This is a genomic window from Vibrio sp. 10N.222.52.B12, from assembly GCF_002875385.1.
Lineage (GTDB): Bacteria > Pseudomonadota > Gammaproteobacteria > Enterobacterales > Vibrionaceae > Vibrio > Vibrio jasicida.
Genome location: NZ_MDAW01000144.1, coordinates 1 through 53944, shown reverse-complemented (window position 1 = coordinate 53944; position 53944 = coordinate 1). Strand labels below are relative to the sequence as shown.

Sequence of the window (53944 nt, the reverse complement as noted above, 5' to 3'; positions counted from 1 at the left end):
CCTTATTTAGGACGGTACAAGTCCAAGAAAAAAGCCACCGCAGAGGGTGGCTTGGTTTCAAAGGTCTATCTTGAGGGAGAGATAGAATGCTTATTGCTCAACTTTTACTGGTTGTGCTTTAAGCTTTTGAAAAAGTTTTAAAAACAGTGGACTACCAAGTACCAATACCGCAAGTACGGTGAATGTCAGCGTGATTGGGCGTTCCCACAAGAAGCTTAGTTCTCCGTCGGCAATCATCAATGCACGGCGCAGGTTCTCTTCCATTAATCCACCAAGGATAAAGCCAAGCAACAGCGGTGCTAGAGGGAAGTTTGCCAGCCTTAGTGCGATGGCAGCCATTGCCACAAGTAACATCACAAACACGTCCATGGTGTTGAAAGAAACCAGATACACACCCGTGATGGAGAAGAACAGAATCATCGGTAACAATACGGTTCTTGGTACTGCCAACAGCTTTGAGATGTATGGGATTAGCGGTAGGTTGAGAATCACCAATACAATGTTGCCGAAGTACATGGATATAATTACCGACCAAAATACATCTGGGTGCTCAACAAACAGACGAGGGCCCGGCTGAATACCGTAAGCGATTAATGCTCCTAGCATGATTGCGGTTGTACCAGAGCCCGGGATACCAAGGGTTAAAAGAGGAACGAAAGAACCACTTGATGCCGCGTTGTTCGCTGACTCCGGAGCAACCAAACCTCGGATGCTGCCTTTACCAAACTGTTCTTTTTTATCCTTTGGAGTAAGGTTACGTTCCATGCCATAACTTAAGAAGGCGGCGATGGTTGCACCTGCGCCCGGAAGTACACCAGTAAAGAAGCCAAGGATTGAAGAGCGAATAGAAACTGGCGCTACTTCTTTGATTTCTTCCTTGGTGACTTTCATCGAACCAATGTTGCTCAGCTTATCTTGTTCCTCATCACGTGTGTCTTCAGATGGTTTCAAAATCCCCATCAAAGTTTCACCAAGCGCAAAGGTCGCCATCGCCAACAATAGGAAGCTGAAACCATCCATCAAATCCGTTAGGCCAAAGGTGAAGCGTTCGACACCGACGCCTTTATCAATACCGACAGTAGACAACATCAAACCTAGAATTGTCATCATCCATGCTTTGATCACTTGTCCTTTACCTGCGAAAGCTGCCACTGCGGATAAGCCAAGAAACATTAGCGCAAAGTAGTCAGAAGATTGGAAGCTTAACGAGACGTTAGCCAATGCTGGTGCCGCCACAAGCAGCATGATTGCTGAAAGCGTGCCACCAGTGAAAGAAGAGTAAGCCGCCAGTGCAAGTGCTTTACCTGCTTGTCCTTTCTGTGCCATTGGGTAGCCATCAAACGCGGTGACTACAGTTGAAGAACAACCCGGCGCGTTGATAAGAATAGAAGACGTTGAGCCGCCAAATACCGCACCATAGTAAACACCTGCCATTAGAATCAGACCCGAAGACGGATCCAAACCATAGGTGATAGGGATCATCAGAGCGATGGCAGAAATAGGACCAAGCCCCGGTAGCATGCCGATAAACGTACCGACAAAACAGCCAACAATCACCATCATGATGTTCATTGGCATCACGGCGGTGGATAAACCTTGTAGAATTCCATCTAACATAATTCAGTCCTTTCTTTTGACTACCAGATGGTGAAAATCAGACCAGGCTCAAGGTAGATATCCAGACCTTGAGTGAGCAACAAGTAAAACGCGATAACGAACGGGAATGAGGCGCCGAACAACACCGATTTACGTCGTTCGCCAAGAAGGTAAAAGCCCGCAAGCAGGAAGAGCCCTGTCGCTAATACAAAGCCGATGTAAGTCAACCCCAGACCATAAAGCGCCATCAAAACTAAAAAGGCGATGAGCAGTTTCCAGTTGAATGACATCACAGCGCCGCTTTGTTTATCGGGCTGACCAGTGACCAATAGCATTAACGCTAAACCAATCCCAACGTAGGTCAGAATGGTCGGTAAGGTGCGAGCCGTGAAGGGTTCGTATTCATCCCCGGGAAAGAGAGGGATTTGCGTAGTTTGGTAGCCATAGCATAGGCAAAACAACAAAAAGATCATCGCACCGACACGATCGCGGCACAGTAGATTCTCTTTGGTAAAAATATTGGTTGAATGAGACATATCCAACTCCTAGAACAACAAGAAAAGACCGTATATGGGCGTTAATGAAGAAGGACTAAGTCATTAACAATTAAGCGCATCGCTGCTAGTCGAGTTACTTAGTGTTTACCAATCAATAAACAAAGGAGTTTTTACTTGTCGATTATCGACAATGCCCATATACGGTGAAATTAGAGTGCAAATACAACTGGGGCTAGGGATAGCTAACCCCATAAACTCGGATGAGAGTTATTGCTTCTTAAGGAAACCTAATTCGCGCATTAGATCGCCCATTTGCTGCTCTTGCTCTTCTAGGAACGCGAAGAACTCTTTATCCGCTTTGTAGTTGTCAATCCAACCGTTGCGGTCACGAACAACTTGCCATTCGTCCGTTTTGTACATCTTGGTCAGAGCTGCGTTCCATTCATCGAGTTTGGCTTGGCTTGTGCCAGGAGCGGCAAAGAAACCACGCCAGTTCGCGAACACAGTCTCATTGCCATATTCTTTCAGGGTAGGGATGTTTGGTGCAGCGTCTAGACGTTTCGGTGCCGTAATCGCCAGTACTTTTACCTGACCAGATTTCGACATCTCTAGCACTTCGCCAAGACCGGTTGAAAGCAATTGCGTTTCGCCAGATAGAAGTGCTGCCATTGCTTTGCCTCCGGCATCGTACGCGATGTAGCGAACTTTACGTGCGTCAAAGCCTTCGCCTTTAAATGCGGCTGCGACGACTAGGTGATCCATCGAGCCTCGTGCAGAACCGCCAGCGATTTTTACTTTACGTGGGTTAGATTCGAAATCTTTGACCACATCTTCCCATGTGTTGTACTTCGAATCCGCGGAAGTCACGATAGCGCCGTAGTCAGCAATCGTTGCGGCTACTGGCGTCAGATCTCGGAAAGACTGCGGGAAGATCCCCGTAAGTGAGCGAACAACGATTGGTGTTGAGTTGACCATCAACGTGTCAGGTTGACGCTCAGCGGTTTCGATGAGGTGCGCAATGGCTTTACCACCACCGCCACCAGAGAGGTTTTGGAAAGAGACATTCTCAACGATGTCGGATTTAACCAGTACATCACCTGTGCCACGAGCTGTCATATCCCAACCGCCACCAGCACCACCAGGGATTAGGAAATGGAGTTTTTCAACATCAGCAGCAAAAGCGTGGAAAGAAAATGAGGCTGCAATGATGGATGCGGCGAGCGTTGGTTTGAGTACCTTTAACATGTTTCACGTTCCTTATGTTGGTGACTCTCTTGTTTTGAAGAGCCTTATTATTTGTTCTCCTAACGAGGTAGGGAGACTCGCTAGTGATGAGCTAAAGGTTAATAAGGTGTTAACGCGATGTCTCTAATGCGTAGATAAAGAGAATATTGAGCATAAGCGACATTTTGTTCATAAAGTTCACGCAAACATACGGCCAGAGAATGTGGTGAAAGACTAGGTTGGTCACATCAATTAAGAGTCTAAAACTGCCATAATGATGAAGGTTGAGTAGGGAGGAACAGCGATGAAAGGAACATGTTTATGTGGCGCTATTGAAGTGACCGCACCTAAACACAATGAAGTGAGCTTTTGCCATTGCGATATGTGTCGAAAATGGTCAAGTGGGCCTCTGCATGCGGTGCATTGCGGCCCCGGTGTGACATTTAGTGGTGCTGAGCCTAAACGCTATCAATCATCCCAATGGGCAGTACGAGGTTTTTGTGCTGAATGCGGCACGAACATCTATTACCATTTATTGGCAACGAATGAATACATTCTTTCAGCCGGGTTATTTAACGAACCTGATTTCAAATTGAGCTTAGAGATCTTCACCGATGAGAAGCCTGCGTACTATGATCTGCAGCCACACAGCAAGAAAATGACAGCTCAAGAAGTGTTTGACCAATATGCGTCAGAAGAGTAGATAACCATGAAGTTTCTTTGGTTAAAGGTATTACTGACAGTAGCGGTATTTGCTGGTTTGTTTTTGATTGTCTATCTGCAAGTACAAAGTGGCGTAAGTTGAACATAAAAAGCCGAGAACAACTCGGCTTTTCGCTTTTCACTTTTCACTTTTTGCTTAAGTGTGGGTTTGATTACTTAAGCATGTGAACATAGTTATAAAACTCGACATCGCGTACGTAACCGTGTTTCTCATACACAGATTGAGCGGTTTTGTTGTCTATGCCTGTGCTTAACATAACAAAGGCAGAGTCGGTCTCTTTTGCCAGTTGGTCTGCTTGTTCCAATAAGTGTTCACCAATCCCTCGTTTTCTCTGGGATGAATCCACATACAAATCGTAGAGAAGCCAAATCTTTTTCATTTCTAACGAACAGAAGAGTGGGTATAGCTGCGCAAAACCAAGCGTTTGCCCACTTTCATTCGTTGCGTAGTACACGACTGATTCTTCATTCTCAATACGAGCTTTGATAAAAGCCTCGGGATCTTTAACTGAAACATCGACTTGGTAGAACTCAAGATACTTCAGGTAAAGAGGGGTAATTTTCGCAACGTCAGAGGCGTCTGCTTTTTTCACAACGATCATAATAAAACCTTAAAGGCATACAGGGCGTTAGCAAGCATACGCCTAAAGTGTAGTAAGGCTTTCCGGTAATCTAATCTCTCTAAAATGATGAGCTAACAATAGTCGTAGAATTTACTCACTTTCAGTTCGCCCATGGCCACGATGCCTTCTACATCGAAAGCCGTGAAGGGACGATGAATATTGATAAAACAGCCCGAATCTCGGATTTGTTGTAGGGATTTCTCCTTACCTAAATAGACCAGCAATGAGGGTGCTTCCGTCGAGCCCTTATTGGCAAGATTGAACCCATCGATTTGCATTGCATTCACCACGTTAAAATCATCCAACGCGAGTGATCCCATTCGAATATAAATGTCATGGTCTGACAGTTTTGCCAACGGTTCCTTTTCAACGCCTTGTATTTTGGCCTTGGTCATCACGACCTCATTGGTGGCATGAAAAGCACCAACGAAAGCTTCTAAGGTATTGATTCGAGCCTCGCGTTGCATTTGCATCATCTTAGGGGCAGAAAACAGTCCAATGATCGCCAGTACCACAATCGCAACCACCACTTCTGTTAGAGAGAATCCTTTTTGTTTCATAGAGATTTCTTATAAATGGGGAGTAACACAAAAGAGGCGTCATAGTACCGAGTGAGGTGCTCGGGATAAATTTGAGATGAACGATTGTTTCAACAGATAAAACCTATCAGTGCTTCTTCTCACCCAAATACAAGCGATGCTTTTTTCTTATTTTCACGACAAGCAGTGTGTCTTCATTCCCACTAGTATAAATATTGAGCTTATTAGAAAGGTGGTGTCGATGTAGGTGTTACCTGGTTTTGTGAATGCCTTTTGAAGAATGGATTTGCTTGCGATATGCATCAAAAAATAATCGCTGTTAACCATCAATTTGAGTCAATTAACAAGTAATAAATTTGGTTCTGTGAAGGACAATCTTATTTATCGGATCGTTTTAAACATAGGTTTTGCAAAATTGATAGCAAATATTACGTTGTATAAGTCTACGCTTATGTATGGGGTTATTTAGTATTTTGATAGTAAATGGTGATGTAAAGCCGACAGTTTTGGCACTTTATGGTGATGCCGGGGCGCAAGAATGAAACGCAGTTCTGAGCTAAAAAGTAAATATTCAATCAAGTTCATTGTAAGTAGCATGTTCATGTTAGTGACGGCACTTACGGCGATCTTTGCTATGGGTATGCAGTATTACTTTGGGCAGAAAATGTCGCAGGAGCACGTCATCTCAAGGTTGAGTACGGCGGCGGCAGATGTAAGTGAATACATTCACCAAGTCGATAGCAATGCGATCAGCAGTACAAGAATGCTCAAGAGCTTTCTTTCTATGTCTGACCACAACTTTTCTGAAAAAGAAATTCTCACCTTGTTTGCTCAAGTTTTGGATGAAAACCCGTTCATTCAAAGCTTGTATGTGGGTAGCGAGAATGAAGATTTCTTTCAAATCATAAACCTAAAAACCTCGGTAACGATTCGCGATAAGATGAGCGCCGATGCGGTAGATCGCTGGGCCATCGCTAAAGCCACTGGGATTGGTCCGGATAGACAAATGATCGTGTCTTACGTGGACAGCAACTTTAATGTGAATCGAACCGTTGCGAGCAAAACGTCATTTTATCCTACCCGCAGACCATGGTTTATCGGGGCGACAGAAACAAACGTCTATAAGACCGAGCCTTACCTGTTTAAAAATATGAAGGTCACGGGTCAGAGCTATGCGATCCGCAGTGGTAAAGATGTTATCGGTATCGATATTGAACTGTCGACACTGAACTCAAAAATCGCGTCAACCGCGCTGGGTATGAGTTTAGAAAGTGGGGCGGAGTCTTTTATCTTCAACCATAAGGGTGAAGTGATCGCGTCGAACATCGATCTAGAACGCGATATCAAAGTGCCACCGTCTGAACCATTGACGCTGACTGAGCCTCAGCGTGCGCTTGTGATGAACTCTCCCGCATTATTGGTTTCGAACCAAAACGACTGGGGACCTTATGACTTTTCTCAAGCTGGTGAACCTCAGGGTTATGCCGTCGATTTGTTGAGAATACTCTCTCAGCAAACCGGCTTAGAGTTCGATTTTATCAATGGTTTTGAATCGATCACGCTGTCCAAAAAGTACTTGAGAGGCACCATTGATGTTCTTCATTCCGTGTCTGGAGAAGTGCCTGAGTACGGCGAGCAAAGCGCAACCATGTACACCGCAGACTTGGCGATAGCAGGGAAGATCCAACGTTTCATTCCTATTTTTCTTGAGAATTTCACTGATGAAGTGGGCGTTGTTTGCGGGTTTGGCATGAAGGAGTGGTTACAAGAAAACTACCCTAAGCTGAACATCGTTGAATTTGAAAGCTTAAGTGATGCAAAAGAAGCGCTAGAGAAGGGCGAGATCCCATACCTGGTTGATACCTATCTGACGTTGGATGAATTGAATGGATTGGAGAAAACATCGACCGTCACAGTAAGAAAACTGGATGCGAAGGCAGTGCCTTATCACATTTACATAAACCAAAAGCACGCGGGTTTGTTGGAGGTGCTCAATCTTGCTATTGAGTCGATTACACCGGAGCAAAGAGAAGCATTAACGCAAAAATGGCTGGAATCAAACCATTGGCGCGGAACGTTTGTGCCATACCCAGAAGTATTTCAACTGTCGAAAGACACGTCTAACTACAACACCATGGTGAGACGAAGCATTGAAGGGCAAAACTACTTTGTATATGTTACACCAATCTCAAGTTCCAGCGGCGGTGATGACTACTTTTCGGTAGTGATTCCAAAAGAAATCGTCACCGATGCAGTAACAAAGCGCTTGTTTAACTCGCTGTTGTTTACATCGTTGGTCATGTTAGGTCTTTTCCCTCTTGCTTGGCGACTTGGCACACCAATGACGCGTTCAATTTACGCGCTGAAAGCAAGAACGAGAAAGATCCGTGCTCGTCGCTTCGATAAAGTGTGGCCGATGACGACGCGAGTAAAAGAGATTGATGAACTCTCAGATGCAATGATGGAAATGGTGGCCGAGATTCAGTCACACGAGAAGCAACAAGAAGAGTTTGTTGAAGCCTTTATTCGCCTTATCGCACAAGCGATCGATGACAAGTCGCCATACACCGCGGGGCATTGTAACCGCGTACCAGAAATCGGCATGATGCTGGCGGAAGCGGCTGAAAAGTGTCAAAGCGGTAAATTCAAAAACTTCGCCTTCCAAAATGACGCAGAGCGAAGAGAGTTCCGTATCGCGGCTTGGTTGCACGACTGCGGCAAAATTACCACACCAGAGCACATCGTTGATAAAGGCACGAAACTTGAGGCGAATTACAACCGAATCAATGAAATTCGCACTCGATTTGAAGTGTTACGCAGAGACCTAGAGATCGAATACCTAAACACCTTGTTGCGTGGCGAGGTAGGCAAAGATGCAGCAAAAGCCGAGTTTGAAGAAAGAGTACGTCAACTCAACGATGACTTTGAGTTTATCGCCAATGCAAACATTGGTGGCGAGTTCATGAGTGAAGACAAGATCGAGCGCGTGAAGCAAATTGCTGAGAAAACGTGGTTACGATACTTTGACGACCGCTTAGGTTTGTCACCATTTGAGGAAATGAACAAGCCAACGTCCAATACGCAGCTGCCGGTTAGGGAAAAGCTGTTGGAAGACAAGCCAGAACATATCATCAAGCGTATTCGCCCTGTTGAGTTTGCGCCGGAACATGGCATTCAAATGCAAGTGCCGGAACATCAGTACAACATGGGTGAAGTCTATAACCTGACGATTTCTCGCGGTACGCTGACACCAGAAGATCGCTTCAAAATCAATGAGCACATGATCAGTGGCATTAAGATGTTAGAAGCCTTGCCGTTCCCACCAGAGCTAAGCAATGTTCCGCGTTATGCCTCTACTCACCACGAAACGCTGAAAGGGACGGGATACCCTCGTAAGTTGAGTGCGGATGACTTGTCGATACCAGAGCGCATCCTAGTGATTGCTGACATTTTTGAGGCATTAACGGCGGGAGACCGACCTTACAAGAAAGCGAAACCAGTGAGTGTGGCTATCGACATTATGTATAAGATGGCGTTGGATGAGCACTTGGATATGGATCTCTTGCTGTTGTTCCTAGAAAGTGGGGTTTACTTAGAGTACGCGAAGAAATTTATGCCAGAAACGCAAATAGATGAGGTCGACATTAAAAAGTACCTCTCTCGCAGAACCTTTTGATTTGGAACTTTCCTAAAATAATTCAACTAGAGCGATACTTCGGTATCGCTCTTTTTTATTGCGTAAAAGTGACCTTCAACTTATTTGCGACGCAAGTCTCTGAAAAATATGTACTAGACTTGAAAAATATATGCTTCAGGTTGCTTTGATAAAGCGAGTTGCTGAGTTTGTTGTTGAAGCCATCGGAGGGCTTTATCGCGTGAAGACTAAATCTGGTACCCCTCGTAAATTTTCGATTAAATTCACCGTCGGGAGTTTGTTTGTAATTGCGACAGCGGTGACGGCGCTGCTTGGACTCGGCATGCAGTACTACTTCGGCAAACAGATGTCGGAAGAACATATCCTGACGCATTTAACCATGACAGCCAAAGACGTCAGTAATCATATCCATCAAATAGATGCCAGTGCGACCAGCAGCGCGGGTATCTTGCGCAGTGTAGCGGATTTCAGTGATACGCAATTCAGTGTGGACGAAATCCAACGAGTGTTCGTTCAAGCGCTCATCGACAATCCCGTTTTTTACAGTATCTATTTTGCCAATAACAATGAGTATTTCTTTCAAGTCATTAATTTAGAATCATCTCCGGAAGTGCGAAGGAGGATTGGGGCAACATCTAACGAACGTTGGGTCATCATTACCATCAAAGGTGATGGCGAAGAACGAATGCGACAAACCAAGTATTACTCCGAGTCGCTTGAGGTTGTCCGCCAAACAGAACAGAAAAGTAACTTTTATCCAACTCGCCGACCTTGGTTTGCTAGCGCATCAAGAGACAGCGTTTACAAAACCGATCCTTACCTTTTTCAGCATCTAAAGATCACCGGACAGTCTTATTCTGTGCGTAGTAAAGGCGCTGTTATTGGCGTAGATACGGTGCTTTCTTCACTGAGTGAAAAGATCAGCGCTACCGAACTTGGGATGAAGAAGGATGATGGCGTTGAAGCATTTATATTCAACAATCGTGGTGAAGTGGTCGCGTCCAGCATCAACGTTTTTCACGAAGTGGATATTCCTGATTCATCGCTTTTGGTGTTAAGCGAGCAGCAAAAAGCCTTGCTAGACGACCGAGAGTTTGTGGTTTCGAATCAAAACGACTGGGGACCTTACGACTACACCCAAAGTGGCGAACCTAGTGGTTATGTTGTTGATGTACTCAACCTGATTTCGCAGAAAACGGGCATGAGGTTAGAGTTCGTTAATGGTTTCAGCTCAAGAGAGTTGGAAAAGAAATATCGAAGAGGAGAGATTGATATCCTCCAGCCAGTGCTTGGTACTCCGACAGAGTTAGGTATCAAAAGTGACACTCTTTTCATCGGGCAGCTCGCGATTGCAACTAAAACAACCAATCCAATGCCTACATCATTAAGGGAATTAGGTGATGAAAGCGTTGGTGTGGTGGCGGGTTTTGGCATGAAAGAATGGCTACTTGAACGCTATCCGTCACTGAATATTGTTGAGCAGCCGAATCTCGATTTAGCGAAGCGAGCGCTGCATATGGGGGATATTCAGTACCTTGTAGACAGTTACTTAACCATGGTTGAGATGAAGCGGTTAGTGAAACTGACCAATGTTCATGTCGGGTTGCTCAACGCGCCACCGTTAGAGTTTTCTCTGTTTATGAAGGAGAAAGATAAAGATGTGGTCGAGCTGACTAATCAAGCGATCACAGCTATTTCACCCGAGCAAAAAGTGGCGTTGCAAGAGAAATGGCTCAAGCCGCATCAATGGAGGGGGAGTTTTGTCCCTTATCCAGAGGTCTATGAGGCAGTGATTCAGAAAGACAAACATGACACGATGAACAAAGTGACCATTGATGGTGAAAGTCGATTCCTCTACATCACCAAGTTGTATTCGACTCGTGGCACGATCGATTACTTTGCTGTGATCGTTTCTGGCCAAGTAGTGACGGATGCGGTGACAAGTCGATTGTCTAAAGCGATTGCTATTACGGCGTTCGCAATGATGATTCTCTTCCCATTGGCGTGGAGGGTGGGTTCGCCAATTGTGCGCCCAATTGTTGCGCTGAGAAAAGAGACCATCAAAATCAAAGACCGTCAGTTTGATAAACTCGTCCCGATAGAAACGCGTATCAAAGAAGTCTCTGATTTGTCCGATTCGGTCACCGAAATGACGCAAGAGATTCAGCATCACGAGCAACAGCAAGAAGAGTTTGTTGAAGCTTTTATTCGCCTTATTGCGCAAGCGATCGATGACAAGTCTCCTTATACTGCGGGGCACTGTAATCGTGTTCCAGAAATTGGCTTGATGTTGGCAGAGGCAGTAGAGAAGTGCGACACAGGCAAGTTTAAAGACTTTAAGTTCAACAATGACGATGAACGACGAGAATTCCGTATCGCGGCTTGGTTACATGATTGCGGTAAGATCACCACGCCAGAGCACATCGTTGATAAAGGTACTAAGTTGGAAGCCAACTACAACCGCATCAATGAAATTCGCACTCGTTTTGAGGTACTAAGGCGAGACGCTGAAGTGGAAATGTGGAAGTCGATATCTACTGGTGAACTGTCAAAAGAAGAGGCGCAAGCCAAGTTCGCCCAACGAGTTGCGCAGTTGGACGAAGACTTCCGATTTGTTGCCAACGCCAATGTGGGTGGTGAGTTCATGAGTGACGATAAGATTGAGCGCATTAAACAAATCGCCCAGCAAACTTGGTTGCGTCACTATGATGATCATCTTGGTCTTTCTCCATTTGAAGAAATGATTAAGCCAAAGTCTGACGTGACACTGCCAGTGGTCGAAAATCTTTTGGCGGATAAGCCCGACCATATTATCGAGCGCGTTCGCCCAATGGAATGTGCACCGGAGCATGGCATTAAGGTGCAAGTGCCAGAACATCAATACAACTTGGGTGAGGTGTACAACCTGACAATTTCGCGCGGGACGTTAACACCAGAGGACCGCTTCAAAATTAACGAGCATATGATTAGTGGTATCAAAATGCTGGGGGCACTGCCATTCCCTCCGGAGTTAAGTAACGTGCCGCGTTATGCTTCAACCCACCATGAGACGCTGAAAGGCACAGGCTATCCACGTCGTTTAAGTGCAGAAGATTTATCAACCCCAGAACGCATCTTGGTGATTGCCGATATTTTTGAAGCGTTAACCGCAGGAGATCGACCTTACAAGAAAGCCAAGCCAGTGAGCGTTGCTGTTGACATCATGTACAAGATGGCACTGGACGAGCATTTGGATATGGACTTGTTCTTGTTGTTCCTAGAGAGCGGGGTCTATCGTGACTATGCCAACAAGTTTATGCCAGCCGAACAGGTTGATGAGGTGGATATTGAGAAGTATCTGAAGTCTGAACCTCGTTGAATCCGGTTTGTTGGATGAAAAAGACTTAACCTACAAACTGGTCAACTAGGCAAATCCGACCGTTCGTTAGCAAATTAAACCCAAGTAGGGAGCTGTTGTGCTCCCAAATTCTTTTTACTTGCTGAATTTGTTGGTTTTTTATTGTCGACAATTTCAGCTTGCCCTTATCGAACTGAATGTTTTTCACTCACAAATCACTCAATAACACTATACCTTAGTCTAAATTGTCGACAATTTGCTTGATTGTCGACAATCTGATCGTCTATTTTATATTCAAGTTAACAAATTGTTGACACTTTGATTTCTAAATACGAGTGCCTTGAATATGAATACAGAGTTGAAAACTCGTCATAAAGTGATTGTCTCTGAGAAGGAGCACACTAAATCTGAATCGCTGACCGAATCGTTAGTGGAAGCGATTGTGAGTGGTGAAATTGAACCGGGCAGTAAAATCTCAGAGCCTGAGTTAGCCAAGAAATATCAAGTGAGTAGAGGGCCTCTACGTGAGGCCATGATGCGTCTTGAAGGGCTTGGGTTGATTGAGCGCATTCCGCATGTTGGCGCTCGTGTGATCACTTTCTCTCCAGAAAAACTCATCGAATTGTATTCCGTCCGCGAAGCATTAGAGGGCATGGCGGCAAGGCTAGCGGCTCGCTATATCACTCAAGAAGAGCTCCTCAGTTTGGAAATGCTATTGTCGACACATTCCAAACATATTGATGAAGTCGAAGGATCGTCTTACTTCCACCAGCATGGTGACTTCGACTTCCACTATCGAATCATTCAAGCGAGCCGAAACAGCAAGCTTATCTCTTTGCTTTGCGATGAGCTGTATCACTTGTTGCGCATGTATCGTTACCAATCACCACGTGCGCAATCCCGCCCTAACGAAGCACTCAACGAACACAAATTCATTCTGCAAGCGATTCGCAACCGTGATGAAGAGCTGGCAGAAATGCTGATGAGAAGGCACATCTCAGGCAGCCGAAAACTAATCGAATTACAGATTTCAGATTCGAAACTTTACCCAAAATAATTGTAGTTGCGGCGCGGCAACAAGACAATTCAGCCCTATGAGCATAGGTGCACTATGTAATTAGGGTGAATTGGCGCAGTTAACAAAGCTGCAGCTTCAAGTATGAAGGGTAAAACCAGACTAGAAGGAAATTGTCATGAGCTTATCTCCGGGGGCGAAGTTCAGACTCGCCATTGAGCAAAACAACCCGCTGCAGATCGTCGGCACCATTAACCCATACTGCGCCATGATGGCGAAAAATTTGGGTCACCAAGCTATCTATTTGTCGGGTGGCGGTATCGCCAACGCATCTTACGGTTTGCCAGATCTTGGCATCACAACATTGAACGATGTTTTGGTGGACGTAGACCGCATCACTAACGCGTGTGATTTGCCGTTATTGGTTGATATCGATACGGGCTTTGGTGGTGCTTTTAACATTGCACGCACTATCAAAGCGATGGAAAAAGCGGGTGCGGCGGCAGTGCACATGGAAGACCAAGTGGCGCAGAAGCGTTGTGGTCATCGCCCAAACAAAGCGATTGTTAGCCAACAAGAAATGGTCGACCGAGTGAAAGCGGCGGTGGATGCACGTAATGACGAGAGCTTTGTCATTATGGCTCGCACTGATGCGTTAGCGGTTGAAGGCATGGACAGTGCGATTGAACGAGCGATTGCATGTGTGGAAGCGGGCGCAGATATGATCTTCCCTGAGGCCATGAATCAGCTAGACCAATATCAACAGTTCTCGGCAGCGCTTGAAGACGCGACAGGGAAGCACGTTCCAATTCTTGCCAACATTACTGAGTTTGGACAAACGCCGCTATACGGCTGTGAAGAGTTAGCCCAATCCAAAGTGGACATGGTTTTGTACCCACTGAGTGCATTCCGTGCGATGAACAAAGCTGCCGAGATGGTTTACAAACACTTGCTTGAAGTTGGTAACCAAGAAGCGTTACTTGATTCAATGCAGACACGAAAAGAGCTGTATGAGCACCTTAATTACCACGACTACGAGAATAAGTTAGACAAGCTGTTCTCGGAGGGTAAATAAGGTCAACAAAGAAACAACGGAAGCCCAAGAAAAGAATCTCTAATCCAATAACGTGAAAATTGTCTGATTCAAAAGAGCCCATTAAGAGAGCCAAATCAGACAGAAAAGGAGTTCAACAATGCCTCATTCTGTAGAAAAGAAAGCTGAGATAGGTGGCGCAGGTCTACGCGGTCAAAGCGCGGGAAGCACAGCTTTATGCACTGTCGGTAAAACGGGGACGGGTCTAACGTATCGTGGTTACGATATTACGGACTTGGCAAATCATGCTCAATTTGAAGAAGTCGCGCATTTGCTGTTACGCGGTCACTTACCTAATCAACAAGAGCTAGACGCCTACAAGACACATCTATTGAGCCTGCGTGGCTTACCAGCGGAGCTTAAGCAAGCGTTAGAGCTGATTCCTGCTGACGCACATCCGATGGATGTTATGCGCACAGGTTGCTCTATGCTGGGTAACTTAGAGCAAGAAATGGACTTTGAGCAACAGCTTCATGCTACTGAGCGAATGCTGGCGCTTTTCCCTGCGATCATCTGTTACTGGTATCGCTTCAGCCACGATGGCGTGCGAATCAAAACGCACGATAACAGCGAAGACTGCATTGGCGGCTACTTCCTGAAACTGCTTACCGATAAAGCACCAAGCGAAACGCACAAAAAGGTGATGCACTGTTCTTTGATTCTTTATGCAGAGCATGAGTTTAATGCCTCAACGTTTGCAGCGCGCGTGTGTGCTTCTACGCTTTCTGATCTTCATTCTTGTATTACGGCTGCTATCGGTACGTTACGTGGTCCACTTCATGGCGGTGCAAACGAAGCAGCGATGGAGATGATTCAAGATTGGCAAACGCCAGAGGAGGCAGAAGCCAACATTCTTCAGATGCTAGAGAACAAAGACAAAATCATGGGCTTTGGTCATGCGATTTATCGAGAAAGTGACCCTCGTAATGCACTGATCAAGCGTTGGTCAGAAGCGCTATCGAAAGAGGTGGGGGACACGCATCTTTACGCAGTTTCTGAGCGCGTGGAATCCGTCATGAAGCGTGAGAAAGGTCTGTTCTGTAATGCCGACTTCTTCCATGCTTCGGCTTACCACTTCATGGACATTCCAACCAAACTGTTTACGCCAATCTTTGTGATGAGCCGACTGACAGGTTGGGCGGCGCACGTCTATGAACAACGTGCGAACAACCGAATCATTCGCCCAAGTGCGGATTATACCGGACCGGATCATCAAGACTGGGTGCCAATCGAACAACGCTAGCGCGTGACGCCACTTTGTGAGTTTCTTCTTGCATGGCATTCACAAGGGGCGTCTCTTTCACCGCGAATCCATTTCAAAAACAGTATCGCGGTGCGTTCAGGCACAAGATGTACACTAAAGCGGAAGCAAGCCCATGAGCATCACCAAAAACATAAATACTCAATATCGTAAGCCGCTCCCGGGAACCCAACTCGATTATTTTGATACCCGAGAAGCTGTTAACGATATTTCTCCTGGAGCCTATGAAAAGCTCCCATACACCTCACGCGTTTTAGCAGAGCAGTTGGTTCGTCGCTGCGATCCAAGTACGCTCACTGATAGTCTAAAACAGTTGATTGAACGCAAGCGTGACCTTGATTTTCCTTGGTATCCGGCGCGTGTGGTTTGTCATGACATCCTTGGACAAACCGCATTAGTCGACCTTGCTGGTTTGCGTGATGCGATTGCCGAACAAGGCGGTGACCCAGCGAAAGTAAACCCTGTGGTTGAAACGCAATTAATCGTTGACCATTCACTGGCAGTTGAACACGCAGGCTTTGACCCAGAGGCGTTTGAAAAAAACCGCGCGATAGAAGAGCGCAGAAACGAAGACCGATTCCACTTTATCGAGTGGTGTAAGACGGCGTTTGAGAACGTCAGTGTTATTCCTGCGGGTAATGGCATCATGCACCAAATCAATTTGGAGAAGATGTCTCCAGTGGTGCAAGCCAAGCAAGGCATTGCTTATCCCGATACCTGTGTCGGCACAGACAGTCACACACCTCACGTTGATTCACTTGGTGTTATTGCGATTGGTGTCGGCGGTTTGGAGGCGGAGACGGTTATGCTTGGTCGCCCTTCGATGATGCGTTTGCCAGACATTGTTGGCGTAAAGCTGACTGGTAAGCGCCAACCGGGTATTACCGCCACCGATATCGTACTAGCGATTACTGAGTTTCTGCGAAATGAACGCGTGGTTTCATCATATTTAGAATTCTTTGGTGAAGGGGCTCGAGACCTCACCATTGGCGACCGCGCGACCATCTCAAACATGACGCCAGAATATGGCGCAACCGCTGGGATGTTCTACATTGACGAGCAGACCATTAATTACCTCAAACTGACGGGGCGCGATGATCAACAGGTCGACTTGGTCGAGAAGTACGCCAAGCAAACCGGTCTATGGGCAGATGATTTAGATACTGCCGTTTACGAACGCGTACTTGAGTTTGATTTGTCTCAAGTCGGACGTAATCTGGCTGGTCCATCTAATCCCCATCGTCGTTTACCAACCTCAGAGCTTGCTGAGCGCGGCGTTTCCGGTGAGTGGCAAGAGAAAGAAGACGAACTTCCGGATGGCGCGGTGATCATCGCAGCGATCACTTCTTGTACCAACACCAGTAACCCAAGAAACGTTGTGGCGGCCGGTTTGGTTGCTAAGAAAGCGAATGAGCTTGGTTTGGTGCGCAAACCTTGGGTGAAGTCTTCATTTGCACCGGGTTCTAAAGTTGCTCGACTCTACCTTGAAGAGTCTGGCTTACTCCCTGAACTAGAAAAGCTTGGTTTTGGTATCGTGGCTTATGCGTGTACAACCTGTAACGGCATGAGTGGTGCACTTGACCCGAAAATCCAACAAGAAATCATCGACCGAGATCTGTATTCAACGGCGGTACTTTCTGGGAACCGCAACTTTGATGGTCGAATTCATCCTTACGCAAAACAAGCATTTTTAGCATCACCACCTTTGGTCGTTGCTTACGCGTTAGCCGGTACGATTCGTTTTGATATCGAACGTGATTCTTTGGGGACAGACAAACACGGCAAGCCGGTTTATCTCAACGATTTGTGGCCAACGGATGAAGAAATTGATGCTGTGGTAGGTGAGTACGTTAAGCCAGAGCAATTTAATCAAGTCTACATTCAAATGTTCAAACTGAATGATGAGGCTCGTAACCCGAACCCGCTCTACGATTGGCGCCCGATGAGTACGTATATCCGAAGACCTCCCTACTGGCAAAAAGAGGGGGAGGGCGCATTGGCTGGTGAGCGAACTCTATCTTCAATGCGTCCTCTCGCCGTTCTAGGCGACAACATTACGACCGACCATTTATCGCCATCGAACGCAATTTTGGCAAGCAGCGCAGCAGGCGAATACCTCGCGAAGATGGGCGTGCCAGAAGAAGACTTTAACTCATACGCGACTCACCGAGGCGATCACTTAACCGCGCAGCGCGCCACTTTCGCTAACCCGAAACTGTTCAATGAAATGGTCGAGGAAAATGGCGAAGTCGTGCAAGGATCGTTAGCTAGAGTTGAACCTGAAGGCAAAGTGACACGCATGTGGGAAGCGATTGAGACTTACATGAATCGCAAGCAGCCGCTTATCGTGGTCGCAGGTGCGGATTATGGTCAAGGATCGTCCCGAGATTGGGCGGCGAAAGGCGTTCGCTTGGCAGGTGTAGAAGCCATTGTTGCTGAAGGGTTTGAGCGTATTCACCGTACCAATTTAGTTGGCATGGGTGTACTTCCTCTGCAATTTACAGATGGCGTGAACCGAAATACGCTCGAATTAGATGGCACTGAGCTTTATGACGTTATCGGCGATATCACTCCTGGTGCTGATTTGGCGTTGGTGATTACTCGTGCTAATGGCGACAAGGTTGATGTGCCTGTGACTTGTCGACTCGACACCGAAGATGAAGTTCACGTTTACAAAGCGGGCGGTGTGTTACAGCGCTTTGCTCAAGATTTCCTCTCGCAATAGATAGAGCAATAACGGAGCAAGATATGGATAGCAAGATGCAAAGCCAAATCAAAGTCCCGGCGACTTACATGCGCGGCGGTACGAGTAAAGGTGTGTTCTTCAACCTTGAAGATTTGCCACAGCCAGCGCAAATTGCAGGGGAGGCAAGAGACAAACTGCTACTTCGTGTGATTGGTAGCCCTGACCCGTATGCCAAACAAATTGATGGCATGGGCGGCGCAACTTCCAGCACCAGTAAAACTGTGATTGTGTCGCGCAGTGAGCGAGCCGATCACGACGTTGATTACCTGTTCGGACAAGTATCGATAGATAAGCCGTTTGTCGATTGGAGTGGTAACTGCGGCAACCTTTCTGCCGCAGTCGGGCCTTTCGCAATTCATGCAGGGTTGATCGATGAAGATCGTGTTCCCGAAAACGGCATCGTTACCGTTCGTGTATGGCAGGTAAATATTGGCAAAACTATATTGATTCATGTGCCAATCGTAAATGGTTTCGTTCAAGAAACAGGGGAGTTTGAGCTTGATGGAGTGACGTTCCCTGCTGCAGAAATCCAAGTTGATTTTGTCGACCCTGCTGATGGCGAAGGCAGCATGTTTCCAACCGGCAATCTAGTCGACGATTTGGTCGTGCCAGATGTTGGGACGTTTAACGCTACCTTCATTAACGCAGGCATACCGACAATCTTCGTAGACGCAGAAGCGCTGGGTTACCAAGGCTCTGAGCTTCAAGATGACATCAATAACGATGAATCTGCGCTCGCAAGGTTTGAGTCCATTCGTGCTCATGGCGCGTTAAAAATGGGTCTTATTGATTCGCTCGAAGAGGCTCAAACACGTCAACATACGCCTAAGATTGCGTTTGTTTCCCAGCCTAAATCCTATTTATCGTCGAGTGGTAAAGCTGTAGAAGCAGGTGAGGTCGATATTCTCGTCCGAGCTATATCTATGGGCAAACTTCACCACGCCATGATGGGAACCGCAGCGGTCGCCATTGCCTCGGCTGCATGCGTCCCGGGTACTTTGGTGAACCTAGCGGCTGGTGGTGGAGAGAAAGAATCAGTGACGTTTGGGCATCCATCAGGAACGCTTAAGGTGGGGGCAAAAGCCAAACAAACAGAACAAGGTTGGGTGGTTGAAAAAGCCATCATGAGCCGCAGCGCGAGAATACTGATGGAGGGCTTTGTGCGTGTTCCCTCCAATGTCTTTGAATAACACAATTGCATGGTAGTGATACTCAAGAAAAGCAATGTCAGGACATACTGGAGGAAGCAATATGTCTGCATATCAAAAAGAATACCTTTGGGCACAAAATGAACCGGAAAACTTTTGGCGTGCTCAAGCTGAAAACATCGATTGGTTGGAAGCGCCAAACACCATCTTACAAGCTGACGAACATGGGATTGAACGTTGGTTTCCTGATGGCGTATTGAACACGTCATGGCTCGCATTGGATTATCATTGCGAGCAAGGAAGAGGCGATAAAACCGCACTGATTTATGATTCGCCAGTGACGGGTCAAAAACAAACTTACAGCTATCAAGATTTGTGCGACCAAGTAGCAAAAATCGCGGGCATGCTTTCTAACCAAGGCGTAACCAAAGGCGATCGTGTGGTCATCTACATGCCGATGATCCCAGAAGCAGCAATGGCGATGCTGGCGTGTGCTCGATTAGGCGCGATTCACTCAGTGGTGTTTGGCGGTTTTGCCCCGAATGAGCTTGCTGTTCGAATTGAAGATGCAGAACCCAAAGTCATCATGACGGCGTCTTGTGGCATCGAAATCAATAAGATAATTCCATACAAACCAATGGTTGATAAAGCCATTATGGACAGCCGTTGGAAGCCTGAGAAAGTTTTTGTTCTTCAACGCCCACAGTGCGAAGCAGAGCTTAATCTTGAGCGTGATTTAGATTGGCAACAAGAATACGCGCAAGCTTTGCCTCATGCGTGTGTCCCTGTGCTTGCGACAGATCCTCTTTATATTCTGTATACCTCTGGCACAACAGGGAAACCAAAAGGCGTGGTGCGTGACAATGGTGGCCATGCCGTAGCGATGAAATATTCGATGACGTCGATTTATAACATTCCTCAAGATGGTGTGTTCTGGGCAGCATCGGATGTGGGCTGGGTTGTTGGTCACTCCTATATTGTGTACGCGCCGCTGATTCATGGTTGTACAACTATTCTATTTGAAGGCAAACCAGTGAGAACACCAGATCCGGGTGCATTCTGGCGTGTTTGTGACGAATACAAAGTGAACGTGCTTTTCTCCGCGCCAACCGCTTTCCGTGCAATTAAGAAAGAAGACCCAGAAGGCGAGTTCATTAAGCAATACGACTTGTCCAACCTCGACTCTATCTTTATGGCAGGCGAACGTCTTGACCCACCAACGCTAGAATGGGTCGAAAGCAAAGCAGATAAGCCGGTCATTGACCACTGGTGGCAAACCGAAACTGGATGGGCTATCGCGGGCAATCCGACCGGTATCGAGATGATGCCGGTAAAAGCAGGCTCTGCTACCAAGCCAATTCCTGGCTATCAGGTAGAGATTCTGAACGAAATGGGCATGCCAGTGGGCGCAAATCAACAAGGTTTTGTGGCTTTGAAACGCCCATTACCACCAAGCTGTCTACCGACTGTCTGGCGCAACCATGACCGCTTCGAAACTGGCTATCTAAGTCAATTTCCGGGTTACTACGTATCGGGAGATGGCGGTTACCTAGATGAAGATGGCTACCTGTTTATCATGGGGCGTATTGATGACGTAATTAACGTCGCAGGTCACCGTCTGTCTACTGGCGAGATGGAAGAAATCGTTGGTGGTTACCCAGCGATTGCAGAATGTGCGGTAGTCGGTATCCATGATGAGTTAAAAGGACAGCTACCACTTGGGTTCGTGGTTCTTAAAGATGGCGTGAAGATTGATGATCTAACGCTAGAAGGTGAGTTGGTGGGTAAAGTACGCAACGAGATTGGCGCTGTGGCTTGCTTTAAACATGCACTGGTTGTTGATCGTTTGCCAAAGACTCGCTCAGGTAAAATTTTGCGAAGAACCATTCGTCAAATAGCCGATGGTGAGCAATACGTGGTGCCATCAACCATTGATGATCCATCCAGTCTAGGCGAAATCGAACGAGTGCTGAAACGTGACTAGTTAAGTACGATCTTAATTAAGTGCGCCCTTAGGTTACCAAGGAGCAAGCACAAACACCGGAGCCTCTTGCTTTGTCGGCAAGAGGCTTTTGCATTCCTGCTTGCCTAAACTCGTGTTTAAACACACACTATATAGACTTCTGTTTTTGGCTTCTTTTCTTATGTCTACTTTTGTTATCAAACCAGCGCTTTTTGACGATCTTGAACAACTCAATGATTTGATGTTCGAGCTGCATGATGAGCACCATATCCAATCCCCAGAGCTGTTTAAAACCGCAGAAGAAATCGAACAAGAAAAGAGTATTGCTCGCTATCTCGATAATCCTGAATGTTTGGTGTATGTCGCTAGAGTAGAGGATGAGATCATCGGCTTTGTGTCCGGGCATTTCTGCGAGCTTATTTCTACAGTTAGCAAACCTGTGATGATGGGTAGCGTTGACGAGCTCTACGTGTTACCTGAATTCCGTAAACAAGGTGTGGCAAAAACTTTGATTGAAAAAATTGAAGCGACGTTCGTCGACTATGGCGTAAAACAAATGTTCGTTGAGGTGTGGGATTTCAATCAAACCGCAATTTCTCTTTATGAAAACCAAGGGTTTGATCATCATATTCATTGGTTAAGAAAGTCGTTATCCAATCGTTAATTAATACGTCATTATGACGGTAAGTAAGTGATTCGTACTTACTATGGATGAAAGTGATAAGTTTGATAGTAGGTCTTTAATAGTAGTTTTGTCGCAGCGTCTTGCGGCGCATGCTCATTCCAATTGGTGATGTTGTTTTTGTTTGCTTGTTTTGTAAGTGGCACATGAATAGTGCCTCATAAAACAAGAGGAAAATAACATTGAATCTATCAAAAACCTTACTTGCAACGGCGTTATTGCCAATGTTGGCAAGTGCAGATCAAGTCACGCAGACACAAAACAATGAAATTCAGCCGGATATCGTGGGTGGTATCACGGCAAACCCCAATGACTGGAAATTTTACACGCAGATAGTCAGCCGCAATGGTAATCGTTCTTTCTGCGGAGCGAGTTATATTGGGGATGGTTTCGTACTTACTGCTGCCCATTGTGTGGATGGTGACACACCAAATCAGATAGCGGTAAAAATTGGTGGTGTGATTTATAACGGTACCGATGGTGTACGCTCCAACGTCAGCCAGATCTATGTTCACCCTTCTTATAATGCCTCTACGCTTTCAAATGACATAGCACTGCTTAAGCTCACTTCTATCCCTCAAGGTGTTGCGAAAGTGGATATCGCAGCAGGCAGTGTCTCGCAATATGCAGGTGTAGGTGATTGGTTGACGGTTGCTGGCCTGGGGCGAATTTCGGAGGGCGGCAGCTCACCAACCGTTCTGCAAAAAGTGGATGTTCCTCTGGTCTCTGATGCGACTTGTCGACAAGCTGGCGGTAATTACACCACGGTTGGTTCAGTATCATTCTGTGCGGGTGTTCCACAAGGTGGCATTGATTCTTGTCAGGGAGACAGCGGCGGTCCCATCGTCATTAACAACAACGGTCTCGTCACTCAGCTAGGTATCGTCAGTTGGGGTATAGGTTGTGCCCGACCGGGTAAGTACGGCGTGTATAGCGACATTGCGGCGTTACGCAGTTTTGTTGATGGCGTAGTAGGTACGACAACGCCTCCGACAGATAATGTTTCTGTTGGTTACACGGCAAATCAGACTTTGAGTTCTTTTAAAGTGGGCGAGCTGAAGCAACACAGTTTCAGTATTCAAAATATCGGTAATGTCGCGTTTACTGTCGAAAGTGTGGGACTGCAAAGTTCTGGTGTCACAAAATCTGCGATGATCACCAGAGACCAATGTGCACAATCGACACTCAATGCAGGCGGCTCGTGTCGTGTCGATGTGGAGTTTGGCGCTTCTCAAGTAGGTGAGGCGAGCGTCGCTTTGGCTTTTGGTATCGATAAAACGAGTACTACATACCAAGCAGTGGCTACAGCTTCCGCTACTAATACAACGACACCGCCTTCTGGTAGTTGTGACAATGAATGGAAAGCGAGTGGCGTATACAACACGGGTGAAACCGTTATTTGGGCTGGTCAATTATGGCAAGCGCAATGGTGGACACAAGGTGATAACCCATCAGAATCTGGTCCATGGGGAGTATGGCAGTCAATTGGCAGCTCAGATTGTTCAGGGACTAATCCTCCTGTAGAACCGCCGACAGGCCCGACGCCACCGACTAAACCAACACCTCCTTCTTCTGGTGATGCCTATCAAGCTGGTGCGAACTACTCTGCGGGAGATGTGGTGACGAATAATGGTGCAAGTTATCAATGTAAGCCTTGGCCAAACAGTTTGTGGTGTGGCTCAACTCCAAGTGCATATGAGCCGGGTGTGGGCTCGGCTTGGACAGATGCATGGTTAAAGCTGTAAAAGTATAAATGAATCATAAAGAGAGTTTATTTGTTGTCGACAATAAGCTCTCTTTCTTGTTTCAATTCTGAGAAGGCGTAAAATCCACGTAAATTCCTCTGACGTTAACTTAATATAACTGGCAAAATCGCAGCCAATATTTCGAGTGATGTCTGATTTTTGTCAGAACTATTTTGAAGAGTGTCGCAAAGCGTTTTTTGACATGTGTGCTAAATGTACAACTGGTTACTTAATTTATGTCGAAAAATATTGGTAATCCTGCCATCATTGCGCGTGATTCTCTTCTTCATTAAAGGTTGTATTTTGTGCTGAGACAGTTGTTTTTTCTCATCCTGTATTCCATTTCATTGTTTATTTCTCCTATATCTGCCGCGAATCCCCTTCCTGAAGACGTAAAAGGGGCGCTATGCGTTGTCCGAGCAGATAACAAACTTGTACTTATCCATGAAATATTGACGAATAAAATTTCGCTTCCAGGTGGCACCATTATAGAAGGTGAATCTCCTAAACTGGCCGCGCAAAGAGAAACGTGGGAAGAGACGGGGTTAGTTGTTACGGTTGGAGAGGAGCTCGGCAAAACAGATACGGCGATTTTTTACGATTGCGTCTCTGATTCTGAAGTCATCGCTTTTTCGATGGCTAATGCTATGGATGGGAACGAACTGCCTATATGGTTTGCTCCGCATTATGGCGTCGAAGTGGCGTCTGCAATGTTATTGAACCCAAGCGATATGGCTTCTTCTTTGTATCGCTATCCATCACAGTGGAAAGATGTGGCTGGCTTTTATTCAAAAGCGACCGATCAACCCGTTGTTTATGTAAACCAATTAATTGAGTCAGCACCTAAATTTCGCCAGTTAGAACTCTCTTGGATGGTAGATCTTCAAAGTTGGGTCAGCTCGTTTTCAATGACAAGTCGCGATACGGCATGTGAAATTGCGAAGCTCGTGACGAGTTTAAGTAATCCAACATTTTTGCTGTTTTTGTTCCCGTTCGTCATGATGAAGTTTGACAGTCGATTTGTATATCGATTGTTTTTTGCAATCACTGCGACGTCTTTGATGACGCTAGTTGCTCAGCAAGGGTTCTCTTTACCTAGGCCACACGTCTATATGCCAATGGCGGAGTTAACGCACAGTTTTGGCTTTAGCTTCCCAAGCTTGCCGATCGCTATTTGGTTTTGTGTCATGACATTTATGTTCCAAAGAACAAAAAGCTTTGGATTGAATCGCATCACTTTCTTAGTTGCAATGGTAACTTTGGCGGTTATGGTATGTAAGTTCTTCTTGGGTACTGCATTCATTCTCGACATGCTAATTGGTGCGTTAATGGGGGCACTCGTGGCGTGGCACATTTTGCGTTTGGAAAGCAACCCAGAAGTTAACGTGGACCACCTATTAAGCTCGAAGGGTATTTGGTTTGTAATGACAGCAATCACCGCAGCTATCGCGGTAATTTGGCCCCTCCCTGTATTTACAAGTTGGCTGGCTATTCTGATTACTGCTTCTGCTTTAGTACTGACGTTTAAAGAGTCTGAAATTCGATTTGAGCGCCAACAGATGCTGTTTGTGATTTTGGCATTACTTCTTGTGGACCAGTTGTATTTGTATTCTGAAACGGTTGTGTCATTCAGCGGCTTTTGGTCGTTAGTATTTAAAACCTTCCACTATCCGTTGTTGATGTTGATTTTTATAGTACTTGCGAGAAAGCTCACGACTCGAAGCAAAAATGCTTAAGCAACATTAAATAAAACAAAGCCTCGCTAAGTGCGAGGCTTTGTTGTTTGGGCAGCGTTATGTGTTAAGTACAAATTTCTCGATCGATTTTGCTACACCGTGGTCATCGTTGCTGACTGTGATGTAGTCTGCGATTTGTTTGGTTTCTTCCATTGCGTTCGCCATTGCGATACCAAGACCTGCGTATTCAAGCATGTGGTGGTCGTTCTCGGCATCGCCCATACAAATCACTTCTTCAGCTTTGATGCCTAAGTATTCTGCGATTGCCGAAATACCGACGCCTTTGTTGCTTGATGGATTCAAAAACTCCAAGAAGAAAGGCGCACTTTGCACAACTGTAAACTCTTGTCTTAGCTCTGCTGGTAGGGCTGAGATAACTTCAGTTAGTTTGCTTGGCTCTGCAACCATCATTGCTTTAATGATCGCGTGATCATCTTCTAGCGCGTCGAAGTTCATTTCGGTAATTTCAAGACCGTTAATTCTCGCTTCGATGTCTGTGTAAGGGTTGCTTTCTTCTGTGATTAGGCCGTGCTCTTGGCTGAATGCGTGAACATAAGCGCCAAGCTCTCGCGCTTTACGTGCGATCTTCTTTGCTGCTTTGCCATCGATGATCTGCTGGTGGATGATTTCTTCTGTACCAATGTTTTTTACCATTGATCCATTGTAGTAAAGCACGAAGTCTTTATCGGAATTGATGTTCAATTCGTCAAGTTTGTCTTGCATACCCTCAAGAGGGCGACCAGATGCCAATACGACAGTCACACCGGCTTCGCGAGCTTTGGCTATTGCCTGTTTGTTCTCATCTGAAATTACTTTGTCGCTGTTTAACAACGTACCGTCCATGTCGAGGGCGATCAGCTTGTACATCTTTACTTACCTTAAAATTGGGGAACCCGTGTATGAAACTACAAAAAGACCTATTTTAACAATTTATTTTTGGTTTAAATTGACCTGAGTGCGCCTCTCCATTAAGGTCTTCGCCTCGAAGTATTGTGAGTTGAGTGAGTTCTACGTTGTATAAGCTAAATGAGATGTTTGAAACCATCCAAGGGGAAGGGGTTTTCACCGGTGTGCCAGCGGTTTTCGTGCGTTTGCAAGTATGTCCGGTTGGGTGTTCTTGGTGCGATACGAAACAGACTTGGTACGCAGAAGAAGAAGACCAGCGCCAGATCGGTGATATCTTGGTGAAAACAGAAGATTCTCCAACGTGGTGTTTCGCATCTGCGGAAGACATCGTAGCTGAATACAAAAAGCAGAGCTTTAATGCGAAGCATATTGTGATCACTGGTGGTGAACCATGTATTTATGATTTACGTGCTTTGACGGCTGCATTTGAAGAAATGGGTTGCCAATGCCAAATCGAAACCAGCGGCACTTCAGAGGTCGTGACTTCAGAAAGTACATGGGTGACGGTGTCACCTAAAATTGCGATGAAGGGTAAGTTGCCAGTATTAAAGAGTGCTTTGGAGCGAGCGAATGAAATTAAGCATCCGGTTGGCACTCAAAAAGACATTGATCAGCTTGATGCATTGTTGGCGTCAGCAGAAATTGCAGAGAAGACTGTAATCGCACTTCAGCCTATCAGTCAGAAGCCTCGCGCTACACAACTGTGTATTGATACCTGTGTTGCTCGCAACTGGCGTTTGTCGGTTCAAACTCATAAATACCTAAGTATTGCTTAAGCTCGGAGAGAAAGATGAAAAAAGCAGTCGTTGTTTTCAGTGGTGGGCAGGACTCTACAACATGTCTGGTTCAAGCATTAAAAGAGTTTGACGAAGTACATGCCATCACATTCGATTACGGTCAGCGTCATAAGCTGGAGATTGAAGTGGCTGAGAAAGTCGCAAAAGATCTTGGCGTCGCTGCACACAAAGTGATGGATGTTGGCTTACTGAATGAACTGGCCATCAGCTCTCTGACACGTGACGACATTCCAGTTTCTCATGAACTGCAAGAAAACGGTTTGCCGAACTCATTCGTTCCTGGTCGCAATATTTTGTTCCTAACGCTTGCTGGCATCTACGCTTATCAAATTGGCGCAGAAACCGTCATCACGGGCGTTTGTGAAACAGATTTTAGTGGCTATCCAGATTGTCGTGATGATTTCGTGAAAGCGATGAACAGTGCCTTGGTTAAGGGTATGGATCGTCAGTTTGAAATCAAAACACCGCTAATGTGGCTGAACAAAGCAGAGACATGGGCGCTGGCAGATCAATATGATGCGTTGCAACTAGTCCGTGAAAACACGCTAACGTGTTACAACGGCATCATCGGTGATGGTTGTGGTGATTGCCCGTCATGCGACCTGCGCAAAGCGGGCTTAGATGACTATCTGAACAACAAAGACGCAGTTACGCAGTCGTTGATTCAAAAGCAGAAGACGGAAGGTCAATAGGCTCGTTGTAAGCATCAATCATAACGTTGTGCCCACTTTGCTTCGTTTGATATAAAGCTTGGTCTAGTATCGAATACAGTTCATCAAAGTTCGTTAATGGTTTTGATGTAGACAAATAGGCCAAGCTTGCTGTTACATTCAGTACCGTAGCATTTTCAGTTTTGATCTGCTTATCAGATATCGTTTTGTGTAGGCTTTGAACACGAAATGGCACGTCGATCTCATCGACATTCTTCAGAAGTAAAATAAACTCTTCACCGCCTAAGCGCCCAAGATATTCCCCTCTATTCAACTTAGCTCTAATCGCTTTGCATACGTGCTTTAATACGATGTCGCCAGTAGGGTGGCCATATTGATCATTGATAGACTTGAAGTTATCGAGATCGATAAGCGCTAAAACATAACGCATGTCTTCGGGTGCGTTGATTGTTTGTGCTCTAATCTTCTCAATAATTGTACTTCGATTAAGTGAACCGGTAAGACGATCTAATTTCGATTTTATGTTCGTTTTTCGTTGAATAAATAGGGCGACGAATAGCAAAGTCAATAAGCAGAAAATGACGAAGTTATATGCTCTTTTTTGTTCTGCAAGCTTTTCGACTTCGAGTAACTTTAAGTTGCGCTCATTATTTATTTTTGTCAGCTGCAACTCGTATTCATATTCATTCTTGGTTAAATCGAGTGCCTCTATTGCTTTGACATTGTTTGCGTCACGGTTCGCAAGTTCTAGCGTGGCGTAATCTTGATAATGAGATAGGGCGGCAAGATGGTTGCCCTGTTCTCGATAGGTTTGCGAAAGCAAAAGTTGGGCCTTAGCTTGCAATGCTGAATTTGAGTTTTCTGTCGCAAGTTCAAGTGCGGCAATACCATGTTCTAGCGCTTTTGCGAGCATTGTGTTTTTTAAGTATGCAAACCCTGCCGCCAAATGACTTTCTGTCTCTAAGCGTTTGTTTTCATATCGTTTACCGAGCTCTAGTGCGTTCCTGATGTAAGGTACAGCACTTTGTAACTTTCCTGATTCAACGTACGCAGAACCAAGACCAAGATAGGTCAAGCCCTTACCGTAAGGGTAGTCCATGTCTTCTAAGATAGTTAGTGCATTTTTGTAGTGACTAATGGCCTTATCATAGTCTTTAGATTTGTTATACATAGCCGCAAGACTGTGTTCGACCTGAGCAACTTCAAGTGGGGAGGCTTCAAGCTGTCGAGCGAGGAGCGCTTGAATAAGGTACTGTTCTGCTTGTTCGTACTGCCCAAGTACACTCAACAAATTGCCTACATCATTGTAAACTCCTGAAGGATCGCTTTGCGTTGGCATTTTGGTTAACAAGCGACGATAAAGCTCTAGAGCTACATCGTATTCGCCGCGGTAATCGAAGTTATTAGCAATAACGCGCAGAGCTAGATCACTTGGGAAACTTTCTGGGTGGTCGATTGCTAAATGATTGTTCAAAGAAGAGCAGAAGAAATTGGCTTTGTGGTACTGACCTTGTTGATTCAAGGTGTAGCACAATTGATAGTTCATTAAGGCTTTGCTTTCTACATCCTGATGCTGCTTGGTGCTTTGTAGCAACGCGGTGAAAAGGTTGACAGAATCATCATAGTTGCCTTGTTTACGTTCTTTTAGCGCTAAAATGTATCGAGATTCTAGCTTCGCGAAACGGTTGTCTAAAATTTGGCTGCTGCCAAAGTAGGGCTGATCGATGTTGCCCATGTATTCATAGATGAGCCCGCTCACGTACAGCTTTTCACTGTCGGTATTTGCCGTGTGATAGCGATCTTGGAGCATACTCAAAGCCGATTCGACATTCGTCTTCAAAGTCGATTGATAGACAGCATGCCATTGGGTGATGCTTTGAGTGTCACTTGCGTTTGCTTGACTACCTAAAAATAGTGACGCAAGCAAAGAGAGCAGCGTACGCATAGTGATGTAACCTTATGTTCTTTCTAATATAGTTTGTTCGGTATGATATACCAATTGAGGTTGAGTCATTGTGACAAAACACGAAGGGTATAGATAATGAAATGAAGAAAACTATGCGCTCGGTCGAGCTTTATATCGAAAAGGTAAGTGAAAAGAGGAAGACCCCAGCTTGGTGCTGAGGTCTTAAAGAATTAGCTTAGGTATAGTTTAGCTAGGTCTTGAGGTTCAAGCTCTTTACCTTCTAGCTGTGCGTTCCAGTTAGCACCAACAAGAACACCATCTTCAGCAAGAGTTAAAAGCCAATCTTCAACAAAGATATCCAGAGGAATCTCTAGTACTTCAAAATCTGCCCATTCTTCAACGTTGTGTGCTTCTGCATCTTCTTTAGCAGACCAAAAAGGCATGACTTCGCTGTTTTCGAATTCAGTTGAATCGCAAGATAACCAACCTTCTTCATTGCGTAGACCCCAAACTAGCTGGTTTTCTTTTGTTTCAGCAACAAAAAGATCAAGGTTTGCTTGGATATCTGTTGTAAGTTTGCTCATTTCAAAACTCTCATTGTTATGACGCGGCTAGATTACCATTAAAGTGTCGATTCCTAAAGCATAATACGGTTTTCGTACGCTTGAAAAAACAAAAGGAGCCGAAGCTCCTTTTATTAGGTTTTTGGAAGAGTAGTGAATATGGTCCACTCTTTCTTTATCTCACCTTTATAGCCGACAACGTAAGCCGTTACTCTTCTGTTCAGTGCGTGACTCACTTCGTCGGTACCCTCTGTCGCTAAATGGGTATCACCAAAACCGACGATGCGAACTCGATTAGTATCAATACCATAACGCAATAGCGCTTCGCGAACATTATTTGCGCGTCGTTTTGAAAGGCCTAAGTTGTGGGAAGAACCCCCCACTTTACTGGCGTAACCTTGCAGTTCAATTGAGGTAGAAGGGTACTCTTTCAGAAATTCTGAGAGTTCTCGAATTTGACGACGAAATACAGGGTTTATTTCGTCTGAATCATTGGCAAATAAAACGCGGACTTGCATCTTCTCGGATGCTTTAATGTATTCACCACACCCATCATTATCTATCTCTGACGTTACCGGAGTGCCAGGGCACAAGTCACGAGCATTGATCACGCCATCATTGTCATCATCTTGCAGATCGGCAATTTGCTGAGCATCTGGGGTTGGCATGTAATCATATTCATCATTCGTTGCTGCGAAGCTGGCAGAAGCAAAAATACTTAGAGTGAATAGAACCTTTGTTACTTTCATGGTTTAGTACTCCACCTTCTGATTCCACTCGGTCGGGACGTCAACACGTAATGCATTTAATAGCTGGCCAGTGGCGTTCATGACTCGATACTTTGCGTACTGTTCAGCGTATTTAGCATCTAAATAATCTTTTCGCGCTTCAAACAATTCATTTTCTGTATTAAGTAAGTCCAGCAAGGTTCGCTTACCGATACGGTACTGTTTCTCATATGCGATGACGGTTTGTGAAGCAGAGTCAACGTGATCTGATAAGAATTCCTTTTGTTGTAACGTCAGATCGAGAGCACTCCATGAGAGTCTCAAGCCTTCTTCAACGTTTCTATAAGCGCGTTCACGTAAGTCTTTTGCTTTGTTTAGTTGGTAGGCAAAACTCTCTGCATTTGCTGCGTCACTGCCCCCATTGTAAAGGTTGTAGCGCATTCTCAACATCGCAGTTGTTTCGTCACCACGCCCTTCAATGCCACCAGCATCGTCACGCCATGTCTGAGCTGCTTCAACCGAAAGGGTTGGGTAATAGTTACCTTTTGACTGCTTATATTGAAACTTAGCTGAATCAACATCTGCAGTAGAAATCTTAATGACCGGATGGGAATCAAATGCCAACTCTACAGCATCATCTACCGTATATGGGATAAAGTTTTGATCGGCACGCGGAAAGGTAAGCCCTTGTGGAGATTGGCCGACAATGCGAGTAAACATGGTATGGCTATCAAACAGGTTATTTTGCGCTGCCGCTAAATTGCCGTGGGCTTTTGCCAGTCTGGCCTCAACTTGAGTCAAGTCAGCTGTTGAACCAATACCAGAGTCGACGCGCTTTTTAATGTCTTGATAAATTTTCTTGTGAACTTTCAAATTATTTTCGGAGAGTGTCAGGATTTCATAAGCCTTCACTGCATCCAAATAAACTTTAGTCACTTCTAGCGCTGTATCTTGAGCATCAGCAAGTAATTGATAGCGTACTGATTCTGCATCAGCTGCGGTTCTATCAATATCATTCAATGTTGCCGAACCATCCCAAATAAGCTGGGTAAGCGTGACAGTTGCTTCTTTACGCGTTAAATCCGTTGATTCGCGGCCCGCTTCCGCAGGATCGATACCTTCGTATCCAATACCCGCGTCAAGGTCGACAGAGGGAAGGTAAGCGCCACTCGAGGCTTCATTCACATACTGCTTACTTACGAATTCATTAAACGCACTTTTTATGTCTGGGTTTGTTTTAAGCGTATTTTCAACCGCTTGCTCTAATGTTTGCCCTAAAGCAGGGCTAGCGGCGAGCACACCCAAGCAAAAGGCGTTGGCACGAGTCCACTTCACTGTGATTCTCCTAGATTGTGAATTGTCTGGGGTGAGAAATCGTTCTTATAGATAGCGACACCTCTATAGGCGTCAATAATTTAACGTACAAAGCTATTAACAATCAACTATGGAACTAGTTGCTATACTTATCGATGTGTAAGTAAATCTTAAGTTACCGCACGGAAGGCACTTTATATTCTGAATAAAGATCATATTTTCAATGTCTTATTCAGCATGGGTGTCCATATATTAGTGACGGTAGTCTCTTTTTATCACATGACACATCCTTCTGAGTAATATGTGACTTAGAAGTTGTAATTTAGTGTTAATGCACTGTTATTGCGTTATATATTCGGGCAATATATAACGAATAAGTATCAATGGTCAAAATGTTGACAGTAATTTTAGGTCAGAGGTTTATATGGATCGTACAGCCTTAGTTTCACTTGGTGGGCAATTAGTCGTAATAGGTTTGGATGGGCAGTTAAGAGCGCTTGCCGAAAACGAACAACCGTCACCTGGTGAGTTGATTGTTTCTAAAACTGGAGCTGAACCAGGCAAGCTTCAGGTTTTAGTTGCAAAACAAGAAGGGGTGCAAGACGTTTCTGACGATGTTGCTCAAATTATTGACGCTCTTCGAGAAGGGCAAGACCCAACGTTGCTAAACGAAGATTTTGCACCAGCTGCAGGTCAAACTAACGGTTCTAGTTTGCAAACTAGCGGCACTGTTGAACGCACTGCTGCAGAATTATTAGCCGACACGGATTTTGAAACGACCGGGTTGGCAGCGCTAGGTTTTTCTGAAACTCAGAATTTGTCATTAGCTGAGCTCTACTTAAGTAATATCCGTTCTGACGAAACATCTCCGACAGTTACCCCTGTGGCGCCTGTTGCGGAAGATGACAATATTCAAACCGACGAAGATATACCTGTCACAATTGATGTTCTAGCTAATGATACCGATCAAGACAGTGAAAACTTATCTATCGAATCTGCTACCGTGCCTGATGAGCAAGGAACAGTAGAAATTGTTGATGGTGAGTTGATCTTTACTCCTGCTGAGGATTTCAATGGTGACGCAACGGTTACTTATGTAGTGACTGATGGAGAAATGACAGACGAAGCATCTGTGACAATCAGTGTGAATCCTGTTAACGATGCGCCAGTAGCAGTAGACGATATCGCTACCACCGATGAAGATACTCCGGTTACGATTGATGTTTTGCCAAATGATACTGATCTAGATAACGATACGTTAACCATCGTGAGTGCATCTGTTCCTATTGAACAAGGTATTGTTGAGATCGTAGATGGCAAACTTGTTTTCACTCCAGCGGAGAATTTCAACGGCGAAGCAACTATCACTTATGTTGTTAGCGATGGTGAACTAACAGATGAAGCAACGGTTTCGGTTACTGTTAACCCTGTAAATGATGCACCAATAGCAAATGATGACAGCGCTACGACGGACGAAGATACGCCAGTCACCATTGATGTGCTACCAAACGACACCGATGTTGACGGTGACACACTGACCATAGTGAATGCGTCTGTTCCTGCAGAGCAAGGCACCGTTGAAATCGTAGACGGTAAGCTTGTTTTTACTCCTGCAGAAAACTTCAACGGTGAAGCAACCATTAGCTACACAGTTTCTGATGGTGCATTAGAAGATGAAGCAGAAGTTTCTGTAACAGTTAATCCACTTAATGATGCTCCGACAACCGAAAATGCTATCCCATCCCAAGTTCTACCTGAGGATTTTGCTGAATACACCATTAACTTGAATGACGCATTTAACGATGTTGACGACGCAGATAGCGAATTGACGTTTGCCGTTTCTGGTAACAGCAACATTCAAGTGTCGATTGTCGATGGCATCGCGACGATTACACCAACTGCAGACTGGAATGGTTCTGAAGAGCTGACGTTTACTGCGACAGATCTAAGCGGTTTGGAAGTTAGGCAGACGGTTGATTTCACAGTCAACGCCGTTGCCGATATTGTCGCAGATAGTGCAGATATCGTTGAAGATACGCCAACCATTTTGGATGTGTTAGACAACGACAGCTTCGAAGGCCAATCGCCAGTTGTTACAGTGGAATCTGGAGATGGTCCGACGAACGGCAGTGTTGTTGTGAACAACGACGGCACCATTACCTACACGCCAAACCAAGATTACAACGGTGCGGATGAGTTCACTTACACAGTCACCTCTGGCGGTGTGACAGAAACGACCACTGTCACGCTAAACGTAACGCCAGTCAACGACAAGCCAGTGGTTGAAAACACCATTGCTGACCAAGTTCTACCGGAAGATTTTGCAAAATACACCATCAACTTAAATGATGCATTTAGCGATGTCGACGACGCAGATAGCGAATTGACGTTTAGCGTTTCGGGTAACAGCAATATTCAAGTATCGATTGTCGATGGTATCGCAACGATCACCCCAACAGCAGACTGGAACGGTTCTGAAGAGCTAACGTTCACCGCGACAGATCCTGATGGGGAAGTCGTTAGCCAGACGGTTGATTTTACGGTTAACGCTGTCGCCGACATTGTCGCTGACAGCGCGAATATCGTTGAAGACACACCAACAATTTTGAACGTGTTGGACAACGATAGCTTCGAAGGCCAATCGCCAGTTGTCACGGTTGAATCTGGAGATGGTCCGACTAACGGTAGTGTGGTTGTTAACAACGACGGTACGATCACTTATACGCCGAACCAAGATTACAACGGTGCTGATGAGTTCACTTATACAGTTACCTCCGGTGGTGTCACTGAGACGACAACAGTATCTCTAAACGTAACACCAGTGAACGATAAACCAGTGGTTGAAAACACCATTGCTGATCAAGTTCTACCGGAAGACTTTGCTGAATATACCATCGATTTAAATGACGCGTTCAGTGACGTTGATAATGCAGATAGCGAACTGACGTTTACTGTTTCTGGCAACAACAACATTCAAGTATCGATCGTCGATGGTATCGCAACTATCACCCCAACAGCAGACTGGAACGGTTCTGAAGAGCTAACGTTCACCGCGACAGACCCTGATGGTGAAAGCGTTAGCCAGACTGTTGATTTCACGGTTAACGCCGTTGCGGATATTGTCGCTGATAGTGCAGATATCGTTGAAGACACACCAACAATTTTGGACGTGTTAGACAACGACAGCTTTGAAGGCCAATCACCAGTTGTATCCGTAGAAGCGGGCAATGGCCCTGCAAATGGCAGTGTGGTTGTGAACAACGACGGCACGATCACTTACACGCCAGACCAAGATTACAACGGTGCGGATGAGTTCACTTACACGGTTACTTCTGGCGGTGTAACTGAAACCACAACAGTATCTCTGAACGTTACACCAGTTAACGACCAGCCACTTAACGAAGACTTTGACCATAGCGTTGACGAACTTATTACTAACGTAATTTTTGATACTGATGATAAGCCTTTGGACCAAGGCTCAGAAAGCGATCATATTTCTGACGTTGAGGATGACTTAAATGGTGATGATCTTCAGATCCGGATAACAGAGCTACCTACATCTGGCACCTTGTATTTCAAAGATGAAAATGGCGATCTTCAAGAAATTACATCGGCCGATGGCTCGTTGTACAACAAAGACAGCATCTACTACGAAGCGGATAATGTTGGGTTCTTGCTTGGTATCAAAGACAGACCTAATTCTCCAAATGGAGAAGAGTCAACGACGGATTTCTACAACTGGGGTTTAAGTGCCGACGGTGGTGAGTCACACAGTCGAACCGAATATCTAGTAAATGGAGCGTCTATTGATATCTCCTCCGATAGTGGTGTGCTAGCTCAATACAACCGAGAAGTCTCACATATTGGTCATGGTATTGCTGATAACGATGGCCAAGGCATTCAGCGCGGCGAAACCATCAGCATTGATTTGTCTGAGAACCCTGTTGGCAGCGTGAATCTTGGTCTGGATGGCCTAGGAGGCTTGTTTGAGCACGGCGACAACAATGCTGCTCTTATCACGGTGACATACCTTGATGCTAACGGCACAGAGCAAACTCAAGTTATTGAGTTCTTGAAGCCAGAAGGCAACAACATGCTATTCCAGGAGACTAGTATTGGCTTCGGTAAGGATTACCCTCTACCTGAAGGGGCGGTAATTACTCAATTAGACTTCTCGACCAAAACATCTGGGAATTGGGAGTTGCGTTATGTAGAGGGCTTCCCACCTGAAGATAGTTTTGACTACGTTGTAGTTGATTCTGGTAACGCTGAAAGTGACCCTGCAACGGTTACAATTGCCAATCAGGTTCTAGACGGCAACGTGTCGGAGAACGGTCCGGATCTATCTTTAACAGGGAACACTGTTACAGAAGGAGAAGACGTTACGTTTTCTGTGGTACTGGATGAGGCGACAGAAACGGCGGTTAAGTATCCAATAACTACATTGGCTCCAGGCTCATCGGCAGATGATTCAGACGTCAACCTCTCAAATGCAACCTACACGAATGGTGTTGTTTTTGCGGGGGGCTACCTGATTGTTCCTGCCGGTGTTAGTAGCTTCGAAATCATTGTGCCAACGATTGATGATCTTGTTGTTGAAAATGACGAGACGATGGAAGTTGAAATCGGTAGCGAGTCGGGCTCATCAACAATCTTAGACAATGATAGTACGTCACTTTCAGTGAGTAATGCTGGCGACGTGAGTGAAGGTTCTGACGCAGTATTCACGGTGTCGCTGTCTAACGAAGTTCAAAGTCCTGTTGTCGTCAATCTAAGTCCAAAGACAGATGGCAACTACACCGCTGAAGATGAAGATCTTGGTAACATGACGGTGACTTATATTGACGGAGAAGGCCAAGAGCAGACTCTGGAAGTTAGTCCAAGTGGAGACGTTACTATTCCTGCCGGAGTTACTGATATCACGGTAACAATTACAACGACACAAGACGATGTTTACGAAGGCGCAGAGTCTTTTGGCTTGGTTGTGACCGAAACTGGCGGTATTACATCAAACGGCGTGGCGAGTGGTGAGGCAGTGATAAAGGATGATGGCTCAGCTGTCGGTCCAACAACGCCTGATAACGATAAGCCGCTGCTATCTATCAGCGGTGGTGGTGATATTAATGAAGGGGAAGAAGCAATATTTGTTGTTTCTTTATCTAATCAAACAGAGTCACCAGTCGTTATCAATTTGGCCACGAGCACGAGTGGCGCATATACAGCAGAAAACTCTGACATTAATGATTTTGTCGTAACCTACAAAGACAGTGAAGGCGAAACGAAATCACTAACCGTTTCAGATAATGGTGATGTCACTATTCCTGCAGGTATTACTGCAATCGAAGTATCTGTCCCTACGACTCAGGATGATGTCTACGAAGGCTCTGAGAGCTTTGGTTTAGTCGCGACGGAGTCTGCTGGCATCACTTCAAATGGTTCTGCCGTTGGTCAAGCGAACATAAAAGATGACGGCTCTGTTGTGGGGCCGACAACACCAGACAACGACAAGCCTACGCTAACCGTAGATGGTGGCGGGAATGTCGATGAAGGTGAAAATGCAGTCTTTACGGTTTCGTTATCAAATCAAACTGAAAGCGCTGTTGTTGTTAACTTATCGGTAGAGGCGGACGGAAACTATTCAGCAGAGGATAATGACCTTGGCGATTTAGTTGTGACTTATGTAGACACTAATGGCCAAACACAATCATTGAATGTTGATGGAAATGGGAATGTAACAATACCTGCGGGAATCCAGGATATCACGGTTACTGTGCCGACTAACGAAGATCATATCTACGAGGGAAATGAAACGTTTGGACTCACTGTGACAGAAAGTAATGGGGTGACGACTAATGGTCAAGCGACTGGTCAGGCAACAATTTTAGACGCAGAAAGTGCACCGAAAGTGACCATTGTTGCTGACACTGGCTCTACCGCAGAAGGTAATGATGCGAACTTTACTGTAAGCATCGACCAGAAAGCGGATGAAGATGTCGTGGTGACATTCACAATTGGTGGTGATGTTGACAGCGATGATTACACCGCGCCAAACACTTACACCGTGACTATTCCTGCGGGCCAAACTTCAGTCGCCCTTGATATTGAGACGCTAGATGACGGTATCTATGAAGGCGCTGAAGATCTGACAGTGACACTAACTGGAACAAGTGGTGCAGACTCTTCGTTGAATACGGCTTCTAAAGATGCATCGGTTTCTGTAGCAGATGAGCAGGCGGCACCAAAAGTCAGCATTGTTGCTAACCAAGACAGCGTCAACGAAGGCCAAACCGCGGGCTTTACAGTGAGCTTAGACCAAGTCGCTGATGAGAAAGTAACGGTTGAGTTCGAATATTCTGGTACTGCTCAAGATGGTACTGACTTTACTGGCGTTGCAAGCATTGAAGTACCGGCAGGCCAGTCTTCTGTCGACCTCGGCATCACTACGCTTACTGATGGCACTTATGAAGGTGCAGAGTCATTTACTGTCACCATTAAAGATGTAGAAGGTGCAGATGCAACTGCTTCTACAAACAACAGTGCGAGCGTGACAATCAATGACGCTCAGCAAGTACCGAAAGTCAGCATTGTTGCTGACTCTGGGTCTACAGCCGAGGGTAGTGATGCGAACTTTACTGTCAGCATCGACCAGAAAGCGGATGAAGATGTCGTGGTGACATTCACAATTGGTGGTGATGTTGACAGCGATGATTACTCCGCGCCAAACACTTACACCGTGACTATTCCTGCGGGCCAAACTTCAGTAGACCTTGATATTGAGACGTTAGATGACGGTATCTATGAAGGCGCTGAAGATCTGACAGTGACGCTTACTGAAACGAGTGGTGCAGACTCTTCGCTGAATACGGCTTCTAAAGAGGCATCGGTTTCAGTAACAGATGCACAGGCGGCACCGAAAGTGAGTATTGTCGCCGACCAAGACAGCGTCAATGAAGGTCAAACCGCTGGCTTTACTGTGAGCTTGGACCAAGTCGCTGATGAGAAAGTAACGGTTGAGTTCGAATACTCTGGTGTTGCTCAAGATGGCTCTGACTTTACTGGCGTAGCAAGCATTGAAGTACCGGCAGGCCAGTCTTCAGTTGACCTCGACATCACTACGCTTACTGATGGAACTTACGAAGGTGAAGAGTCATTTACTGTCACCATTAAAGACGTGGAAGGTGCGGACGCAACTGCCTCTACAAACAACAGTGCGAGCGTGACAATTAATGACGCTCAGCAAGCACCGAAAGTCAGCATTGTTGCTGACTCTGGGTCTACAGCCGAGGGTAGTGATGCGAACTTTACTGTCAGCATCGACCAGAAAGCGGATGAAGATGTTGTGGTGACATTCACGATTGGTGGTGACGTTGACGGCGATGATTACACCGCGCCAAACACATACACCGTGACTATTCCTGCAGGCCAAACTTCAGTTGCCCTTGATATTGAGACGCTGGATGACGGTATCTATGAAGGCGCTGAAGATCTGACAGTGACGCTAACTGGAACGAGTGGTGCAGACTCTTCGTTGAATACGGCTTCTAAAGAGGCATCGGTCTCTGTAACAGATGCACAGACGGCACCGAAAGTGAGTATTGTCGCCGACCAAGATAGCGTCAACGAAGGTCAAACCGCAGGCTTTACAGTGAGCTTAGATCAAATCGCTGATGAGAAAGTAACGGTTGAGTTCGAATACTCTGGTACTGCTCAAGATGGTACTGACTTTACTGGCGTAGCAAGTATTGAAGTACCAGCAGGTCAGTCTTCAGTTGACCTAGACATCACTACGCTAACTGATGGTACTTATGAAGGTGCAGAGTCATTTACTGTCACAATCAAAGATGTAGAAGGTGCAGACGCAACAGCTTCGACGAACAACAGTGCGAGCGTGACTATCAATGACGCTCAGCAAGCACCGAAAGTCAGCATCGTTGCTGATGCAGACTCTACCGCTGAAGGTGGTGATGCGAACTTTACTGTAAGTATCGACCAGAAAGCGGATGAGGATGTCGTAGTGACATTTACGATTGGTGGTGATGTTGATAGTGATGATTACACCGCGCCAAACACTTACACCGTGACTATCCCTGCAGGCCAAACTTCAGTAGACCTTGATATTGAGACGCTAGATGACGATATCTATGAAGGCGCTGAAGATCTGACAGTGACACTAACTGAAACGAGTGGTGCAGACTCTTCATTGAATACGGCTTCTAAAGAGGCATCGATCTCTGTAACAGATGAGCAGGCGGCACCGAAAGTCAGCATTGTTGCTGACCAAGATAGCGTAAATGAAGGTCAAACCGCAGGCTTCACTGTGAGCTTAGATCAAGTTGCTGATGAGAAAGTAACGGTTGAGTTCGAGTACTCAGGTGTTGCTCAAGATGGCTCTGATTTTACTGGCGTAGCAAGTATTGAAGTACCGGCAGGTCAGTCTTCTGTCGATCTAGACATCACTACGCTTACTGACGGCACTTACGAAGGTGCAGAGTCATTTACTGTCACGATTAAAGATGTAGAAGGTGCAGATGCAACTGCTTCTACAAACGACAGTGCGAGCGTGACAATTAATGACGCTCAACAAGCACCGAAAGTGAGCATTGTCGCTGACACTGGCTCTACAGCTGAAGGTGGTGATGCAAACTTTACTGTCAGCATCGACCAGAAAGCGGATGAAGATGTCGTGGTGACATTCACGATTAGTGGTGACGTTGACGGCGATGATTACACAGCGCCAAACACTTACACCGTGACTATTCCTGCAGGCCAAACTTCAGTCGCCCTTGATATTGAGACGCTGGATGACGGTATCTATGAAGGCGCTGAAGATCTGACAGTGACACTAACTGAAACGAGTGGTGCAGACTCTTCATTGAATACGACTTCTAAAGAAGCATCTGTTTCTATCGCAGACGCTCAACATGCGCCGGAGTTTATTTCTGACGGTGATCTTCCTGGCGATGCAGCAAACAATGATGTTTATGACTTTGGCACCGTAAATGAAAACAGTGTTAGTGGCACTGTTGTGGGTACGCTTGTTGCTGAAGATCTAGATAACGATGAACTTACTTACAGTTTTGCTGATGGAACAACAACGAACGGCCTATTTGATATCGACCCATCGACGGGGGAGGTTTCACTCAACAAGACTATTGATGATGTTGATTTAGGCGACTATACACTGCAGGTGAAGGTTGCCGATGGTACGGGTGGCGTAGACACAGCAGAGGTTAATGTTTCACTTGTAAACGTGAATGATGCACCAGAAGCTTCGCCTTCGTCAGTTACCACTCTAGAAGATTCCCAAGTCACTCTGGATTGGGAATCATTTGGCGTCACGGATGCCGACTCAGAAACATCGACGCTGTCTGTCCAAATTACGTCGCTTCCTAGCGACGGTGTACTTGAGTACATAGATGAGCAAGGAAATTGGCAGACGGTTCAAACAGACCAAGTATTGAGTAAATCGCAGTTTGATGCCGATAGTGTACGTTTCACTCCAGAGGTAAACGAATCTGGTGATGACAGCTTCACTGGAAATGGAGTTGGTAATCAAGAAGGGAGCTATGCGCAAATTGGTTTTAAACCAACGGATGGGGAAGATACGGGGCAAGAATCTGTATTGACGATTGATGTTACCCCAGATGCAGATGCGCCGAATTTGGTTACAGTGACTCCAGGGTTATCTCTTCCTCAACAAGATTTCAACGTGACTTCTTGGACAAATGTCATTATTGGTTCTGATAACGGTCAAGGTGTTGCGGGACAAGTTTTGGTTGATGCTATTGAAGCTTTAGATTTAGAAGATGGCAGCCAATCGACCACCACCAATGTTCAGGATATCGCGTCAGGGGCAACAGCAGCGGATGAAGCCGTATTAGTGACAGCATTAGTCTACCTAGAAGCTGGTACAAGCTACGACTTCGTAGGTACCGCTGATGATAGTTTAGCAATTAAAATTGGTGGAACACTTGTTGATGAGGCTCGCTGGGATAATGGGAGTGGCGACATTAAAGGTGGTGAATTTGTACCTTCTGTTTCCGGCTTCTACGCGATAGAGATTTATCATCACAACCAGAATGGGCCTGGCAATTTTAATGTAGATGTCTCTATCAATGGCCAAACGCCAGTTAATTTAAGTAACAGCAACTTGTATGTGGTGAGTGACTCAGTTGCTTTGGATGCAATCGATGCAAGAACTTCTGAGTTAAAAGAAGTGGACGGCGTTCAGTTCTATGAGACGTATGAAGTCAATGAAGGGTTGCAAGATACCGCTATTCCAATTTCAGAAATTCGAGCAAGTCTGACTGATACTGATGGCTCTGAATCACTTGCAGTGACATTAAAAGGTTTGCCAATTGGGGCGGTGCTCTCTGATGGAGTGAATTCTATTACGGTAGCGACAGTGAACGAAGCACTGGATGTTACAGGATGGTCACTTGACTCTTTGACGGTGACACCACCAGCGGGATCGCACGATGACTTTACCATTACGGTAACGGCGACAAGTACAGAAAGCTCGAATGGTGATACTGAAGACTCACATGCCACGATTAATGTCGTCGTGCATGAAAATCTAGCGACAAACACAACTAGTGATGTTGGCATCACGAATGAAGATGTGTCGCTACAGGGTAACGTTTTATTGAATGATACTGATGGCGATAATGTCCTATTGGTCGACCATATTACCGTTAACAATACAGACTACGCTGTTGGTGAAACGGTCTCGTTAGATAGTGGTTCATTGGTGGTAAACCAAGACGGTAGCTACAAGTTCGAACCGGTTGAACATTGGTCTGGTGATGTTCCATCGATTACATACACCACGAACACCGGCGCAACAGAGACATTGGATATTGAGGTCGTTGCTGTCGCAGACGCGCCAAAAGTTACGATTTCAGTTGGCGATATTTCAAAGAACGATGCGGTTGATTCAAACCACAGCCTAGTTACATCAGCGATTGATAGTACCAAACCCCAGAATGCATCAGTTGCTGCTGGGTTGGGGCTAGACAGTGTTTATCAAGAAGACAATCCACCAGCAAACGTAATGCTCGGCAATAATAACGACATTTCAGATACAGATAGTCTGTTTGTTGGTACCGATTACAACGATACCTTCTATGGTGGTGGCGGTGACGATGTCTTTGTTGGAGGTGGGCAGAATGACTCATTCTATGGTGATGATGCTTCAACCATCACGGAACACGATGGGACAGATACGGTTTACTTAACAGGTAACTTTAGTGACTACGAGTTTACCTTCAAGAATAACCACGGTGGTGATGTTCCATACTGGATCTTCTTGGATAACCGCTCCATCGATTCGGTTAATGACAATACAGGACAAGAAGACCGTGGAGATCACTTATATGAGATCGAGCGTGTCGTCTTTGCCGACAAAGTAGTAGAACTTAACCCTGACGGGACTTATCAGATACTGCAAGATCGTTGGATTCCTATCGATATTAATGTCGATTTAGTCGATGCTGATGGCAGCGAGAGCTTGAACCAAACTGTTCTCATCGACGGCTTACCGTCGGGCGTAGAGCTATACGTAAATGACCTGATAGTTACTCCAGAGCTCAATGGCAGTTACCTTGTCAATATCGATAGTCAAGGCCACGCATCGTTGGAGATTAAAGTACCATTCGATTATGAAGGCAGCTTTGATTTTCCTATGAGTGTTACCGCAACGTCTGTAGAAGCATCAAATAATGATGCCGCAACGACAACGGAATCGGTTGACATTACTGCTCGTGAGTTTGAGCTTAAGTCAGGTTCGCACGGCGATGACACGATCAAAGGTAATGCCGACAATGACCTCATTGTTGGTGATGTCCAAGGTTTAGAAATCATCGCAGGACAGGATTACAACATTGCGTTTGTGCTTGATACGTCTGGCAGCATGGGCAGCTGGGTTGGTAGTGCAAAAGATGAAGTTCTGGACGTTTTTGACGAGCTACTTGCATCCGTTAACCAAGGTGTTGAGCCCGGTACGGTAAACATATTGCTTTCTGAGTTTGCTACTGGGGCGACGAAGGTGATTGAAGTGGATCTGAGTTCTGCAACTGCAAGAACTGATTTTGTCGAGGAACTCAATAAGATCGGTGATTACGGTAGTGGTAATACGAACTATGAATCTGGTTTGCAATCGGCAGTCGATTGGTTTGGTACTCAGCCAAACGTCAATGGAGAAAATATCACATACTTTATTACCGACGGTCAGCCAAATACATACGATAACCTCGACAATATAAAGCGTCCTGAATTCTCTAAAGTCATACTTGATGTGGGTGACGATGGGCAGCTTGTTACGTTGCAAGATGTGGTTAATGATAACAGCTACAGCTTTGGTCAAACCGTTAGTTACAAAGGTAACGTCTTAATCAACAGTGATGGGCATCTTTTCTCTCCTCAAACGGGGCAGAAAATCGGTGATATAGACCGTAAGAATGGAATCCTTGAATACGATGACAGAGGTGGAAGTTCCGTTCAGGCTCAGCATATGTATCAAGTTCTAGCTCTCCTTTCGAGTGTGGAGGCAATCGGTCTGGGAAGCGGCGTATCGGAAAGCATACTGCAACAATACGACACCGATGGCGTTGTCGAATCAGAAATTGATGTTACGAAACTTGCAGAAACGATACTTGGTCAAGATGTTCCATTGAAACAAGGTTCGGATATCATCCGCGGTGGAGAGGGTGATGACATCCTTCTTGGTGACTTGATCGAGTTTGGTGGCAATGAACAGGGAATCAGTGCAATTCAATCCCATGTCGCACAAGAAACTGGTCAAGATATTTCTAAAGTTGATGCCGAAGCTATTCATACTTATGTGAAAGATCATATCGATGAATTTAATCAAAACCACCAAGGAGATAAAGCAGATTCACTCTATGGAGAACAAGGTGACGACATCTTATTTGGTCACGGCGGGAACGATATCTTGGTCGGTGGCGAAGGGGACGACATCCTTATAGGTGGTTCTGGTGATGATATCTTTAAACTTGTCGATGAAGGTTCCGGAATTCGAGATGGTGAGATTGATACGATCACAGACTTCACTAAAGGCGAAGATAAGATTGATATTTCTGATTTGCTTCATGCTGATAATTCAGACTCTATTGATTCACTACTTGCGAACAATGAGATTGGGTTGGAAGCCGATGGAGAGAACCTGATCCTAACGATTTCAGAATCGGATGGTTCATCTAGCCAGAAACTCGTGATTGAGGGAGGCTCAAGTCAGTACGGTGAATACCTTAACGATGGCGTATTATCTCCAATAGATGGCAGTGCAATCTTGAATGATCTGCTTAAGATCAACGATTTATCTAGTAACTAGGTAAACCGTAAGGCAGCGCTATCAATCAAAAAGGTCTAGTAAACACTAGACCTTTTTAGTTTATGTGAGCGTATGGGCTTAGCTAGCTTTTAGGAAGAGTGGTGAAAATGGTCCATTCTTTCTTCACTTCTCCTTTGTATCCGACGACGGTAGCGGTGACTCGTCGGTTAAGCGCATGACTTGTTTCATCCGTGCCAGTAGACGCCAGAATCGTATCTCCGTAGCCGACAATGGTTACTCGGTTCGGTGATATGCCATTTTGAAGCAAGATTCTTCTTACATTTTCAGCTCGGCGTTTGGATAAGTCTAAGTTATGTTGCGAAGTCCCTGTTCGGCTCGCATATCCTTGAAGTTCAATAGAAGTGCTTGGGTATTCTTTTAAGAACTCAGATAACTCACGGAGCTGTTGTGAAAAGATAGGATTGATTTCGTCTGAATCGTTCGCAAACAAGACTCGAATTTGCATTTCTTGGGACGTTTTTAAGAATTCCCCACATCCATCATTATCGATTTCTGAACCAATCGGTGTACCAGGACACAAATCTCGAGCATTGATGACACCATCTCGATCATCATCGATCAGGTCGGCAATTTGATTGGCGGTGGGTGTTTCAATGTACTCGTATTCATCGCCCGTTTCGGTATTAGAATTAGAACTGCACGCTGAAATCAAACACGCCATGAAAAAAATAGGTATTACTCTCATATTAATACTCCACTTTCTCTAGCCACTCTTGCGGAATATCGACGCGCAAAGAGTTGAGCAGTTGTCCTGTAGCATTCATTACGCGGTATTTTGCGTATTGCTCGGCGTATTTTGAATCCAGATAATCCTTACGTGCTTCGAAAAGTTCATTCTCAGTGTTGAGCAAATCCAAGAGAGTTCGTTTGCCAATGCGGTATTGCTTTTCGTAGGCAATTACGGTCTCTGCTGCGGAGTCTACGTGATCAGATAAGAATTCTTTTTGCTGCAAGGTTAAATCTAAAGCACTCCAAGAAAGTCGTAACCCTTCTTCTATATTCTTGTATGCGGACGCGCGTAAATCTTTCGCCTTGTTTAATTGGTAGGCGAAATTTTCTGAGTTTGCCGCATCGCTGCCTCCGTTATAAAGGTTGTATCTTAAACGCAACATTGCGAGTGTTTCGTCACTTCGACCTTCAATACCATCTGCATCATCTCGCCAAGTTTGTGAAGCTTCGATAGAGACAGTAGGGAGGTTAACCCCTTTGGATTGCTTGTACTGGAACTTAGCTGAGTCGACATCAGCAACCGCTACTTTCACCACTGGGTGTTCCTCAAAAGCGATTCCTACAGCTTCATCGACAGTATATGGAATGAAGTTCTCATCAGCTCTAGGGAAAATTAGGCCTTGTGGGGATTGACCCACTAACCGAGTAAACATGGTATGTGTGTCATAGAGGTTGTTTTGTGCAGCAGCAAGATTGCCGTGCGCTTTTGCTAAACGTGCTTCTACCTGCGTCAAATCTGCAGTGGAACCGATACCGGAGTTCACACGCTTTTTAATATCTGAGTAAATGCGTTTGTGCACCGCTAGATTGTTTTCAGACAAGGTCAAAATTTCATAGGCTTTCACCGCATCTAAATAAACTTTTGTCACCTCTAGCGCTTTGTCCGATGCATCAGCAAGGAGTTGATAACGCAGTGACTCTGCGTCTGCCGCAGTTCGATCGATGTCGTTCAGAGTTGCAGACCCATCCCAGATAAGTTGGGTTAAGGTCACGGCCGCTTCTTTACGGGTTAAGTCGGTTTGTCCACGTCCGACACTCTCGGCTGGATCAATTCCCTCGTAACCAATACCAGCGTCTAAATCAATTTGTGGTAAATATGCGCCTGATGAAGCGTCGTTAACGTAACGACTACTTGTGAATTCGTTAAATGCAGCTTTCAAATCAGGGTTTGTTTTCAGCGTTAAGGCTACAGCCTGTTCTAACGTTTGACCGAAAATAGGAAATGACACTATTAGGCAACTGCAGCACGCTATGCTTAGTCGGCTCCACTTCACGGCGATTCTCCCAGAAAAATCCATACAATTTGCCGCTCTCACAAATGAGATTCAACGACATTAAACAGCGGTTGAATGCATTATTTATCAACTCACTGTTATCCCTAGGCTTTTGAGGTTAATTCTCAGCCTGCCCCCTTATAACACCGTAGCACATATGACTAAGTTTGCTTATGTTTTAAGCGAAATTCCTCAAAAAAATCCTGATTTTTTAAGGTCATAGCGCTTTTGAACCGTTTGGCTTTATCGATCTTCACTTGTCCCGCCCCTAGGAAAGTAAAGCTCTGAGAACCGTGTAGGTAAGCAAAATTTGCGATTATTTTGACTAAACTATAGTCGTAAATGATGAGGTGACAAACTTTTGACGCAGCACGATGCGAGTCGAGGTAACTATGAATAATGCAACCTTACGCTCATTATTGGGCCAGACAGTGGTTATCGGTTTAGACGGTAATTTAAGAGAGTTGGAACAGGGCGAAGCTCCGGCTCAAGGTGAAGTGCTAGTCTCTGATTTATCGAATGAATCTACGCCTAACGTGCGGATTGTGACTCAGGAAAGTCAGGAGCCTATAGAAATTACAGACGACGTTGCGAGAGTTGTAGAGGCGATAGCACAAGGTGATGACCCAACACTGTTAGGAACAGAATTTGAACCAGCAGCGGGTGAGAGTGAGGGTTCGAGTCCTCAGGCGAGTGGCGTAATCGATCGGACTGGTGCTGAAAGTCTTGCTGCGACTGATTTCGAAACAGTAGGGTTGGCCTCTCTTGGCCTTTCAGAGACACAGATCTTAACCTTGTTAGAGTTGTATTTTAGTGGTTTTGTCTCACAACCGAGTCAAATTGCTGACGTCATCATACAGGACATATCAAGTCCAACGGTAAGCGAAGGTGAAGATGTAAACTTTGATGTCACTCTTGATGGGACAACAAGCGAAGAAACCGAGTTAGCGTTTTCTTTGGATGATGGCAGTGCGTCAGGTGGACAAGAAGACAGTGACGCTGATTTCCTCAATAACATCGTGACGATTACTTTTGAAGATGGCACAGAACAACAAGTGAGCGTCGACGAGAATGGTGATTTCATTATTGTTTTACCAAGCGAGACGACCACTTTTACTGTCACTGTACAAACGTTTAATGATGAACTTTTAGAAGGTGATGAAACTTTCACTCTCAGTGGTTCAACGCCAAATCAACAAGCCCCCGTAACTGGCACAGCAACCATCAGCGATGATGGGGGTGGTCCGGGAGAGAATCCTGATGATGATCGTCCTACTGTGCTTTCTATCTCAGATGTCACCGTTAATGAGGGAGAGCCTGCGGTTTTTGAGGTCGTCTTAAGCAATCAAAGTGAATCTGAAACGTCTGTCACTCTTACACTTGCCGACGGCAGTGCAACAGGAGGGAGTGACTTCGATAACACATCTGTTTTGGTTACCTTCTCAGACGGTACATCGCAATCTGTAAGCGTTGCAGAGGACGGTTCTTTCACAGTGATGGTTCCTGCAAATGATACTAACTTTTCTGTCACGGTCGTAACGAACAATGATGAAATACTTGAAGGGGATGAAACGTTTACGCTCACTGCAAGTACACCTACTCAAGAAGAGCCCGCAGAAGGAACAGCAACCGTAAGCGATGATGGTGATGGTCCTGGTCAAAATCCAGACGATGATCGACCTAATGTTGCATCTATTACGGATGCAACGGTAAATGAGGGCGAGGCGGCTACGCTTGTCGTAAATCTCAGTAACCCGAGTACAACAAACACCGTAGTTACCATGCAACTTGCAGGTGATACTGCGACAAGTGGTGTGGATTTTTCGGACACAACCGTCACGATCACGTTTTCAGATAATACCAGCGAAGTCGTGTTACTGAATCCAGACGGTACGTTTGAGGTAAATGTACCCGAAAACACAACGACTTTCAGTGTTACGGTCGATACCTTCGATGACGATATTTTGGAAGGTGCGGAGACTTTCACGCTGACTGGTACAACATCGACACAAAGCACACCAGCACAAGGCACGGGTACCATTGTTGATGACGGTAGCGCCCCGGGACCTGATCCAGATGACGACCGTCCAGTTGTTGCTTCAATTAGCAACGCAACAGTCAATGAAGGTGATCCTGCCACATTAGACGTTACCCTGAGCAATCCAAGTACGACGGACACAGTTGTGAGCATGACACTTGCTGATGGCACTGCCGATGGTGGCGTGGACTACACAGACACCTCGGTCACTATCACTTACGCAGATAACTCAACGCAAATGGTGGTTGTGAATCCAGATGGTACTTTTGATGTGACCGTACCTGCAAATGACACGACTTACAGCGTTACGGTGAATACTAACGATGACGATGTCTTTGAAGGTCCAGAGACTTTCACGTTGTCAGGTTCTACGTCAACTCAAAATACCCCAGCACAAGGCACTGGTACGATTGTCGATGATGGCAGCGGCCCGGGGCCTGAGCCAGATGACGACCGTCCAGTTGTTGCTTCAATTAGCAACGCGACAGTCAATGAAGGTAAGCCAGCCACATTAGATGTCACGTTAAGCAACCCAAGTACGACCGATACGGTTGTGAGTATGACACTTGCTGATGGAACAGCTGATGGAGGTGTGGATTATACCGATACGTCAGTGACTATCACTTACGCGGATAACTCAATGCAAGTGGTGGCTGTAAATCCGGATGGCACATTCGATGTAACTGTTCCTGCAAACGACACCACTTACAATGTTACTGTGAACACCACCGATGACGATGTATTTGAAGGCCCTGAAACCTTCACATTGTCAGGTTCCACATCAACTCAAAATACTCCGGTACAAGGTACGGGTACGATTTTAGATAACGACGCGCCTCCGGCCATCGGCAATGTGGTTGATGCGATTGTTTCTGAAGAAGGGTTACCTGATGGTATCGCCGATACTATGGGAACTCCTTCAGACTCCACGAACTCGGCGAGCTTTGTTGGCTCATTCACAGTCAGTGACCCTGATACGACGAACGTGAGTGTTGTACTTTCCGGACCAAATGGATTGGCATCTGGAGGTGAACCTGTTACTTGGTCTTGGAACGCCAATACTCAAACACTCACCGCATCAACGGCAAGTATTGCCAGTGTAGCAACAGTCGTGTTGACAGAACCAAATGCCGCAGGGCAAGGAACATGGGGTTACACCATCACACTCTTAGAGCCACTCGATCATCCAGTTAATGACGTCGAAGATTTGATCGACTTTGATGTGCAGATCTCAGTGAGTGATGGTCAAACCACAAGCTCCCAAAGTATGAACGTGGTTGTCGAGGATGACTGTCCACATGTTCCAACGTCTTCTCAAGCCGTAGATGTGTCGCTGGCAGATATCCCGGAAATCCTCACCGGCAATATTAGTTTTGTTGGTAATGAATCCGATGCATTCAGCCGAACTTTCGGAGATGTCGAAGTGACTGCCTTGGGATTTTTGTCTAATGAGTCTACCGATCTTGGCGCCGCAGAGATTAATCAAACTTCATCAGGTATTGGTGTGAAAAGTGTCGGTAATAACGGCTATCCACTTGCTAATGAAGTGGACTATCGTTTTGCCAATGATACTGGTGTCTCAGAGCAATTGGTCATCGACTTGGGCAACAAGATTGCCTTTGGTGCTGAGATCGAATTCGAGAAGATGTTTGGTGGGGAGCTAGAAGAAGGTCTTGCGTCTTTCTATCGCGATGGTGTTTTGATCGCACAGCAAGCCTTTAACTCTGATGCGGCAAGTGGTGATTATGCAGCCAACTTCAGTGTACAACAGGGTGGTTTTGACAAGGTTATTCTTGAAGCAACTGGCAACGGGAACGGGCCAAACACCGCAGACAACAGTGACTTTACCGTCAAATCTATCACCTTTACTGGGGCTGACTCCTCCATTCCAATTGCAACAGCAGAGGGGAATTTAGGCGCACTCTATGGTGCTGATGGCCCAGGAAGTATCGTTCTTAATGGTGCAGAGAGTGGTCTAGAAACGCTTGATGGCAAGGCTATTAGTGTTGCGATTGATCCTCAAAACCCAAACAGATTAGTCGGTGAAGCGAACGGCGAGTTGGCGTTTGAAGTTCAATTAACGCCAAGCACCGGGAAGTGGGAATTTTTCCAGTACGTACCTTTGACCTCTCCAAGTGGTGACGGTGATATCGACTTCAGTTACACGATTACCGATAACGATGGTGACAGTAAAGCGGGGAATTTTGCGGTTAATCCATATGCGCCTCCGATTGTTGAAGGCGTCACGCTTAATGTTTCTGAAGAAGGTTTGGGTAATGCCATTGCCGATGACTTCGCGCTGAATGGTTTTATGGACACTACAGACTCAACGTTAGATATGGATCAGTTAACACTTGGTCAAACGGTTGACTCTGTCGCACTGAATGTCCCAACTGCGAACCTAACCAGTAACGGTGAGGCAATCACATGGGCCTTGTCCAACAACGACCAATTGCTTGTTGGTTCAGCGGATGGAGAAGAGGTCATTAAGATTTCGGTTAGTGATACGGGGGCAATCTCTACTGAACTTCTTGGCCCAGTAGATCATCCAGATACTTCTGGCGAGGACTCTTTAAACATTGAGGTGCCTGTCGTTGTTTCGAATGCTCTTGGGTTGATGAATTCCGCGGTAGCAAATGTTGTTATTGAAGATGATTCATCTGATTCGACATCCATTGTTCATGATGTGGTCGCGGAAACAAAAGAGAGCGCTAACGTTCAATTGATCATGGATGTTTCAGGCTCGATGCGTACGGGTAATCGACTTCAAATAATGAAGGACTCGGCAACTCAGTTATTAAATCAGTACGAATCGATTGGCCAAACTCGGGTTCAAATAATCAAATACAGTGGTTCGGCAACAACGTACGCTATTGCTGGGGCAACATGGTTAACCGTAGATGAAGCGAAAGCGTACATTGATACGCTTAGTGCTGGCGGTGCAACCAATTACAATCGCGCAATTAATGAAGCGAAGGACTCTTGGGATGATGCGGGTAAATTACCTAGTGCATCAAATGTGAGCTACTTCTTATCTGATGGTCAACCAAATCCAGCCTCATCATTCATCAACGATGCTCGTGAGAACAGTTGGATAGATCACTTGACCGATTCTGATAATAAGATCACGGCGCTGGCTTATGGTATGGGTGTGAACCTGATGCCTGATCAGTTAGACCGTGTTGCTTACGATGGTTTCTTAAACCAAGACCTTGATGGTGTAGTCGTGCCTGACGTTACTCAGCTGCCTCCAGTTATGTTGCAGTCCGTGATTCAACCTGTTGGTGGTAACCTCATGTACACCACATCACCGGATACAGGTATTGGTGCAGATGGCGGTTACATCAGCGAAATAGAACATGACGGTGTCACTTATTCATTTGACGGTACAGACTTGACGGTTGTAGACAACAACGACGACATCTCACATGCGTTTGACGATATCACGAAGTTGCTCACTATCTACATCGACAGTAAGCACTCGTTGGAAGTCGATTTGGATGATGGCGCATATGCCTTCTATGGTGCGGTAGGCGACACAATAGAAACGTTAGACTTCGATTACGTACTGACCGATAACGATGGTGACCAATCTGAAAATACACTTCAGTTTGTGATTGACGAAAATGGTGGCGTAAACGCGGCGAGCGGTGGTACTGCGAACATCATTGAAGCGGAAGTGGATGTAAGCCATGACATTTTAATTGGTAATGACAACGAAGCGGACATATTTAGATGGGTTAATGACTCACTAGATTCCGGCACGGACTTGGTGCGTGGCTTTGAACGAGACCTCGACACTCTAGATCTAAACCAAGTTGTCGAAGATGCAGGGCATAACACCATTGAAGAGCTGCTCAATAGTATCGACCTAAATGTGGACGGCGAAGATCTATCGCTTGAAATCACCCACAACGAGGGTAATTCCATCCAAACGATCGTCATTGAAAAAGGAGCTTCCGAGTTTAGCGACTTGATCATCGGAAATATGGACTTTGAAAGAGATGTCTTATCGGCTCTCACGAAAGTTAATTTAGATTCATAATAAAAAAGGTTCATCGCG

Annotated in this window: 28 protein-coding genes; 16 read left to right on the top strand and 12 right to left on the bottom strand. The window is 45.6% G+C overall.

All coding sequences use genetic code 11. The features are described from left to right. Positions 1–90: 90 nt before the first annotated feature. From BCT11_RS20810 to BCT11_RS20800, 3 genes are all read right to left on the bottom strand, one after another. Positions 91–1617 (bottom strand): tripartite tricarboxylate transporter permease, encoded by a 1527-nt coding sequence (locus BCT11_RS20810; RefSeq protein ID WP_102389173.1) that lies wholly within the window; start codon positions 1615–1617, stop codon positions 91–93. Positions 1618–1637: 20 nt separating this feature from the next. Next, positions 1638–2132, bottom strand: a complete 495-nt coding sequence (locus BCT11_RS20805; protein WP_045421216.1) for a tripartite tricarboxylate transporter TctB family protein — start codon at positions 2130–2132, stop codon at positions 1638–1640. Positions 2133–2360: 228 nt separating this feature from the next. Then, positions 2361–3338 (bottom strand): tripartite tricarboxylate transporter substrate binding protein, encoded by a 978-nt coding sequence (locus BCT11_RS20800; RefSeq protein WP_009704382.1) that lies wholly within the window; start codon positions 3336–3338, stop codon positions 2361–2363. A gap of 283 nt (positions 3339–3621) precedes the next feature. Here BCT11_RS20800 and BCT11_RS20795 point away from each other — a divergent pair, with 283 nt between their 5' ends. Beyond that, on the top strand, positions 3622–4020 hold the full coding sequence (locus BCT11_RS20795; RefSeq protein ID WP_102389171.1) for a GFA family protein: 399 nt from the start codon (positions 3622–3624) through the stop codon (positions 4018–4020). Positions 4021–4192: 172 nt separating this feature from the next. On the opposite strand, the gene BCT11_RS20790 is transcribed toward BCT11_RS20795, so the two are convergent. Together BCT11_RS20790 and BCT11_RS20785 are read right to left on the bottom strand one after the other, a co-directional pair. Then, the gene (locus BCT11_RS20790; RefSeq protein ID WP_102389170.1) at positions 4193–4642 is read right to left on the bottom strand and encodes a GNAT family N-acetyltransferase; all 450 of its coding nucleotides are present in this window, start codon (positions 4640–4642) and stop codon (positions 4193–4195) included. Positions 4643–4734: 92 nt separating this feature from the next. Beyond that, complete coding sequence (locus BCT11_RS20785) at positions 4735–5223, bottom strand: prepilin-type N-terminal cleavage/methylation domain-containing protein (protein ID WP_039974396.1); 489 nt, start codon at positions 5221–5223, stop codon at positions 4735–4737. Between the two features lie 517 nt (positions 5224–5740). On the opposite strand from BCT11_RS20785, the gene BCT11_RS20780 reads away from it, so the two are divergent. The 11 genes from BCT11_RS20780 (at position 5741) to BCT11_RS20730 (ending at position 25583) form a co-directional block, all read left to right on the top strand. Then, positions 5741–8878: an HD domain-containing phosphohydrolase gene (locus BCT11_RS20780; protein WP_198593982.1), complete on the top strand. Its 3138-nt coding sequence runs from the start codon at positions 5741–5743 to the stop codon at positions 8876–8878. Between the two features lie 199 nt (positions 8879–9077). Further along, on the top strand, positions 9078–12215 hold the full coding sequence (locus BCT11_RS20775; RefSeq protein ID WP_102389175.1) for an HD domain-containing phosphohydrolase: 3138 nt from the start codon (positions 9078–9080) through the stop codon (positions 12213–12215). Between the two features lie 325 nt (positions 12216–12540). Beyond that, on the top strand, positions 12541–13251 hold the full coding sequence (locus BCT11_RS20770; protein ID WP_063344638.1) for a GntR family transcriptional regulator: 711 nt from the start codon (positions 12541–12543) through the stop codon (positions 13249–13251). A gap of 136 nt (positions 13252–13387) precedes the next feature. Further along, entirely contained in the window at positions 13388–14284 is an 897-nt protein-coding gene (gene prpB, locus BCT11_RS20765) for a methylisocitrate lyase (protein ID WP_020197566.1), read from the top strand. A 118-nt stretch (positions 14285–14402) separates the two neighbouring features. Then, entirely contained in the window at positions 14403–15545 is a 1143-nt protein-coding gene (gene prpC / locus BCT11_RS20760) for a 2-methylcitrate synthase (protein ID WP_039974372.1), read from the top strand. Between the two features lie 133 nt (positions 15546–15678). Then, a complete protein-coding gene (acnD, locus tag BCT11_RS20755) occupies positions 15679–18288 on the top strand; it encodes a Fe/S-dependent 2-methylisocitrate dehydratase AcnD (protein ID WP_198593981.1) in 2610 nt (869 codons plus the stop codon). A 23-nt stretch (positions 18289–18311) separates the two neighbouring features. Continuing rightward, the gene (gene prpF / locus BCT11_RS20750; RefSeq protein ID WP_102389169.1) at positions 18312–19499 is read left to right on the top strand and encodes a 2-methylaconitate cis-trans isomerase PrpF; all 1188 of its coding nucleotides are present in this window, start codon (positions 18312–18314) and stop codon (positions 19497–19499) included. Positions 19500–19560: 61 nt separating this feature from the next. After that, positions 19561–21441, top strand: coding sequence for a propionyl-CoA synthetase (locus BCT11_RS20745; protein ID WP_198593980.1), 1881 nt, complete (start codon positions 19561–19563; stop codon positions 21439–21441). Between the two features lie 160 nt (positions 21442–21601). Next, entirely contained in the window at positions 21602–22084 is a 483-nt protein-coding gene (locus tag BCT11_RS20740; RefSeq protein ID WP_045406318.1) for a GNAT family N-acetyltransferase, read from the top strand. Between the two features lie 200 nt (positions 22085–22284). Next, positions 22285–23847, top strand: a complete 1563-nt coding sequence (locus BCT11_RS20735; RefSeq protein WP_102389167.1) for a trypsin-like serine protease — start codon at positions 22285–22287, stop codon at positions 23845–23847. 305 nt (positions 23848–24152) lie between these two features. Continuing rightward, entirely contained in the window at positions 24153–25583 is a 1431-nt protein-coding gene (locus BCT11_RS20730; protein ID WP_102389166.1) for a bifunctional NUDIX hydrolase/phosphatase PAP2 family protein, read from the top strand. A 57-nt stretch (positions 25584–25640) separates the two neighbouring features. Here BCT11_RS20730 and BCT11_RS20725 read toward each other — a convergent pair whose 3' ends face one another. Next, the gene (locus BCT11_RS20725; RefSeq protein WP_102389165.1) at positions 25641–26450 is read right to left on the bottom strand and encodes a Cof-type HAD-IIB family hydrolase; all 810 of its coding nucleotides are present in this window, start codon (positions 26448–26450) and stop codon (positions 25641–25643) included. A 164-nt stretch (positions 26451–26614) separates the two neighbouring features. Here BCT11_RS20725 and queE point away from each other — a divergent pair, with 164 nt between their 5' ends. Next, positions 26615–27265 (top strand): 7-carboxy-7-deazaguanine synthase QueE, encoded by a 651-nt coding sequence (gene queE / locus BCT11_RS20720; RefSeq protein ID WP_038867601.1) that lies wholly within the window; start codon positions 26615–26617, stop codon positions 27263–27265. Positions 27266–27279: 14 nt separating this feature from the next. Further along, entirely contained in the window at positions 27280–27978 is a 699-nt protein-coding gene (gene queC, locus BCT11_RS20715; RefSeq protein WP_038867603.1) for a 7-cyano-7-deazaguanine synthase QueC, read from the top strand. Here queC and BCT11_RS20710 read toward each other — a convergent pair. The 4 genes from BCT11_RS20710 to BCT11_RS20695 form a co-directional block, all read right to left on the bottom strand. Next, the gene (locus BCT11_RS20710) at positions 27935–29902 is read right to left on the bottom strand and encodes a GGDEF domain-containing protein (protein WP_102389164.1); all 1968 of its coding nucleotides are present in this window, start codon (positions 29900–29902) and stop codon (positions 27935–27937) included. The genes queC and BCT11_RS20710 overlap by 44 nt on opposite strands. A gap of 191 nt (positions 29903–30093) precedes the next feature. After that, complete coding sequence (locus BCT11_RS20705; protein WP_038867608.1) at positions 30094–30447, bottom strand: DUF2750 domain-containing protein; 354 nt, start codon at positions 30445–30447, stop codon at positions 30094–30096. 113 nt (positions 30448–30560) lie between these two features. Beyond that, positions 30561–31175 (bottom strand): OmpA family protein, encoded by a 615-nt coding sequence (locus BCT11_RS20700; RefSeq protein ID WP_061035775.1) that lies wholly within the window; start codon positions 31173–31175, stop codon positions 30561–30563. A 3-nt stretch (positions 31176–31178) separates the two neighbouring features. After that, complete coding sequence (locus tag BCT11_RS20695; protein WP_038867610.1) at positions 31179–32489, bottom strand: TolC family outer membrane protein; 1311 nt, start codon at positions 32487–32489, stop codon at positions 31179–31181. 403 nt (positions 32490–32892) lie between these two features. Here BCT11_RS20695 and BCT11_RS20690 point away from each other — a divergent pair, with 403 nt between their 5' ends. Beyond that, a complete protein-coding gene (locus tag BCT11_RS20690) occupies positions 32893–45819 on the top strand; it encodes a tandem-95 repeat protein (protein WP_102389163.1) in 12927 nt (4308 codons plus the stop codon). Positions 45820–45901: 82 nt separating this feature from the next. On the opposite strand, the gene BCT11_RS20685 is transcribed toward BCT11_RS20690, so the two are convergent. After that, positions 45902–46525, bottom strand: a complete 624-nt coding sequence (locus BCT11_RS20685) for an OmpA family protein (RefSeq protein ID WP_038873742.1) — start codon at positions 46523–46525, stop codon at positions 45902–45904. A gap of 1 nt (position 46526) precedes the next feature. After that, on the bottom strand, positions 46527–47843 hold the full coding sequence (locus BCT11_RS20680; RefSeq protein WP_039976834.1) for a TolC family outer membrane protein: 1317 nt from the start codon (positions 47841–47843) through the stop codon (positions 46527–46529). Between the two features lie 392 nt (positions 47844–48235). On the opposite strand from BCT11_RS20680, the gene BCT11_RS20675 reads away from it, so the two are divergent. Then, positions 48236–53926 carry a Calx-beta domain-containing protein gene (locus tag BCT11_RS20675; RefSeq protein WP_102389161.1) on the top strand — a complete coding sequence of 1897 codons (5691 nt, stop codon included), beginning with the start codon at positions 48236–48238 and terminating at the stop codon, positions 53924–53926. The last annotated feature ends 18 nt before the right edge of the window (positions 53927–53944 follow it).

Bases quoted from the DNA above. Each gene is read 5' to 3' on its own strand.
- BCT11_RS20785 (WP_039974396.1), bottom strand. From the start codon at position 5,223: ATGAAACAAAAAGGATTCTCTCTAACAGAAGTGGTGGTTGCGATTGTG.
- BCT11_RS20805 (WP_045421216.1), bottom strand. From the start codon at position 2,132: ATGTCTCATTCAACCAATATTTTTACCAAAGAGAATCTACTGTGCCGC.
- BCT11_RS20705 (WP_038867608.1), bottom strand. From the start codon at position 30,447: ATGAGCAAACTTACAACAGATATCCAAGCAAACCTTGATCTTTTTGTT.
- prpC (WP_039974372.1), top strand. From the start codon at position 14,403: ATGCCTCATTCTGTAGAAAAGAAAGCTGAGATAGGTGGCGCAGGTCTA.
- BCT11_RS20675 (WP_102389161.1), top strand. From the start codon at position 48,236: ATGAATAATGCAACCTTACGCTCATTATTGGGCCAGACAGTGGTTATC.
- BCT11_RS20745 (WP_198593980.1), top strand. From the start codon at position 19,561: ATGTCTGCATATCAAAAAGAATACCTTTGGGCACAAAATGAACCGGAA.
- prpB (WP_020197566.1), top strand. From the start codon at position 13,388: ATGAGCTTATCTCCGGGGGCGAAGTTCAGACTCGCCATTGAGCAAAAC.
- BCT11_RS20810 (WP_102389173.1), bottom strand. From the start codon at position 1,617: ATGTTAGATGGAATTCTACAAGGTTTATCCACCGCCGTGATGCCAATG.
- queC (WP_038867603.1), top strand. From the start codon at position 27,280: ATGAAAAAAGCAGTCGTTGTTTTCAGTGGTGGGCAGGACTCTACAACA.
- BCT11_RS20690 (WP_102389163.1), top strand. From the start codon at position 32,893: ATGGATCGTACAGCCTTAGTTTCACTTGGTGGGCAATTAGTCGTAATA.
- BCT11_RS20770 (WP_063344638.1), top strand. From the start codon at position 12,541: ATGAATACAGAGTTGAAAACTCGTCATAAAGTGATTGTCTCTGAGAAG.
- BCT11_RS20800 (WP_009704382.1), bottom strand. From the start codon at position 3,338: ATGTTAAAGGTACTCAAACCAACGCTCGCCGCATCCATCATTGCAGCC.
- queE (WP_038867601.1), top strand. From the start codon at position 26,615: ATGTTTGAAACCATCCAAGGGGAAGGGGTTTTCACCGGTGTGCCAGCG.
- BCT11_RS20740 (WP_045406318.1), top strand. From the start codon at position 21,602: ATGTCTACTTTTGTTATCAAACCAGCGCTTTTTGACGATCTTGAACAA.
- BCT11_RS20795 (WP_102389171.1), top strand. From the start codon at position 3,622: ATGAAAGGAACATGTTTATGTGGCGCTATTGAAGTGACCGCACCTAAA.
- BCT11_RS20725 (WP_102389165.1), bottom strand. From the start codon at position 26,450: ATGTACAAGCTGATCGCCCTCGACATGGACGGTACGTTGTTAAACAGC.
- BCT11_RS20790 (WP_102389170.1), bottom strand. From the start codon at position 4,642: ATGATCGTTGTGAAAAAAGCAGACGCCTCTGACGTTGCGAAAATTACC.
- prpF (WP_102389169.1), top strand. From the start codon at position 18,312: ATGGATAGCAAGATGCAAAGCCAAATCAAAGTCCCGGCGACTTACATG.
- acnD (WP_198593981.1), top strand. From the start codon at position 15,679: ATGAGCATCACCAAAAACATAAATACTCAATATCGTAAGCCGCTCCCG.
- BCT11_RS20710 (WP_102389164.1), bottom strand. From the start codon at position 29,902: ATGCGTACGCTGCTCTCTTTGCTTGCGTCACTATTTTTAGGTAGTCAA.
- BCT11_RS20700 (WP_061035775.1), bottom strand. From the start codon at position 31,175: ATGAAAGTAACAAAGGTTCTATTCACTCTAAGTATTTTTGCTTCTGCC.
- BCT11_RS20780 (WP_198593982.1), top strand. From the start codon at position 5,741: ATGAAACGCAGTTCTGAGCTAAAAAGTAAATATTCAATCAAGTTCATT.
- BCT11_RS20685 (WP_038873742.1), bottom strand. From the start codon at position 46,525: ATGAGAGTAATACCTATTTTTTTCATGGCGTGTTTGATTTCAGCGTGC.